Origin of the sequence: Alteromonas sp. KUL106 (assembly GCF_009811415.1) — a bacterium.
Classification (GTDB): Bacteria; Pseudomonadota; Gammaproteobacteria; order Enterobacterales; family Alteromonadaceae; genus Alteromonas.
In genome coordinates, this window is the sequence record NZ_BLIG01000025.1 from 115,343 (window position 1) to 173,013 (window position 57,671).

Below are 57,671 nucleotides of genomic sequence, written 5' to 3' on the forward strand. Positions count from 1 at the left end.
TCGGCCGTAGATCCAGTCGATTGTGAAGTGACTTGGCTCAGTTTGATACTCTATAGTCGCCCCGATACCTATGCGGTCCATGTCTCCTCGCCACACGGAATAACGATTTCCCCTTGGAACCCTAATTTCTTGATCCTGCCAAGCGTCAACCAATTCAGGCTCCAAAGCAGAGACATCCGCTCCTTCGGGAGCAAGTCGCCTCCACCTAAAGGTATTTGCGCCTTGCTCTTGATACGACCTTTGTCCGTAGGCTGCAGAAATCAACATGCCCCAATGCTGGTTGGTTGAAGACAGAGTAAATGAAGAACGGTTTGAAAGACCTTCAGCATATTGGTTCGTATCGATTTGATGAGAAACGTTCCAATGTAGTCCTGGTGAATCGAAAGGTTTTGCTGTGGTTAGTGCAGCAATACCAGCTACGCCGCCGCTTGGTTGCCCTACAGAGTAGCTTTTAAAAACTTTAATCTGATTAAAAAGTTCTGAAGTAAACAAGTTGAGGTCAAAGGAACGATCTCTATCTCTCTGTGTCCTGCTATCCATAGGAGAGTCATTGTTTGAAAGTACAGGCATTCCATTGATCGTTACCAAGGTTAAGTCGGGGTCTAGACCTCGAAGCACCACCTGCCGCCCCTCACCTGCTTCCCTCGTTATGCTGATTCCTGGAATTCGTTGCATCGATTCTGCAAGATTTCTATCTGGGTATCTTGAAATGTCTTGGGCGACGATAACATCTGTGACCTGTTTCTCGTTGCGCTTTTCTTGTCTAGACAAGTTTAGAGAGCCCCGAATTCCGTTAACGTTTATTTCTTCTATAACGATTTCGTCGATTAGACTTTCAGGCTTTCGGATGACTACCCCACTACTCGTAATGCTATAAGTTAATCCTGTTCCATCTAGCACTTTTTGTATCGCGGTTTCAAGCGTATATCTGCCAGAAATAGCAGGCGACATTACTTCTTTAAGCAGGGAGGGCGATGCGATATAACCAACACCGAACTTTTCTGCAATTAGCGCTAAGCTTTGACTCAGTGATGTTGAAGTCAGCGTTATATTTTCTAGTCTCTCACGGTCAACGGCAGATGCATAAGTGAAAGAGCTCATGTCACTGACCAATAGTGACAAAACAAATACTACTCTACATCTACACGAGACGTGTTTAAGCATGGTGAGTGGCTACTTTATTTGTCTCACTATGTAATCCGAACTCGTTCGTTCGACCGAGAATTCTTGCATTGAAGATAATAAGTTTAGAGACTCACTAATATCACGTAAACTAAACCGCCCTGAGATTATTACATCTGGGTCGCCAATGTAGTTGACGTGTCGTGATGAATAACGGTTCAATCTTGCTATCACCTCGTTTATAGGTGTGTCTTCAATACTTAACCACCCCATCCTCCAACTTGGGAGCTGCTGTGGCGTAAATGCCGAGTTTGATGTAATAACCCCGTTTTCGAGCTTAATTTCTTGACCTCTATTTAAGAGAATTTCGCGGTCGGCGCTAACTCTTACCGTACCGTCGTAAACTTTTACTATAGTCTGACCTTCTAGCCTATCAATGTCGAAAGCGGTCCCTACAACTGTGATTGTTGCTGCATCTAAATCGACAATAAACGGTCTTTGTGGCGCATGCGTCACGTCAAAATATGCCTGGCCTTTGGTGAGTTTAACCTCTCTCTTTTCAGCACTAAACGCTACGCTTATTTGACTATCACCACCTTGATAAACAATTGAGCCATCATCTAATACGTTGGACTTTTCTTCTGTTGTAGAAGTAGAAATAACGGTAAAAGTACTGGTTTCATAATCAGCAAGGGCAGACAGTTGCTTCTCAGAGTTCGCCGTTAAATTGACATTACCCGAAGTAAAAAACACGACAGCACATGCAATACAGGCCGCCGAAGCCATTGACCAATAAGTAGCTATGCGACTGCGCGCCACCTTATCCTCTGCATTCTTATTTTCAATTAGACCATTTTGTGGTGGTGGCGTGATATTTGGTGTGATTTGTGTTGAGAGAGCGATTGACCGTGCAGCGAGCTCGGGCTGCCCCATTGCGGTAGCTATCTTGCGAAAAGCAGCCTTGTTTTCTTCTACAGTAAGCCAGTTAGCGAAATCACGCTGCTCTTTTTCGCTTAATTCATCAATCCGATCGAACCAGTCTGCTGCTTCCTCTAAAACTATTGATGTCATCTTATTACGCCGTTTACCCTGTACAGTAAAACCAATAGGTAGAATTTCATCTTTAGTTGTCCTCTAGCCATCCAGCTTCTTCAAGTTTCACCGTGATTTCTACCATCGCTCTTGTTAAGTGCTTTTTGACCACCTCAACACTTACATCTAACCTTCTAGCGATGTCATCCCGCGCCAAGCCGTCTACTCTTCGAAGTAGAAAAATTTCTCTTCTGAGAGGTGACATGTTCAGGAGTATATTGTCTACCAGCACCAGTTTCTGTTGATTGAAATAAGTATTACTTGGCGAATAGTCGTCAGATTGAATACTTACTTCTTCAATATCGACGTACTGCGGGACACTTTTTTTCTGAAAATCGTATAAAACTGTTTTCGACACAGTGATCATGTAGGCAAGTGGAGACTCTAATTCAGATAACTGCTTGCTCCTCTTCGTCCTTAACACTGTCTCTTGAAAGATATCGTCAGCTTGGCTTTGATCGACTGTTAAGCTTCGGATGAATGCCTTAAGCGACGTGAGTAAATCTTTTACGTTTTTATTTTCTAGCTCATCCCAATGTAATTCTGCCGATGGTTTCATTATTCGTTAATTTACTGAAATTCCATGAAATTATCATATATCTTTTGTATGACACTATGATTTCAGAAGCCACGGAACCCCATTTAAAATCTAGCTGTACGCCTCAAATACTAAATGAAGTGAGGTGAGAAAATTCACCTCACTGAAAATCAATAGATATCTAGATAAAACATATCTTTGAGCAACATGTTTTCATCTTTTAAATAAGAAGGGTTTCGGTCACAAGTATTTTCTGTTCCGTCAATTATCCCAGCTAAAACCCTCCCTCCATCAGTTCTGCACACCGTTCTTTCATGCGGCCTAAGCTCCCTGTTAATTGGATTTGTAGAACCAGGGAAAGCACTATTTTGTCCAATACTAGAAAGTTCTTGAACTCCCGGAGCCCATGTTTGACCCGGCCCTCTGGGATCTTTCCAATAGTAGCAGTAGTTCCCCGTCCCAAATGCCCAACTGTCGAAAGATGCCCTACTACGCTGGTCGTGATAATTACCGTGAGAGTACTTTCCTACGTAAACCACTGGGTGACTACCATCAGTTTCGATTTCTGAGACAGATTTGGTGTATCTACCATTGTGCTGCCAGTAAGTGACGTGCTTTATCGAGCCATTTACAGTGTGCACCGTTACTGGCTCCCAATCATCTGAGTGACCACTGTCAAAAGTAGTACAACCATTTTGATTACCGTAGTAAGCCCAGTAAGTAATGAGTGAATGACTATTTCCGCCTACTAGTTCGGAATAGCTTTCTACATAAACAGAAGGAGGTGACACCTGAAATGACGATTTGCTATTGCAATTACCAGAGTTAAGCCCTTGAGCGGGTTCAGTTGGCCAGCACTGCAGGTCGTTTCTTAGTTTAAAAACAGGCCTATAATCCTGTACTTCTGAAGTATTAGCTAAAGATGAAAAAGATAAGCTAGCTATAACTAATGCAGCGATAGTCTTCATAGTTAATCCAATTAGGTTAAGTTAAGTTCGCAGTTAATTTAAACTACAACTATGAAGACTAATAAATTATCAAGACGGGGACGAAAATAGTGCGTGAGATTAGAACTTATCTAAATCTAATATGGTCGCGGTTAAGGTCGCTAATTTTTGAACAGCCCATTAGTCGCATATCGCGCTCGATTTCTGCTACCATTAATTGCATCGCCCTCTCTACACCTTTTTGGCCCGCCGCGGCTAAAGCAAATAGATAATAACGCCCTAAGCCAACAGCTTTTGCTCCAAGCGCTAATGCTTTTAAAACATGCGTACCTCTTTGAGCGCCACTATCAAATATGACATCTATTTTGTCGCCGACTGCGTCAACGGTCTCAGCCAGATGATCAAACGAACTTCTCGAACCATCCAACTGACGACCACCGTGATTAGAAATAACGATTCCTGTGCAACCGATATCTACGGCGCGCTTTGCATCTTCAACGCTCATTATGCCCTTTAAGCAAAACTGACCATCCCAGAACTTAACCATCTCTTCAACATCTTTCCAATTCATCGAGGGGTCTAACATATTAGTGAAATAGTCACCTATTGAGCTAGCACCGCCTCCCATGTCGATGTGCGCATCCAACTGGGGAAGTGAAAATTTCTCGTGGGTAATATAGTTGATCCCCCACATTGGTCGTGTTGCAAATTGCCATAAACCTTTAAGGTTGAGTCTAAACGGAATAGCAAAACCTGTTCGCAAATCGCGCTCTCTGTTACCACCAGTGATAGAATCGACGGTAAGCATCATAACTTCGATATTAGATTCTTTGGCTCTTTCCATCATGGCTCTGTTTAAGCCACGATCTTTGTGGAAATAGAACTGATAAACCTGTGGTGTGTCGTATTTTTTAGCGATTTCTTCCATACTCACTGTACCGAGGGAAGAAACCCCAAACATGGTTCCAAATTTTTCTGCTGCACCTGCAGTAGCGCGCTCACCTTGGTGATGAAACAAGCGTTGTAGTGCCGTAGGAGATAAATAAACAGGAAGCGCAAGCTTCTGCCCCATCACCTCAACACTTAAATCAATGTCCTTTACGCCAGTCAGAACGTTTGGAATAAGATCGCAACTCTGAAAAGCTTCAGAGTTGCGACGCATAGTTACCTCGTCGTCGGCTCCCCCGTCGATATAGTTAAATATAGGACCAGGCAGCCTTTTTTGTGCTAACTTTCTAAAATCATGATAGTTATAACAATTACTCAATAACATTCGCGTTTTCTTATTCCGACAGTTTGACTACAGCTATTCGTATTATTCTTATTCTTTTTTATTCTTCTTCAATCGCTTTTTGTAGAGTACAGGTAGAAAGCGGCTACCGAATTTAATCTACACGATCCCTGAGCCAGTAGCGTTAGGATCTCGCGGACGCTCTTTATCCATGGCTTCTCTATAATCGATAGAGCGATAGGCGCCTATAGGATTGATCGCCGCAGACTTGCGATAACGAGCCATAGCCAAAATAGGGGTAACATCAACGTTAAATGCCTTCTTAAGCTCTAGGGAAGCCATCATCGCATCATTGTCTTCCTGATAACCGTATAGCGCGTCTCTATCCACGAGCAGGGCCTTAACGTACGAACGCTGCACTTCTATCGCAGAAATTATCAAGCTCTCAATGGGATCTGTAACGTTATGTGACTGGTCTAACATATAAGACGGATTAAATTCTGCCTGTTGACGATATTCTGCATCGACTAATTCATTAAAAATAAGGAACTGTTGATAAGGATGCAGTGAACCGCTATCTAAATCGTCATCGCCATACTTACTATCATTGAAGTGGAAACCGCCAAGTTTCTTAAACTGAATTAAGCGTGAAACAATCATTTCAATGTTTGTATTCGGTGCATGGTGGCCTAAGTCGACAAGCGATTTACATTTGGGACCTAATTGCATAGCCGCTAGAATATTTGAGCCCCAATCTTGGATTACTGTAGAGTAGAATGCAGGTTCAAACATTTTATGTTCAATATGCATCTCCCAATCATCAGGAAGTCCTGCATAGATTTTTTCCATGCTAGACAAATAGCGTTCAAACGCACGTTGAAAATGCTGTTGACCAGGGTGATTAGAACCATCACCTACCCAAACTGTAAGACTTTTCGCACCTAGCGCTTTACCGTATTCGATGCACTCTAGGTTATGCTGGATTGCCAACTCACGAGATGCCTCTTGTGTATTGCTCAAGCTTCCGTATTTATAAGATGCCGTTTGGCCTTTCTGATCTTGGAAAGTATTAGAGTTAACAGAAACCCATTTTATTCCATATTCATCAGACGCTTGTTTTAATTCGCTAAAGTCGTCTACTTTGTCCCAAGGAAAATGAGGCGATACGCTATCAGTACAACCTGAGAGCTCATTGATCACCGCGCAGTCTTCCAGTTTTTCAAAGATATTACGTGGCTCACCTTGCAATGGGAAGCGAGCAAATCTTGTGCCGCCCGTACCTGTTCCCCATGAGGGAACAGCGATTTGAAAGTCTTCAGCGGCCTTGGTGAACTTCTCGATATCAATACCATCACGTGCTAGCTTCTCAGCAAGTGCGTCATAGTCAGTTTTAAGGTTGCTATATAACTCTTCGTTTTTTTCGCTTATTAAAGCTGAATCTATTCTACGTAACATAATATACTCCTAGCGTAGGAAGGCTTCGTGCAAACCGCCGTCTACACTAATAATTTGGCCTGTGGTTTTATTAAGCTGACCAGATATGAGAAGGTAAGCAGCCTCAGCTTGGTCTTCAGGCGTAATAGGTGACTTCGTAAGTGTTCTCTGCGCGTAGAATTCTGCCAAACGAGTACGAAGTTCCTCAGTTGAGTCTGCCTCTTGGAACGGAATGTCGTACTTAGTGAGCGAAGATATAACGCGGTCACGTGGAAACATGCTACTACCCTGTACAACAGTCGCAGGTGCCAGCGCGTTAACGTTTACAAGCGGTGCTAGCGTTACAGCTAACTCTCGAACTAAGTGGTTAGCAGCGGACTTACTCGTATCATAAGCAAGAGAACCTTTTTTCGATACGGCGCCATTAACACTTGTAGTCAGCACCATGTTTCCTTTCATTTGTTGCTTTTCCCAGATTTTCTGTGCTTCAGAAGCGACAACGTAACCACCTTTAACGTTTACGTTAAAGCTGAGTTCGAATACTTCATCATTTTTCGCTAAATCTGCACCTTCTGCGATGAAAACACCAGCAGTAACGATAACTTTATCGATACCTCCGTAGGCTAGGGTAACGTTAGCAAACAGTTCTTCGACAGTATCGCGCTTGGTAATGTCTACTTCTAAAGCAATGGCTGGTCCGCATGAAGAAATACCTGTACCTGCTACTCCAATACCTTTTCCATAAAGCGCTTCAAGCTCTTCTGCGGTAGCTTTTGCATTTTCTAAACGCAAGTCAGCACAAACAACATGCGCGCCTTCTTTAGCAACGCGATGTGCTGTAGCTTTACCAATACCGTCGCCAGCACCAATAACGACCACCACGTCTCTCGCTAATGGCGCTTCTTTCGGCATTCTTTGCAGCTTAGCCTCTTCTAAAGCCCAATATTCAATATCAAAGGCTTCTTGCACTGGTAATGCAGTGTACTCTGATATAGCCTCAGCCCCTCTCATAACTTCAATTGCACAGTTATAAAATTCGGCAGTGACTCTCGATTCGCTTTTATTTTTACCCCATGCAATCATTCCAACACCCGGTATAAGAACTACTGTTGGACTTGGGTCCCTCATTGCTGGAGAGTCTTCTCGCTTACATGCTTCATAATAGGCTGTGTAATCTTCTCTATACTTAGCAAGAGAATCTTCAAACTTTTCAACCAACGTTTCTAGGCCATCAGTCTCAGGGTTAAAGTCTACAAACAATGGTTTGATTTTTGTGCGAAGGAAGTGGTCAGGACAAGATGTACCTAAATCAGCAAGACGAGGGGCATCTACACTATTCACGAAACGTAGGGTAGCTTCATCGTTTTGCAACGTCCCGATGTACTTAACCTTGTTCGAAAGTTTACCTCGAGCAATTGGCATGAAATCAACGAGAAGCTTCTTTGAATCCTCAGGAGACAACGGCGCATATTTTTGACCACCAAATGTTTGCTCTCCTTTGTCATGCTCTTCAATATAACGCGCTGCGGTTTCGATAACCCATAGTGACGTTTCATAGCAGCTTTTACTTTCTGATGACCAGTTAGTGTGTCCATGCTGTCCAAGTAAAATCCCCCAAATATCGGGGTTTGCTTTGTAACTGTCTTCACAAACTTTTGCTGCTTCCCACCCAGGTCTCATCCATGGAACATAAGCCATTTTTCCGCCCCAAATCACTTCCGTAAGGGCTTCCTGGTCTTTACAAGACGCAACGGATATAACAGCGTTGGGGTGAAGGTGGTCTACGTGTTTTTCATCAATCATAGAGTGCAAAGGCGTATCAATCGAGGACGCTCTTGGATTCAAGCAAAAGTTGCAATGCTTAAACATACCAACCATGCGATCTTCACCTGCAGACTTGTATCCTTTGTCTGGATATTGCTGGTACACGGAATCTAAAGCTTTTAGTTTGTCTTCATAAAGTGAAGAAAAATTTTCTTTTGTCGAAGTTCTTAAATCACCGCCAGAGCCTTTAACCCACAATACTTCGACTTGCTCACCTGTAAGAGGATCTTCTTCAAAAAGCTTTGCCGATGTGTTGCCGCCGCCAGTATTTGTAATCCTTTGGTCTTCTCCAAGCTTGTTGGATCGATAAACCAAATTCTCTACTGGTGAGAGTTTATCCGCTTCTTCGTCGTTCCAAAGATATTTTACATGCTTGTAATCATCGGGTTTGAAAGCCATTACTGTGTCCTAAAAATTTACAGTTAGTTATGTTTCACAAATGTAAACACTGAATTATCCGCTCACAATACACGCCACTTCCAATCCTTGTCAATCATTTTCAATCACTACCGATTGTAATTTGACTATTTTTGTCGAAAAGGCGTACATCTAATAGATCATATGTTTATTTCTGAGTGCTCTTGATTGCTCTAACCCATTCTTCAACATACGCATCAACGCCAACAAAATGAGACGGTTCAACCTTATCTAACTCGAGTATTTGTGCCTGATGACTGTAGTTAATAAGCGCAGACGCCCCTAGAACCGTTCCAGTATTGTCTAAGGATGCGAATACAGTTTGTTCGTGCCTCATTTGAGCAACAAGGCGACAGAGCAGTGGATTCTTTAGGAATGCCCCTTCGATATAAATTGGGCCTTCAGCATTCAAGTCGCTAAGGCGTTGATTGATCATTAGCGCACAATAGAGAGTTGCAATTGCCTGCGGTGATTTCGGTTTTTCAGGGCAAAGTAGAAGTGGTTTAAGCCCCGGAAACGGTCCGTTTCCTTCGCTAAAATCTGGCGTAACGAGCCAAAAATTGCTAAGCGCCTCTTGGATATCCGCCTCTGTTGGGTTCATCTTTATATTACCACCCAAAGTTGTGCAAATCCTTTCATATTCTCTTCCGCCCATAAACCTGGCACAAGAAACCGGGTTACCGTTAATATCTACATTAGCAAGGGTATCCGTTTTATCATGGAGAGAGCTAACGTCCCCACCCGATTGCATCAAAATTGTCCAAGTTCCAGTCGAAATAACCGTGAAGGCTTCATGATGTTGTTTGCTGTTGTTTAAATATCTGAGGAAACTCGCGTTACTATCGTGAATACCACAATAGATTTTACATGTTGACGGTAAAGTCGTTTGGATAGATACATCAGTGCTTATCTCACCAATACAATCCCAAGCATTTTTCAGAGGCGGGAACAGGTTTGACCAACCTTTATTTATCGCTAGAGATGAGAACATATTATCTATGGGGTTCCATAGATCGGTATGACAGCCTAGTGATGTGACTTCTGAACTTAGTTTAGCGCCTAATCTCCATGCCCAATATTGAGGATACAACAAAATCGTATCAGCTTTTGAAAACTGCAGGGGGTATTGACTTTGTAACCAATGGAACTGTTTAGCTAAATTCAAACCTGCAGGTAGATAAGGCGAATAGGTTTCACTAAAAGAAGGGCGTTGTAATTTGTATTGCTCTGCACATTCGTCAATGCCTTGATACTCATAATCTAAAATCGGAAGCGTAAGTGCCTTCGATTTATCCGTCACATTGCTGTCAATAAGAGCTGCAGTCGCCCCATGGGTAGTCACAACAAATCCTTCAACATTTTTTGTATGTGTACACGACTTAAGCGTTTCAACAATCCAATCCCATATATTGTCCACATCAGCCTGGGGGTATTGCCCTGCGATGGGTGCGTTTTTACAGCTAAAGCTGGCGATTTGCTCTTGGTTCGAAACAAACAATAACTTTATATGGGTTTTACCAATATCTAAAACAGCTTTCACTCTAACGCTAACTCCAATATCTTTAGTGAAGTGACACCTCAAAATAATAAGTAAATAGCAACAAGAAACGATATTTTATTCCTATGTGTTCGTTACTATTTTACAATTTTAGAGATATCCTCTTTTGTTAACGTAATGTATAGCAAAATATGATTGGAAATGAAAGCTTTTGATTATATGCTGTTAAAAAAGAAAAGGTAGGACTGGAATCTAATGACCGTTTGAAAGTTTGAGAGTAGGTAATAAGAGAGAAGATTAAAGAGAGGTTTCAACTTGCAAGAAACCTCAAAAGAATGGCCAATTACTTAGGTAGATGAAAATCCAAAGTTAATGCCTGTCACTCATCGTTTTGAGTTAACTAGGCAGCAGCAAGGGTCTCGACGTCAACAACGATGACTTCAATTCCATAGCTCCTGATTTCGTCGAGCTGAGCTGTATCTGCACGATTATCCGTAATAACGATATCAACTGCATCTAGGTCGCAAAAAACAAGGTTACTCTGTAAGCCGATTTTGCTGCTGTCAGCTAACACGACTAATTTATCCGCTTGCTTGCGTAATTTCTTTTCAGCCAGGATTAAAAGGGGGTCAGACTCCATAACACCATACTTGCTAATACCCGGTGTTCCCATAAACATCATGGTCCCTCGGTAATTTTGAGTAGTGTCATTTTCAAAAGAGCTTAGAATTATACTTTGCTTTCTATATACTTCGCCGCCAGGGAGTGTAACTTGGTTTTGGCTGTTTTCAACAAGATCTTGAGCTAATACAAATGAGTTTGTAAGTATATTAAGCCGCTTGTCTCTCAAAAATTCAGCCATCATAAATGTAGAGCTGCCTCCATTGATGATGATTGATTCGCCATCGTTACAAAGCTCACATGCGGTTTTAGCAATAGCTCTTTTTATGTCTGCATTTTTCTCTTTATCAATTAGAAAAGCATTTCCAGAAAGATAGAAGTTCGAAGTAGATCCACTATCGATAACTTGTGCACCACCTCGTATTTTTTTGATCTTCTTCTGTGACGATAATTTCTTCAAGTCTCGTCTGATTGTCGCTTCGGAGGCACCGAGTTGACTACACAACTCAGGTACACTTGCGAATGTCGACTCTTCTAGTATCTCTAGAATTAACTGTTGTCGCTGCTTTTCAAGCATTTCTTGTCTGTCCTATTTGGCGTTATTGATATCAATATAAGCACCAAAGTAACCAAAATCAATCAAAAAACTCATTTCATGATTGATTTTGATAAAATTTACATACTTACTGGGTATTAGCAGCTGGTTAACTAGCTTAAAGCAGCGATTTCGATGTGGTCCATGTCATCAAATTCTTGGTTCTCCCCACCCATGGCCCATATAAAGCTGTAGTTCGTCGTACCGACTCCACTGTGAATAGACCAACTAGGCGATGCAATAGCGACTTCAGGAGCTAATGGTAATGTTTTAACTTCTTTAGGCTCACCCAGCATGTGAAATACTCGTTCGCTTTGGTCAAGATCGAAGTACATATATATTTCTGTTCTACGAAAATGCGTGTGTGGCGGTTTAGTGTTCCAAACGCTACCTGTTTTTAATTCTGTTATCCCCATTACTAATTGACAACTATCAACTATTCCTGGGCGAATTGATTGGAATATCGTTCTCTCATTCGATGTTTCTTGAGAACCAAGTTCAATATGTTTCGCATCTACTTTTGGCACATGAACTGTTTTAGTAACACGGTGCGCTGGATATGAAACCATATAAAACTTTGCAGGTTTATTCGCGTCATCCGAAGACAAAATGACTACCTTACTCCCTCTCGATACATAAAGGCTATCTTTCTGCGCCATAGTGTAATGAGTGCCATCAACATTAACAGCCCCCTTTCCACCAATGTTGATAATGCCCAACTCTCGCCTTTCACAAAAATAATCGGCCGCCAATTCTTTATGTGTAGGTAACTCAATAGGCGATTCAGCCGGCATTGCGCCACCGATAACAGCTCGGTCTACGTCTGTATAGGTTAGTGAAAGTTCACCAGGAACGAAAAGCGGTTCAGTTAAGAAAGCCTCTCTAAGCTCTTGGTTCGTCATGCTGGGATAGCTACGTTTATTTGTAGAGAAAAGAAAATTCATGCAATACCTTTTTAATCACGTGGTGAAATTTTGACTACGCTTTCTTTAACGAGCCATCCAACCACCGTCAACTAACAATACATGCCCGTTAACATAAGATGATGCCTTTGAAGAAAGGAAAATAGCAGCGCCTGCCAAGTCGTCGGGTTGACCCCATTTAACCGCAGGAATACGACTACTAATACTTTCAAATCTTTCTTTGTCTTGGCGAATATTGAAAGTATTGTCGGTTTCAAAGTACCCTGGAGCGATCGCATTAACTTGAATATTTTTACTGGCCCACTCGTTAGCAAGTGCTTTAGTCAACTGAGCTACACCGCCTTTACTTGCAGCATAAGCTGGTACCGTAATACCACCAGAGAAACTCAACAAAGATGCGATGTTGATTATCTTTCCGCTGCCTTGCTTGAGCATCTGCTTACCAGCTTCACGACAAAATGTGAATACACCATTTAAGTTAACATTTATAACTTCATTCCAATCTTCATCAGAAAATTCATGAGCAGGAGAACGCTTTATTGTTCCCGCATTGTTAACTAAAACATCAATTCGACCGTGATTTTCAATAATTTTATCAATAGTATCAATGATTTGAGAAGTATTTGATTGGTCACAACCATACCCAACGCAAACAACGTCCTTCTGAGTCAGTAAATTAACGGTAGACTCAACGCTCTTTGTGGAAGAGCCAATCGCAATAACTGTCGCACCGGCTTCACCTAATGCCATTGCAATGCCCTGCCCTAGCCCCCTACTTGCACCTGTAACTACAGCAACCTTTCCATGTAAACCAAATTGTCTACTCAAATAATCAGACACGTTATGTCTCCTAACTTTTCGTTTTAGTTAAACCAGACCCAGAAGCTTTGGTAAGAACTCACTGATTTCTGGGAAGATAATGGTAAGTGCCAGTGCAACAATCATCGCAACATATAACGGAATAATAGGCTTCATTATGTTACTAATAGATACCTTCCCAATGCTGCACCCTACAAACAGGACACTTCCAACAGGAGGTGTGCAAAGGCCGATAGATAAATTTAAAATCATCATTATCCCAAAGTGTAGAGGCGATATATTCAGCATTTCAGCGATGGGTAGAAATATGGGAGTGAATATCAGTACTGCTGGCGTTACATCCATGAATGTACCTACAGCAAGTAAAATTAGGTTCATTATAAGAAGTATAATAATGGCATTTTCGGACACTGAGAGTAGCGAATTACTTATCGCTTGTGGTATCTCTTCATAGGACATTAGCCACGACATCGACGCTGAAGCACCAATTAAAAACATGACGATGGCCGTTGTACTTACCGTCTTTAATAGTATTGGGTAGAGATCTCTGACTGACAATTCTTTGTAAACACCGAGGGCCAGTAAAAGGGAATATAAAACTGCTATTGCTCCGGCCTCTGTCGGTGTGAATAGACCGCCAATGATTCCCCCAATGATGAGAACAATTAAGAACAAACAAGGTACGGCCCCAAATAAACTTGGCCAAAATTGTCCAACTTCAATATTGCTTTCGGCTGCAATTCCTGAGCGCTTGATATGGAACGCAGCTCCCACCATTAATAGTGCGGTTACCAACAGTCCAGGCAAATAGCCTGCGATAAACAATGCAGCTATTGATACCCCACCACTTGCGAGCGAGTAGATAATCAGAATGTTGCTGGGAGGTATGAGCATGCCCGTCGTTGCTGCGGTGACGGTAACAGCGGTACTGAACGGCCTATCATAGCCCTCTTTTTCCATAGCTGGAATCATGAAACCACCGACGGCAGACGTCGCAGCGACCGCAGAACCTGAAATTGAACCGAAAAGAGCACAAGATATGATGTTTACAAAAGCTAAGCCCCCGGGGAGCTTTCCAACGAGTACTTTAGCAAATTCAATTAGTCTGACTGCAATCCCACCTTGCCCCATGAGATACCCTGATAGAACAAAGAAAGGAATAGCTAATAGTGCAAAGCTATCAACACCTACAGCGAGTCTTTGAGCCAATGTGGTTAGTGCAGGAAGCGTATCGATTGTTAAAAGCATCGTTGCTAATGTCGCTAGAATAATGCTCACGGCAATAGGTACGTTGATTAAAAGCAATATCAAAAACACACCGAAAAGTACTAATGATGTCATAGCGCGTGTTCCCTGAGATTATTGGCATCCTTCATCTCTAAAAGACCCCAAAAACCATATATGATGAACAGAAGTCCACTTATGGGTACTACTAAATAAACGTATCCCATCGGAATGCCAAGAACAGGTGATTCCTGATTTAACAGAAAGGTAATGTAAGTAAGATTCACACCGCCGATTAGCAGAACACCTAGAGCGAACAATATTACTAGTACATACCCTAACTTTGCCGTGGTGACCGCTGCGTTACGCTGCATTTTTTTAGTTAGATAATCAAAGCCTAAATGACTATGGGTGTGAAAAGCATAGGCACTGCCCAATAGACTGATCCATATCAAGAAAAAGCGTGCAAGTTCCTCTGTGAAAGAACTTGGATGAGGCAAGATAAAACGCGTTATGACTTGCCACGTTACGTTCAAGACCAGCAAAGCCATCATTGTTGCCAATAGTGTTCGCAACGCTTTGTTTAGTGCAGGAATAATTTCTGCAAGGGTCTTCATTTTTCTACTCCTAAAGACTTTATCCTTTTAACAAGGTCTTCTAAGTCTGTACCTTTCAATGATTCGTATACAGGAAGTACACTTTCTTGAAAGACGCTTTTATCGGCCTCAATAACTTTTACTCCCGCTTCCTTTACGACTTTCAAAGATTCACGTGTAGATTCGGCCCACAGCGTTCGTTGAAAGTCAGTAGCTGATGTCATTGACTCTTCCAACCACTTTCTTTGTTCAGAATTTAACTGTTCCCAAACGTGCGTACCGATAATGATGACGTCAGGTATTGAAGTGTGTTCGTCTAAAATAAGATACTGACTTACTTCATAATGTTTCGAATAGTAGAAACTTGGCAGGTTGTTTTCTGCGCCATCGACAACGCCCTGCTGCAGAGACGTGTACAATTCCCCCCAGCTTACTGGAGTGGCGGCTCCGCCCATAGTGTTAACCATAGATACAGCCGTCTGGCTGTTCATGACTCTGATCTTCTGTCCTTTTAAATCATCAGGCGTGACGACTTGCTTCTTTGTTGTATAGAAGCTTCTAGAACCCGCATCAAAATAACCTAACCCTTTAAAACGATATGGCTCTCCAGCGGCAAGTAGTTCTTTACCAACACTACCATTTAAAGTTTTCCAGTAATGGTCTTGGTTGTCGAAAAGATAAGGCAGACTAAATACTTTCATTTCAGGTACAAAACTTTCCAGCGCACTCGCTGAGACCTTTGTCATTCCCATACTGCCTATTTGTATGAGTTCGAGTACCTCTCTTTCGTCACCTACCTGTGATGATGGGTAAATTACAACGGACATTGACCCGCTGGACCTTCGCTCTAATTCCTCTTTAAAAAAAATGAGGCCTTTATGTACAGGATGATTAATATCTAACTGATGCCCGAGCCGGATAACAAAGGGTTCGTCTCCAGTATCTGTGCCGCATCCGTGCAGCAGCATCAGCGGAATTAATAAGAAAGCTTTTAGAAAGAATTTAAAATCCATATTCACGCTCCCCTAAGTGAAATACTTTTAGGGATGATGGCTCCCTTGTACATAATCACTTGTGCAGCACAAAACTGGCCAGCACGAATACATTTTTCTAAGCTTTCTCCCCTCGCCTTTGCAGCTAGAAATGCGCCATTGAAAGAGTCACCTGCAGCTGTGGTGTCGACAGGTTCTACTACGTTAGGTACGTCGAACTCAAACCTTCCATCTTTGTTTGCTGCGAGAATACCACTTGCGCCGTTTTTAATGACGACTTCAGAAACACCGCATTTCAACCAGCGCTCAATACAATATTCCATAGAATGCTCACCATACAGACTGACCTCGTCTTCCATACTCAGAAGGGCTAAATCTGTAAGGTTCATTATTTGGTTAAACGCTTTTGATGCTTCACTAAACGACAACCAGTTCCGAGCTCGATAATTGTTATCAAAAATAACCTTACCGCCACGCATACGAAACTCTGTGAGAAAATCATAGAGTGCTTGTCGTGTTGGTTCAGAATAGATTGAGAGTGTTATACCGCTTAAAAAGATTGCGTCGTAATCTTTGATTTCGTTTAACGTTTCTGGAAATTTCTCTAGCAAATATTTTGCAGGAGAATTAGAACGCCAATAATGGAAACAACGTTCACCATTAGATGCATTTTCAATCAAATACAATCCTGGCACGCTATTCTTCAACTTTTTCACGTGCTTGACGCCAACGCCTTCCTCTTGCCAAAGCGAGAGCATTTTACTGCTAAATGAGTCATCGCTCAGTGCCGTTACATATTCGACGTCTCCGCCGCTTCGAGAAAGATAAATAGCGGTATTGAGTGTATCGCCGCCATAATTGAGCTTATAAAGTTCACTATCACAGTTAGACAACTCAATCATACATTCGCCAATAATAGCTAGCTTCACTTCTCTATCTCTCCATCCCTTACTTTCTTTGTAATCACACTCATATACTTTTACGCTCATCAAGAGTCATTAAATAAATGTAAAATGATTGTATATGAACACAAAGCAATCATCAACACTCATATTCAATCATTAATTGTGTTTTAGAAATACAAGGGTAAAAAACGTGAGGATCACGACACCACAGTTTCCTGTACAAGTAGAGCCGTGAATATTGAAGACTTAATTGGACGGATGGGCGTTTTCGAAACTTTTTCTTGATTTAACTTCTTCACTTCGCGCATCTTCGTACTCTTCTATATACGCTTTTGCTTGCTCTAAAAGTCGACCAGTTAAATAGCGGTACTTTTCTTCATACGCGAGATTAGTGGTCTCAAGCGGATCGGCTTCCAGATCATACAGTTGCATGTAGTCATTCTTATAGAAATTTACAAATTTCCAATGTTCTGTTCGTAAACCGTACATGGGAGGAATGGGAGCCCGTTTCGGTTGATACATGTGCTCAAAGAAGAATTCATCTCGCCACTCATCAACGTCTTCTGCTCCAATCAATGGTATCAAGCTGCTACCTTGATAGGTGGCTGGAATAGGTATACCTGCAAAGTCGAGTATTGTCGGCGCAATATCAATGTTAAGTGCAAACTTGTTTATTTCTTTATGCAATGGGTTGCGAGGGTCCTTTATAATAAGTGGTACTCGTAGGTCCTCTTCCCACCCAAACCACTTTCCTGCCAATTGGCGTTCATTCAAAGCATATCCGTTATCCCCTGTATAGATAATGATCGTGTTATCATCTAAGTCGAGAGATTTAAGAAGCCTGTTTAAAGAACCGACAGCGTCGTCGACACTGCTTATTGCACGATAATGTCGTTTTACTATTCGTTGATACATTTCTTCATTTGCGAACCGATATTCCCAACGAAGTCTTCCCATAGAAGTTTTTAGAAAATCAGGAAGTGCTTCAAAAACTTTGTCATCAGAAACATTAGCTTTTGTAATATTGACGTTTACATACATAGAATCAAATTCGGGTGGGTAATGGAACTGATCCTCCTTGTCCATGTCGTGAGCATGAGGATTCCAAAAATTTACAGCGAGAGCCCATGGTTTATCACCCTCTGATGCACGATTTATAAATTCACTCGCAAGGTTTCTAATGTAATGGGTCTGGGGTATTTGCTCGCCTTTCCACTCATTGTTTTTTGCCTGAAGAAGAGGCTTAAAATAATCGAAGCGCTCATTATCTTCTCCCGATAGTTTTATTTCATATTTACCCACGAAACCAGTGGTGTAACCTGCTCTCTTGAGTAGCGCCGGATACACGTTAAACGATTCCTCTTCACCTGTAGCTGGCCGGCCGAAAGTAAAATCATGTGTACGCTCAGTTAAACCTGTCAAGATGCTGATTCTACTCGAAGCGCATATCGGCGTTGTCACAAAGGCGTTTTCAAACACTACACCTTCATCAGCTAGTGCATCGAGATTCGGCGTTTGTACCTGAGAAGAATTTCTACTTAACAAGTCCCAACGATGGTCATCAGCTAGAATAAAAAGTATGTTTGGAGGTCTATTTTCAACGGCTGGAGCGCTATTGTCGCTAGCTTCAGCTTTAATTGTACATACTTGGTAGCAGTTCAGAATTAATGTTAGAAATAAAAATGGTACTTTCACAATAATTGTCCTGTTAAAAAAGCCCCTCTAACTCACGGTGCTAGAGGGGAAACCCTACTCAGGAAATCAGTTGTCAGAAGCTTGTGCAGTTGTCACTGGAGTGTCATCGATTACAGAGCCACCTGTATTTGCAAGGTAAACGTAAGTGGCTGTAACAAAGTAAATAATCGTTGCTATCAATAGAGGGGCATGTAACGCAGCGTCGCCGTTATCGAAGAAAGCCAATACTCCAATACCAAGACAGCCAAGTAGTGAGGCAATAGCCACATATGACGCTAAAGTAACCACCGACGACACCTTTCCCTTCGAAACTTTTAGCGAATTGCTAGACAAACTATCTAAGAATTTTTTCTCTTTCAGTCTACGTTCTGACTCAGCAGCTTCTGCTACCTCAGCTTCGGGAAAGCTTGTTTTAGCCCCCAATGCAATTGATAGTAGGCAATACACCACCGTTGAGTAAATCCATACAGGTATTAGAAGGAAAAATAAGTGAAGTATGCCTGACCGCTCCAAAACATAGCTTAAAACTAATGCTGTTAGCCACGTGGTGATAGCCGCCCAGTTTGTATTGTTGCCTTTATATTGAGACCAATAGCGGGTTAGGCCCATTCTAGGAAAGAGCCAATGCTCTGCTACAATAATCGCACCTACTGGCGCCATCATTAGCCCCATGATTCCTACAAAACCAAGAAGTTGAGAAAACACGAATGGAAAACATGCGATAACAGTTGTTACCACGCCAACGACAATCGTTGACTTTTCTCTACTCCATTTCGGGTTCAGAGAACTGAATGCCAACCCCGCACGGTAAATAGTAGGGTTTGAAGTAGTCCACCCAGCAATAATTACAGCAATGATTCCACAAGTTCCTAATGCTTGGTATGCGACTGCTCCGGGGTCCAAGTTGGTTATTGCCGTACCCAAAATTATTGCAGCACCGGCTCCCATGATACCTGCACATATCCATGCCATGTAGTGACCTATAAACATACCTAAAGCAGAGAAGTAGCCGTATCGAGAATAACGAGCAAAACGCAACAATGTCATATCGCCCATTCCTCCATGCATAGCTAAATTTGCTACCCAAGCAAACGCAGCAACATGCCAAAAGCCAACTTCGCTGCTTGTTTTGACCCATATGGATTCGTTTGCAATAGTATAAAAGTCAGAAAACGAAGAAATAGAAGCAACACCAGGTGTGGATTCAATGAGCGCAGGAAGTAAAAAAAGTGCACCAACAATGAACATCAAAATCATCCATGGAGCACATACTTCTGCAAAAGCCGCTAGTTTTTTAAAGCCTTTCACAGCCATGAATACAACTACTGCTCCGACAAAGAGAGCAACTAGAACAAACCTTAGATCGGATGGAAACCAGTCAACTTGAGGAGGAATATCCAGCAAAATCCTTACAGCCGATGCAGATACAGTAATCATTGCCCCAGCAAGCACGCTAAACAGGACTCCATTCACGACACTGTATAATTTAATTGTCCCCTTACCGGCTATTTTTTCCAAATAAGCGTATAGGGTGAGTCGAGTTTCCGTAGCAATTGGTGCAGTCAATAAGCCCCACGTGAGCACGGCAAGTAAGTTACCTAACAGAAGACCGACTAAAATGTCTCCCGCTCCAACTCCCCAAGATACAAAAAGTGCTCCGATTACAAATTCTGTTCCAGCAACATGCTCTCCCGCGTAACTCCCTGCAAATGCTCGAGCCGGTTGTAACTTATTAGGACTTATCGGTTGTGTTTCAAACTCATCTGAACTCGACACATTTCCTCCATTATTTTCATTCTAGGCTTTTTCAATTAAAGCCGCTTAAAAGGAAGTAAAGATGATTACTTTTGAGCGATTATGACTTAATTGTAAGTGCCAATCAATGAAATTGTTATCAAATTGTGTCGAAAATAAAAACGTAGAATTTATATAATAAAAAACCTATATGATTAGCGAGTCGAAAATGACTACGAGGATTCTTGTCAAGCTCACCTTAAGACGACTGAGAGTAGGCTTAATTGTCTAAGAAGAGAAAAAAGAAATTTATCTTCTTTGGATCGAATACACCAAAAAAGTATAAACTATAAAATTTTGATTAATTAGTTATTTTATCCCTAAGCGCTGCAGCCCTTGACTAGAAAGAGATTCAGCGCTTTTTAAAATTACGTTTTCCGCGGAAACAAAGATTATTTTGATAGGGATTTAAACAATTCCTTCAAAGCCTTTTCTAACATTACTGGGTCGTTGAAATCTACACTGTCCCAATCGATTCCTAAGTCTAATTGAGTAACGTCCTCAGTTAGTAGGCGTTTTATTGTAGATGTGTTATTAACTTTTACCCTAGGCAGCGAAATAAACTGTTTAGATCTTCCAATTTTTTTAACTACCGGGGCTTGCAGATATTTACTGAATTTTTTTTGTGATAATAGTGACTTGAGATACCTTTCTACCTCTACCCTACCCTCTTGTTCAGCCTTAATTATCTCTTCGTATAATCCTCGCAAAGATTCTGCGATTTTATTTTCTAGAAGAGGCATTACGAACTCTCTGTATTCATGAAGCTTGTCGTAGCGGTAAAAAGTGGTTCGACCTATACCTAAATATGAGGTAACAACTGAAGCTCGACTCTTTGATAACTTTTCGTCTTCAATACTTTCCAATTCGGTAACGGCATTCGAGTAACTGTTTAATGCATCAGGAAGTGTTAAATCACTTCGAGAAAAATTTTCGATATGTCGCAATACGTTAATATTTTTTGGCTTTTCGGCGTATATCTTTACTTTTACTTTGATCAAGCCGCCATATAAGTAACGTATCGCGTAATATCTTCTGTGGCCTGCCACTATTGCATAGTCAGACATATTTTTACGCCATACAGCGATTGGATGAACTAACTCACTATGCTTCAATGTCTCAGCTAAACCCTTAATCTCCTCTATCTCGGCATCAACAGCATCGTACCTAGGATTACTTTTATCTAACCTATTTTCAATAAGGCCCTTTTCGCATACGACGCAGTTCGTTAATGAAGCAATTGAATCTGCGTCATCACGTTTAGCAAACTTAACAGGTAAATATCTTGGATTATCTGATTGTGGCTGGATATAATCGACGAGTACTCTATCTACTTCAGAGGACGTTTTAAATAATGGGTCGTCATGAACGTTGCTTTCTTTAGATTTATCTCGTTGCTTTAAATCATCGAGCATCTGTTGAGACTTTTTAGAAACGCCTTCTCCCGACTGAAATTTACTGATCAAATCTTCCTGAGAAGTGGTTTTCGTTACACGTCTACTTCTTGGCTTTTTAGCTGTCATACTTCATCTCCCCACAAGCTATCTTCGATTAAAGTGTAGAGTTTTTGCATTTCTTTCTTCGCATGATGATTATGAACGTAGTTAAAATGAGTTTCGTCGACAGACGGGCGTTCCATTACTCTATAGCAATTTCTTTGCTGAAGCCAAAACGGACTCATGTATTTCCCTGTCGGCCCCTCGCTATCATAAAGCTTAGCTAACGCTACTTCGTCTTTCTGCGTTAACCGTGATTTACTAGGCACTTTATTAGGAACTACACCTACAATTTTTAATGGGTTGTGAGCTCTATCTTCATTAATTCTATCAATCCGATTAAGAAGCATGGGAACACCATCGATTGAGTCATACTCTGGTTCAGTAGGAATAATCACATGCGTAGCAGCGCCTAACATCCCAGCAGAAACGGGAGATTTACTCGGTGGGTTATCAACAATCACTATATCGTAGTCATCAGCCAGCTCTTCCACAGAGAACCAATCTCTCATATGAGCAGTTATTTTTGAAACTAACCTATCAGATTCTGGTGTGAGTGCTAACACTCTATCAACATTACCTTCTGAGGGTAGTACCTTAATATTTTCAAAAGCTGTTGGATATTCGTATACAGGAGAATTGAACAATATATCGGTACTAGTATTTCGACCACTCCACTCTGGATCATCAATGTCATCAAACTCAGGGTGCAACGGTGCAGCGTACTCATCGTCTCCCGGAATAGCATCCATTTTCAAAAATGCTTTTGATGAATCTTGTTGTGAATCATAGTCCAATACTAAAACACGTCGCTTCTTTCCCTTTCCATTCGGGCCTCCAGTAGCGAGTAAGTAAGCAATTGTAGATGCCAAAAAAGTTTTACCTACCCCACCTTTGCGGTGATAACTGGACAGAACACGCATTCCATTATACAACTCTGTTTTAATCATTATTCTAACCTTCTTTCAGGACATAAACTTATATTGGCACGGCAAATAATCAATGTCTCGGATCGAATCTTTAGAAGTCGCAAATTGAAATCGCTATCGGATGCATAGTACACCTTTACTACTTATTAAAAGTGACGATTGACACTTAAAGTAACGCCCTGACGTTCTAATCCACTCTGCCTTCCCTTCTCAACCACTTGAAAAACATTCTTAGCTGCTTCGGCAATGTGTATACCCGATTGAAAATTTCACTCTACGCCCTGACAAGAATTAGATAAGAAGGCACATACTCGCATGATTGGGTTTTATCGACCCCTTTGCAAAAAACTTCCATTGGAAACGCTCGTACAATCTCTCCGTAAAAAAACAAACACCAACATCTGCCTCAAACCTATTTTTATTCTATATCTGTATTACTTCGAACCCTCGTTTTTCCTGCTTTCTGGCAAGTTTTTCGGTAGGAGTTTCCGCGGAAACAAAAATCTATAAAATAGCTAAGGAACAGAGTTACGTCGATTTGTTTTAGCCGTCGGGTTTTAATTAATACTTTAGAAAACACTCTTGTCTCTAACTCTACAGCGAACTTAAGATTCTCAGAGTTGTTTCTTCGATGCTAAGTTTCTTTGTATCGTTATGCATAGTTTTTTATTCTGATGTATCTAGACGCATTAATATTTAAAATCAAATGCACGCAAAAGCCTTTGTCTACAGGGCTGAAATGAAAACGATGAAAATTGTTTCCGCGGAAACAACATTAAATCACATGTATTAGTGAAGATTGGTTCTTACCACTTTTAGGAACGCTTATAGTTAAATCATTCATTGTCGAGGGCTCGAATATTCGTATGCCATGAGCCAAGAAATAGCAGTTCACGCCCTCATGACCTTTTAACGCAACTTACTAAGAAGTGGATTTTGTATAACACTTTTCTGTCTATTAGTAGACAATTAAAAATGTGCTCAACAGCTTGTTTTTATTGGCCCGAAGCATAATTTTTATCAATTGTTTCCGCGGAAACAATAAAAGTGTTTAAAACGACTATTATTAGCAAGAAACTAATTTTTGAGTAAATAGCCGCGATGTATTCGCGCTACCCAAGAATGTAAAGCTTATTGTAACGCCACAAACAGTTGCTCTCGTTTTATATTTCGTAGGTAAACTTAAAACTATCTTGTCGACTTTTAGCAGAATTGCAGTACTAGAAATAAATTTTACTATCGCTATCAACCTTGATTGCAAATAGCTACACGGTCATTATTTACCATCAACATATAGTTTGATAATTGGGGGAAACTAGACATGACAATACTTCTCAGATAATCTTTGGATCGAATCTGCAAAAAGAATAAAATCTATAGGAAGAGTTTAGAGTGCGTGAGCTATTCGGTTTAGCTGAAAAATATGGATTTAAAGCGCCACTGGTGTCAGTACCAGATGACTTTGACTTCAAGGTATTTATGAGACTTTGCAGTTCCTTGAACGTATCACCTACCACAAGCACAGTGGCCTCAGACATATTTATATCCCTTCAAGAAATTGAAGAATTAACGGCTAGTCTAGAATTCATAGCTAAGAAAATAAACCGCAAACTTTCAAATGTACGTCATCATCTAGTGCAATTAGAAAAAGAAGGGCTTATATCTAGTGAGTTTATAACAACTGATCCCATAAAAAAGCGCAGAGGAAAGCTTTATAAGTTAGCAACTCCAAAGGGACACCTCATAGCAGCGGCTGAGTCTCAAAAAAAGAATACTGTTTCTGATAATTTTCAGTCAGTATCTTCAAGTACCGTTGAAACTATAAATATCGAACGCTATGACGATAAAACCAGATTTATCGAACTACAGATTGTTCGCTATCTAGTTAAGGCAATGCGGACCAATCGCAAAGACAAATCAAGCACTATAAGTATTAAGCTACGAGAAGAGGGGAGAGTTAAACCAGTTCATATTACCGCTAGGGCAGAAGAAGGTAGACTTATATACCTTCCCGATATGAGTTACTACGCAAGTGCGATTACTTGGCTAATAAATCATATATCCGAACGAATAGATGAGTCAGAAACAATTGGAGAGACTTTCACTCTACCGTTAGAGCCTTTGGTTACAATGGCGAAAGATATTCCGGTATCTGAGGCCTCAGCTGGTGGCTATATAAATAACGCTATTCAGTCATTGCAAAGGGTCTCTGCAACGACATTCGATATGAGAGATTTTTACGACACTAAAAAAGACTTTATTGTTGACATCGAACTGTATTACAAGTTGTTTCGCTTGGAGGCTATTGTAACCTATGAAGATTCGAAAAAAGTGGAAAAAAAAGCTGCTGTAATTCAGTTTCCACGGTCTACGGTGAAGAGCATTATCGCTGCGGTTAAGGAAAAACGAACACTAAACGATATGTTGCTTATTGATAGTGACGTATTTGCGACTAAAAATGAAATAGAAATTCTTTTTGGGCTCTGGGCAAGAGAACACTTAATAAGTGGTCGCCAAGCACAGCAACTATATGCTTGGAATGAATTAAGAGAATCAGTAGCTCCTTCGTCGAGTTTAAATGAATTTAAACGAAAATTCTCGAATATGGTTATGGCTAATTCAGATCCATCTTACAAAGCTAAAATACATGAAGCCGTAGAGAATAAAATTGTAAAGCAGGTAGGAACTTGTCACCTTTCAGAGCAACGTAAAGGAGAACTCGTCGTTGAATATGGGAGAGCAACTGTACAGGGTTATTTGATTAATATCGGCTACTCTCCAGAGCAGGGCATACCAGTGATAGCCTTTAGACGCGACATGTCTGCGCTCCATATTTTGGGAAAACTAGAAGATCGAAGATAAGATTTAATGAAAGTATTTTTTCTGGATCGAATCTTTATATCAACAAAATCAACAAATAACACTCGGATCGAATGTTTAGAAAGATCACAATTAGATCGTGATCCACCTTGATCTCTCATACCTTTCATATAAAGATTACACCTATCAAGAAAATGAGAAAAAAATGATGTTATCTTTAAAAGCTCAATGAAGAGCACTTTGAAATATGGATAGATAAGAAGCGCTAAAAATAAAACCCGTGAAGTGTTGGCGCACTGCACGGGTCTTTAGATGTAACTTTGTCGAAGCAGTTACACATCTAATTCTAGCGGTTTACCAGATCAGGTCAACCACTAATGCGTTTTTTATCAGCAAATCTGCGTATATTGTTGGTAAAAAAGATGAATTCTAATAACAATTATGACGACGTTGTTTTTATGTCGCCAGGTCAATTCGAGTATTTGTCAGACACAGAGTCATTTGTGTTTGCACATATTACTTTTTTTGCATCTCAAATGCGTCCCTACAAACGTCAGTTCAAGCAAACAACGCAAGCGATCTGTAACAAGATAGGCTATTCACCAAATGCTGTCCGTGAAGCTATCTCTTCTCTCATCGAGAAAGGCTTCCTTAAGAAATGCCAAGCTCTAGAGGAAGAGGAGGGGTCCTTTCACCCATATTACGATAAAATATCTCATCGCCTGCACGTGGGCGAACATGACTACGCGCGATTGTTTGCACGAGAGTTAGAGAAGACTCTAATCACTTCAAAGAACAAAAGTAAAAATAGTGATGGCCGCGCTATGACCTTCTTTAAAGTACATGTCGGACAATTAAAACGAAATCTATCACTCTTATCAGGAAACAGCTCTAAACATGTTCACAAGGCTCTGATTTTACACGGATACTTACATAATCAACACAAATGGAACGTTGAAAAAAACAGAAATAGTTTACAACGAACTGTTCCTTCACTAGCTAAATTTCTACAGTGGTCGCAAAACACCACTAGACGAGTAATCAATACGTTAAAGCTTTGGGGCATTGTAGACTATAAGTATACTAACGGTTCTGTGAGGTTTCTCACCGTAAGACAATTTAACACTGCAGCAAAAACTGTAACTTCGCTTATAACGAAGTTATGTAACGTTGTTCAGACAAAAGACCACACAGAGATTGTATCCTCTCCTGAACAGTACGACCGTTCACCAAAATCTCCTCAAGAAGCCACCAAATATCTTCAAAAATTGAAGAGTCTAGGGAAAATTTAATAAGCTTCCTGCTCAAATAAGATTAACTCGAGCTTTCGAGGGCTTTCCCGTGCCTGAAACCTAACAATTTCATATCTTTCGCAACGATATGTTAAATAATTTCCTGTGTTTCAGAATTTGTCACTCGTAAATATAATCTATACGCCGTTTTTTGATGACTTCATTAGAGTTTGCCCCAAAACAACGCCATTCATGAGCAGTTGGGCATACATTCGTGCGTAGAATGTTTCATTGAAGGGCAAGAATGTACATACAAAACTCTATATGCACATTGGTGCACACATTAGAAGTAATATAGATGTTAATTAGAAAGTTAATATATGGCTTTCGCCAACAATCTCTATTAATTAATAATAAGTAGAGAACAGTGGTTGCTAGCTTCGAAGATATAAAGTTGGCATATTCGGATAATTATTCAAGTTTAGACATTAACACTATTATTGATTTATAATGCTTGTTATTGATTGAATGTGAATATATTGTTAAGGCGCAACTTTTTAAGAAAAAGGAATCCTTCAACAATGAGAATTACCCAAAAGTTAGCTAGAGAATCTCTGCTGCCTATCTCCTTAAGGTACGTTTGCCTATTATCAATTGCTTCAATAGTTCATCAACCTACTAATGCAGCATCAATGCTCTCTATTGAAAACAAACTTTTGCCGACTTCAGTATACCTTCCAGATTACTCTTATGCTGGATACCACTTTGGTGAGAAGCAAATTACCGCCTGGGAAACAACTACGCACATTGACGTGCAAGATTTTGGTGCCGTTCCAAATGATAACAAAGACGACACTAAAGCTATTCTAGATGCATTAGATCACGCACATACTATTGATGGGCATGTAACAGTAACACTACCCAAAGGCCGATTAATCGTAAAAGACATCCTCAAAATTAGCCGGGGAAATATTACGGTTAGCGGAGAGGGAATGGGTAAACAGGGTACTCAACTCTACTTTCCAATGCCTCTTTCGATTATTGACAAGACTCCTAAGTTAGATGAATTGAGAAAATATCTAAGGCTGCACGATAAAAAACAACGAAATGCAGAAATTTATATAGATGACTATTTCTCTGAATATTCTTGGTCTGGCGGAGTGATATGGGTTCAAAAAGAAGGTACTCGACCGGTACCTTATTTAGAGGAATTAGATGAACAACTTCCAAAGTTAGCGAGAGTTAAAAAAGGTAAAAAAGGCACTAAAATTTTAGAAGTCAGTGACGTCTCAGAAGTTTCAGTTGGCGACGTAATTAGAATAGACTGGCACAACCAAAATGGTAACCAAGCAGGCATTATAAAGTCAATTTATGGAGATACTGACCTAAAGATCGGTTCGCACCATTTTGATTTCCCAAATCGTCCATTAGTAATGCAACCCACTCAAGTTAGATCAGTTAACGGGAATACCATCGAAATACGTGATCCACTTCTACACGACGTCAATAAAGATACACCTGCACACATATCATCATGGGAGCACTTAGAAGAAGTTGGTATTGAGGGACTCTCAATCCAGTTTCCAATGGGCGATTCCTATGGGCATCACGTTGAACAAGGGTTCAACGGAATATATTTTACAAGCGTATTTAACAGTTGGATTAGAGATGTAAGTTTTAATAATGCAGATAGCGCCATACTGACCGAAAACAGCGGAAACGTGACTATCTCCAATATACACAGCTATGGAACACGTTTTGGCCACTATGGTGTACACCTTGGCAGTGTGCATAATTTTTTAGTCGAGGATGCTAAAATCTCAAACCCTACTGTGCATACTTTTAGCATGAATACCAAATCAACCAAAAGTGTATTCTTACGAGGTGTAGGGTTTGCTCAGCCTACACTTGATCAACATGCAGGGGCTAACCACCAAAATCTTTACGACAACATGACTTTTCATATAGAAGCAGAACGTGATGAAAAAGGCCCATACTATGATTTATGGTTTGGCGGTGGAGCAGGGTACTGGCAGCCGGGTCATGGGCGTTATAACACCACGTGGAACGCAAAAATATTTGTCGAGAGTGGCGCTGATAGTAATGAAACCGTAAGGATTTTAGGGCAAACAGAGGGACCTGATGCAAGAGTCATTGGAGTGCATGGAAACAGAGAGTTTACTGTGGAACATTATCCCTCTCCCCATATTTCAGACATTAATTCAAAAGTAGCCATACCGTCTCTTTACGAATATCAGAAACAAAAAAGATTAGAAAAATAAAAGTAATATGGCCCAAGGCTTCGGTCCTTGGGCCGGTTAAGTTTAACTCATTCGTTTTCTGAGTAGTACAATCCCAGCAAAACAAAGTATTGCCAAGGTTGGTGGCGCAGGGACCGAAGTCACGCTTATGTCATCTCCATCAGAGTCTTGCGCAAACATGTCAATTAACATGAATTCCGGCGACGATACATCTTCTTCTAACGCAATAAATCTAAACGTACCTAGTTTAAAAGACGTCCCGAGAACACTTTCCCAGTTAGCTAACAAACCTAGCTGGAATATCAATTCATCGCCAAAGGTAAAAGCATCGTCAAAATAAGAGTTGTCAAACACGCTATTTGTGACGGTAAGTAAATCAAACTCGAATAAGCTAGAATCGAAATTCCATACGACCTCAAGGAAGTCTATTGAAGGATTGGCTTCGTTTATGAATACTTCTATTTCAATGATGTCTCCATTTAGGTAGGACGAGGAATCATTCGAAAAAGTAATAAGCGATGCTTTTGAAGAAAAAGACATCACTAAACCAAGGATAAGAATTAAATTAGCTATCTTCATTTTTATTTCCTACTGGTTTGAACCGCAACGTGAATAAGTACAACGATGAACAAGACCACGGGTATCTCTGTTATTTACAACGCCATCTTCGTTAAAGTCATAACGGATATTCATCTCCTCTCCATTGCGTAACGCAGCAGTAAAGAGTCGAATATCTCTATTATCCACGACGGAGTCTTTATTAAGGTCACCAAGTAATTCAATCGTTACAAAAATGCTTGCTTCAGACTGCTTATTTTTCGAATCGGTGGCTACGACTTTTACTAAATGCGTACCTTCTGGCAAATCTAGTAATTCATCTGAATAGCTTTCAACTCCCCATTCAAATGGAGGCTCATATATTTCTCTTATTAATTGTTCATTAATGTAAAGCGCTAAACTTACGATCGTAATGTCGTCACTTGCTGCTGAGGCGTCTGCCGTGAGAGCGAGGTGTTGATATTCAGTAAGCAGTGATATATCGCTTTCGTTTATCGTAACGGAAGGCCCCGGTAAACTTAGAACAATTAGTGTCATATTGCTTTCGCCCTCTAGTCCCGCGCTATCCTTCGCGACAGCAGTAAACGTATGAGTGCCTACACCTAGAGGCGAGGGGTTTGGTTCATGACTGTCTAACCACCCCATGGCACCAAACTCATAAGGAGCGAAAGAATGCCCAAAGTTCCAAACTGGGCGAGTATCTACCCTTACCAACTCCCCATTTCTATAGAGAGTCACTGACTGAATATCACGACCTTCGACAGGTGATACAGCATCAATAGTAATTGCTAACTTTTCGTACCCTTCATAGACAGTCACGGTTGAATCAGGCCATGTAACGACTGGCGGTTGCGGCTCACCTTTCACTACTAGTTGCATCGACGCTGTAGACTCCTCGCCCTCGCTATCGACAGCAACAGCGGTAAATTCATAAGTACCTGCGGTCAGCGGCGAGGGGTTCGGTGAATGAGTGTCAAGCCATCCCATAGCGCCCGTTTCATGGGGTTTAGACGCATGACCAAATAGATAGGGAAGAGATGTATCTGTTCTTACCAGCTCGCCATTTATATAAAGAGAAACTGATTCGATCGAACGTCCTTCAACCGCACTTTCTGCACTAATGTTTAGGCTGAGCTTTTCAAATCCTTCATCTACTTCCAAGCTCTGTTGCGGGAATGAAACGATGGGAGCGTTTGAGTTAACGTTAAGTACCATTGTCGTAATAGCGCTATCGCCTTCATTATCTAATGCAACCGCTTTAAAAATATGTCGTCCTGCTGGAAGAGGGGAGGGGTTTGGTTCGTGTGTATCTAGCCACCCCATCGCACCAGTTTCATGCGGTTTAGAGCCATGACCAAATAAGAATGGCATTGAGTCATCTGTTCGCACTAATTCATCGTTGATGTAAAGGGTGACAGATTGAATGTATCTTCCTTCCACTGGACTTTCAGCAGAAATGTTTAAGCTTAATTTTTCAAAACCTTGTTCTACAGTCAAAGAAGGAGAGGGGAACGATACTGCCGGGGCATTTGCGTCGGCTTCTATATCTAGATCAATAATTTGAAGATAAAGAGGCATTGCATTACCGGATGTACGCTCCATCAAGTAGTAGTAGACTTTACCGTCTTTTATATAAAGTGTACCGTGGTCGAAGATTGGACCGTCGTCAGCTTCATATACTCTAACAAAGTTGTCGGTGCCGCCTCGAGCCTTCTCAACATAGGGACGTCCACCCTCTAAACCTACAATATAAACATTGTCACCTGCAGTGTAAATTTCATCTGCACCAGAGAAATCCGTACTGACTATGAAGTCTTCACTTCCGGCAGGTTTATAAGAATGAAGCGAAACCTCTTGGTAGTCAGGTCGGTTTCGATCAGTTGAGCGCACTTTACTGATAATGTGAATATCGTCTTTCGCAGTTACCGTCCAATCAAAACCCCCAACGATGTATACGGAGTTGGCTTCTGTATGACTTATATAATCGCCAGGCTCAAATACTTTTATTTCATCTGAATCTATGAGCGGCCATGTCATTGGTTCGCCTTTGTGATTCTTCCAGTCTCCAGCGCCATTTGGGTGATCTGAATAAGCGTAATATACGCCATTTTGGTATAGATATTTGTCTGTATTATCACTACTACGCTGTTGGAAACCTACGCGAAGTTTTCCATTTATGTACTTCATATTACCGTAAAGTCCCCAGTTGTATGGGTTACCCTTGGATTTCTGGTTGTTTTCATTGAACGGAGTGAATGTAGACCATTTTACAGCTTCAGCATCGTAGCGGTTGAATACATAGGCACCGTTATTATTGCCGCCCAAGCGCATGTAAAGAAGCAATGTACCGTCTACTGTGGTAAAGAATTTAGGATAGGTAAGTCGAGCAAAGTTCCCTTTATCTCCAAGGTCTCCGGTCATGGTCAGATGTTTGTAATCATCGTCTCCTTGGCTGACTTCGCTAGTATCTTTAACAAACTTATCCAGTGTGAATTCGGAATGAGGAACCTCTGCAGCTCCTGGTACACTGTAAGAATAGCGAAAGAAATCGTCTTTAAATTTGCCACCGTGATTATTGTCATCGTAAGCATGCATATCGAACACCATATGAATGGTGCCGTTGATCGGGCTTACGGCTAACCCGATAGTGTTGTGCGATTCACCGACTAAGGGGTCACCTCTGAACCCGGTGTGCCTGTGTGGAAACTCAATCGTTGATAATTCGCCGCTTAGCGTATTATAGCGAGAGAGCATTACGTTTCTCTCATTTTTTCCGCCCTTGTACCAAGTCATAAACACATAGTGTTTGTAGGTTTTTACCGCATCACCATGTGCTGAGATATTTGGGCCGAAAAAATAGTCGTATTTCTCCCCTGTATCCGGGGTACCTACGTTAGAAAAGTCGAGGTTTCTGCCGTCAAAGTGCAGTCCTTCATCGGTAATTTTGATTTGTTGTTCAAGTGTCACTTCCGCATTTAACGAAAACGCACCCAATAATGTGGTTGAAACTAACAATGTTTTTAGGCATTTCATAATTTTATTAGCTCAAGTTTGTTATTAAAAGAAGTTCGTTTAAACCAAATGTTAATACTGCAACATTTCAATAACATTCAGCTTCGCGCACACCATATTACATTGCGTTTACAAAAGCATTACTTTATGATCATCATTAGTCAAAAGTAGTCATAAGGGCGGAAGATCGTGGGTCATAAAAAAGATAAGAAAAAAGATTTCTTAGTACGAAAACATATTACTCGAGACAGTGCGCGAAAGAATATGAATTGGGTAGGAGCAACACTTTTCACCATAATGTCCATTAGTGCATGTAGTGAACAACATGTTTCAAAACCTGCAGCTGAGGAAGCTAAGACAACCCAAGAAGATAAGCAATTATTTACTGTGCAAGATGCTCTGGGAAATCTTACTTTTGCTAAGAATCAATATTTAAAGATGGCGAGCCATATTGAAGCTGAACGTCATTTATATTATCGACCGGCCTGCGTTGAAGATACTTCAATGATTTGTGTTCCTCGCTCATATGAGCACGGGGGCATTTTTATGGATAAATATGAAAAGTGGACTAACGGCTTTTTCCCCGGCGTAATGTGGAAACTACTGTCTAACAAAGACTATGTGGAATGGGCCGAAAGTGAGGAAAAGCAACTTCTAAACTTTGCCACGCACTATCAGAAGGCGTTAGACGGAGATGCTACGCTTGATTCAACGCATGATTTAGGTTTTATGCTTTATGATTCATATGGCGAAGCCCTAAATTACGAAGGCTTGAGTGATGAGCTTAGATCTAAGTATGTTTCAATTTTGGCCAAAGGTAGAGAAACACTTTCCAGCCGGTTTAATGCAGAAAAAGGTGTTATAAAATCTTGGGATTTCGTCCCTCATATGAAGGTATCTGTATCAAGAAACGGTAAAGACGTCGTAGAGTTACACCAAATTGCAGATCCATGGACATTCCCAGTCATAATCGACAACATGATGAACCTAGAATACCTGCTAGATAGCGATTCATCGCATTACAAAGACATTGCAATAACGCATGCTAAAACAACGCTCAAGAATCATTATTTTTATGAAGAAAATGATCCTGAACAGCGGTATCCCATTGCATACCATGTTTTTGATTATGGCAAACGTAAACCAGGAAATTGGCAGGGGTTAGGTAACATTTCAGCTTGGGCTAGAGGACAGGGATGGTCGTTGTATGGTTATGTAACGATTGTCGACTATATGTCTAATTTAAAGCTGAGTGACGCGGAACGCGGGGCTTTCGAAAAGCATTTAAGTAACGTGCTAAATAGCATTGAGCATTTGCTAGAAGAAGACCTCGTTCCTTTTTGGGACTTTTGGGCTAGCAGAGACAACGCTTATGAGTATGCCGAAAACACGTCTTTAGAAACGTCTGTGTACTCGGGAATTTTAGAGCTTTGTGCGAACAGAATAGAGCCCCATATTCTGCCGTATAAAGGTTATCGCCCTCAATTATTAAATGCTTCAATGCTAACCGATGAATCGCTAAATGAGCTCAAAAGCCAGAAAAACTGGTATGGTTCTGACATTTTGCAGGGAGATAAGCTTGTTCCTTGCGGACGGGAACCTTACCCAGCAACGCATACTAAAATTCCTAAAGACACCTCAGCCGCCGCTATTTACGCATCTGCACTTTATCGTTACGCAACTATTACGAAAGACGCCAACCAGAAACAAAAATATGGAGCCCTCGCTGACAAAATCATGGCAGAACTGACTTCTAACTATAGAACTGATAGAAACAACAATGGGCGAGATATGAGCTTCGAACTTGGTTTTGTGCTTGATGAAGCAACGGGGGACATGGGGAACGCTGGTGAAATTGATACGCCTATAATCTATGGCGACTTTTACTTTGTCGAGGCCAACATTAGAAAGGTCGACTTTGAGCGTTCTCGCGGCGTAAAACTGCATAATTAAGGAATTAGGGAAATGTTACGAAGAAAAGCTCTTTTACTAGGAAGTATATTTGTTTTTGCTGCAGCTAATGCCTTTGGTGGAAACACGTCAAAAGATTTGAATAATCGTCCGAACATTCTTATGTTAGCTGTCGATGATTTAAACAGCTGGGTAGGAGCGATGAATGGCCATCCTAGCACCAAAACGCCCAACATTGACAGATTGGCTTCAGAGGCCATCACGTTCACTAATGCCCATGCTCCAGCACCACTTTGTGGCCCATCAAGAGCAAGCATTATGACCGGACTTCTTCCTTCAACAACGGGAATATATGGGCATGTGCAGGACAACGACATTCGTTCTGCAAACAGAAAAGCTGCGCAGTCAACGTTTCTCAGTGAGTACTTTAAACAACACGGATATTATACTGCAGCTGTAGGCAAAATATTCCATCAAAGTGTTGCTGACGGAAGTTTCGATGTGTTTGGTGGAAGAGAGCCTTTGTTTGGACCATATTCTCCCGAGCCAATAAAGTGGGATAGGAAAGGAACCAGCACTGACTGGGGAGCCTACCCTGAAAAAGATGAAATGATGCCAGACTATGATTCGGCTCAGTGGTTAGTCGAGCAGTTACAACGTAAACATGACAAACCTTTTTTTATCGCTGGTGGATTCCTTCGTCCACACGTGCCTTGGACCGTGCCTCAAAAGTGGTTTGATATGCATCCGCTCGAAGGTATCGAACTCCCTCCCTATTTACCCAGCGATTTAGACGATGTGCCTGACATTGCAAAACGCATTTCTACCTATGAAATGATGCCAACGACCGATTGGGCAATAGAATCTGGAGAATGGAAGAATATTGTACAGGCATATTTGGCTAGTATTTCGTTTGTAGACCATTACATTGGGCAGGTGCTTGACGCGCTGGAGTCTAGCGAATATGCAGACAATACGATTGTCGTACTATGGGGGGACCATGGTTATGATGTTGGAGAGAAGAACCGTTTCGCTAAGATGGCGTTGTGGGAAACGTCTACTAAAACTACGCTTATTATTAAGTCTCCGAGCTCTTCTTTAGGGCTAAAAAGTGATCGCCCAGTGAGTCTAGTCGATCTGTATCCTACATTGGTAAAAATGGCTGGCTTACCAGCAAATCTGCTCAATGAGGGGAACGATATCACCCCCTTGATCTCCAACCCGAATGCCGAATGGGAGCATGTTGCTTTAACCACGTTTGGTCCTAACAACCACGCGGTAAAGAGTGAGCGTTTTCGATACATTCGTTACGAAGACGGTAGTGAAGAGTTATACGATCACTCAACAGATCCTAACGAATGGAATAACTTAGCTAGTAATCCCTTCTATTCTAATGTAATAAATGAGCTTAAAGCTAAGCTACCAAAAGAAAATGCGAAGTGGTCGCCTGTGTCTCAGTTTAAAAGTAATGAATACTTTAAGGGACTGACGGAATCTAGCCAGAATGAAAAGTAAAAGAGCTAACCTAGAGGCTAATGTTTGTGCTGTCCGCGGGAATGAAGAGGATATCGCGAGTCGAATTTACACCATCCATGATGATGCTAATGATTTGTCTAGAAAATCGCCAGTGCTCTTGAAGCTTTGGTGAAAATATAAACATTAACTCGGAATAAGTAGGTAGCGGCAGTTAGTCAGCTTTCTTTGTCTCGTCACATATTTAAAAACGCCCTGGTAATCTAACGATTACAAGGCGGCTCTGTATATTCGCTGGGGGTAAAGCCTTTAGCGTTTAAAGCGTCTGCGTAGATAAACCGCAGGCGCTAACAACAACGCAATCCAGCCAAATGAACCACCGCTCTTGTCATTGACAGGTATTGTTACGGTTTCCGTTGCGGTATCCATACCATCCGTTGCTGCAACAGTAACTGCAATACTGCTTGATTGCTCGTGGCTTGGCGCTGTACCATTGAACGTAGTTGTCTGAACGCCGTTGATGGTAATGGTCACATCGTCACCGTCAGCGTCAGTCGCTGAGGCAGAAACGGTATAGGTTTCACCCTCATCAACACTTGTCGGTGCAGTTATAGAAATAACTGGCGCATCCTGCACGCCAGCCACACTCACTGACACTGTACCTTCACCAATCACATCGCCAAGTACTTCCTCTTCTTCATTGACAGTGCTTTCTTCACGTACTGTGTAGGTAAATGTATCTTCACCGAAGAAGTCTGCGTTTGGCACATAGGTTACAGTGCCATCTTCATGCACCGTGACCGTACCATTAGCAGGTTCAGTAGTAATGGCGACGGTAGAAGGGTCGAGTGGTGCTTTATCTATGACGATTGGTCTGTGCGTGCGAAAGTCACCTGAAAGAGAAGACATTGTGAAATCGTTGATAATTGTGCTATCCATTTCGTTAGCAAGGATATTAGCTGTGATCGATGCGTCTTCGTTCACCTGAAGACTGTCGTCCATCAATTCACCTGCAGCGACAATTTCTCCAGCATAACTAATCGAAATGTCATCGCCAGTGCTAATGTTGAGTACAAACTCATCACCCTGAACAGGCAGAATGCCTTGAACCTCACCATTGCTGTAGGCGCCAAAGGTTGTGCCAATTGTACCAACTATATTTTCTGCTCCTACCACAGTATCGTATGCAGGTGCGTTCATCGTACCGTATACAAAGTTTATGGTGCCTGTCTCGTAGTTAAACCACAATTGGAAACTAAAACTTGTGCCTTCTTGGCCAGCCAGCTGCACATTTTCCCACGCTACAACAAAGTGTCCAGTGACTACACTAAGCGCGTATATTTCACCTGTGCCAACGCCATCGCTTCCAGCCAAGTCAAAGTCAGTCCAAAAGGGCGCGACAATGTTATTTGGCTCTAAAAGACTAGGTAAAGCTTGGGGCGTTGGTGTAGTCGTGTTGCCAGAACTGGTTCCTAAAGAAACAAAACCATTAGATGAAACTTGCATTGTAGTATACTGTTGACCTAAATAAGTAATAGCACGTGGCAAGTTCACCTCAATACTTGCATCATCACATTGTTCAGAACACACCAGCGGCGAAGTTACCAGTGACATTGGAAGATAACGAGGGAGTCCTCGTCTTTGCAGTTCGTCACCAATACTAGTATCAGGAGTCATTGTGAAAGGCGCTGTATCTAATGAACCCTGCCAATTGATTGTTCGGGTTGCTGGATTATATGAAATTGGCTCTTGCTTTCCATTTTTGGTAGCAGAAAGCGTTGCCAAGTCAATAGCGAACTTGTGATCTATGACGCCTGAAATATCAATTAATCCGGTTTTTTCTAAGTTGACCGCACTAACTTCATTGGCAACTCTCTCTCCTTCAGGAGCAATACTAGCGCTAACACTGCTGTCAAATACGGCGGGTTCGTCGCTACTCACTGGATATAATGCTATAGGAATAAAATAGTCGGTAGTTGTGTTGTCCCCGTCTGTCCAATTTATACCGCCAAATGACCACTTATTACTCTCTGCCCTTGTAACGTCTACTGATATCATAATTTCAGCCGACGATCCTGCTGACAGCGTTACCGCTTTAGGGATGATCTCTACCGCGATGTCCGAGTCATCGAACATAGTAGTTGCATCTACGGTTACATCAGCGTTGCTCGTGTTAGTAACCGTAATGGACATATCACAAGTTAAATAACAGCTTGCATCTACTAAACTTAAATCACTGTAAGTAAGTTCAACGCTGGTTGCCCGCGGAAGATCTAGTCGACCGGCACCCACATCAAAATTATCAGCAGGCGTAAATGCGTCTTCTTTTAATACATCGCGAATTGATGAGGTAACAAGCGCGCTCTTAATTTGCTGTGCAGACCAGTCAGGGTGCATTTGCCGAAGCAATGCCGCAGCCCCGGCAACGTGTGGCGCAGCCATAGAAGTCCCGTCTTTAAACGAGAAGTTTTCGCCGAGATGGTCAGGTGCATCGGGCGACTCACCTGAGAAGATGCGTGTACCAGGCGCAGCAATATTAGGTTTGAGGAACGACGGGTCACCACCAGGACCACGAGAACTATCCTCATTCATTATGTCGGCCAGACTGTCGGATACCGCGCGAACAATTTCATTGCCAATGGTAACGTTAACTGGCTCTTCTGAAGCTAAGACAAGGTCAGCTAACGCGGCGCCCGGTGTGGCAGGTAACATAAGCGACGGTACCATTTGGGTAGGAGTTAAGCCACCCATTGGTATAGGTGCTTCACCACGACCTTCTTGATTGTAAATAAGGACCGCTGTCGCCCCAGCCGCCTCAGCATTAGCGATTTTACTCGCAAAACTACACGTACCACGGCTTATAAGCGCAATAGCGTCATCGAATACGGTTGTATCTACATAGGGTGAACAGCCTTCAACATTCTCTGCATCTATTTCGCCGGAAAAAATGACGGGTGCCGTAATTGGGTTGTCTAATACAACGCCAGGGTTACCCACAGAATAAATAGCGGGAATAGCACCGATTGTAGTATCACCTTCAATGGTAACTTCATTGGCAAAAAGACGATTGGTTGTGGTGTTGGCAACCGTCAGTACGTTTTCGTCGCAGCCCGGACAACCTATGGTTGTATCACCTGGGCCATCGTTGCCTGCTGCAAAGACAGTGACGACACCAGCATCGTTCATGGCCTCAAACACGCTGGCATAGAAATTACTGGGCATTCCGCCAGCACCACCACCCCACGAGTTGTTGACAATATCTGCACCATCTTCCAGTGAAGCTTCTAGCATAGAAAGCAGCATGGAAGATGCGCCACTAGAACTGCTTGGATCTGCAGGTGTGGCGTACAATCCCTTGTACACCATCAGGTAAGCCGCTGGTGCAACACCTGAAATTTCAGCTTCGGCACCATCGCGTTCTGCCATTACTCCGTAATTACCCACTGCAGTACCTGCTACGTGTGTACCGTGGCCGTTAAAACCAAGAGGGTTCTCGTATTCACCTTCGACAATGCTAAAGCCCTCAACAATCGGGGCCGCACGTGCGACAATAAGTTTGTTATTACAGAAATCTGGTACTTCAGAGCAATAGTCGTCTGTGGGCAGTGTAGCAGGGTCCGGGGCCGTAAAGTTAGCACCGCTAAATAATGGGTTTTCGGGGCGAATACCACTGTCAATAACGGCCACTTTTACCCCTGACCCTGCGTTTTCTTTGCCACCAAACTGTTCCCACGTTTCGATAGCGCCTATCAAATCTAAACTCGCGTCCATCTGTGCATGGTGAATAACATCAGGATATACCGCTTTAACACTAGGAAGGCTTGCGAGTTTATCCAACGCACTTTTAGACACCATGCCTGCAAAGCCATTAAACGCAGTGGTATAAGAGAGGTCTGACTCAAACGCGGAATCGAACGATTTAATACTTTGAATAACCGATTGCTGCTGGGTTTTAAGGAACGACTTGTATTCTTTCGCTGCATTCGACTTAAAGTTAACCTTTTGCTCCTTATGTGCAGATACTGCACTAACATTGGGGTTAACACCGCTAAATTGCGCCATGGGAGAGTCGTTCAACTGCACGATAATGCGCACTCTGCTATCACTTGTCTGAATTGCATTGGCCAAAATATTCTTTTTGTCGAAAGAGGCTTCAATAGCATTTTTTTGCTCTACGCTAATTCCTGAAATTGGAAGAACGTGAGATGAAGTCTCCGCATCAACGGTTGAGCCCGCTATGACCGCTGTTATAACGGTACTTAATATTGTTTTTTTCATAATCATTCTCATGTTGGTAGTTTCCCTGAAGTCTGGTGATAGACGACTTTTTAACTGTGCCAGTTAAAAAAGGTTTCTCTGAATATTCACCAAGACTAAACATCTCTAGCACATAAGTTTTGTGAGTGTAATTGGTTGGAAAAAAACGAAAGAATCTAAGGTTTTTGCTCGAATTAACTTTCTATATGAAGAAATTGAGGGCTTAAAACGAACAATTAAAAAGCATCAAAAAGCCGCTTGGAGGAATGTATTTTTGCAGAGGTTCCTAAAAGTTGTTCTGTCTAGTGTTATCTGTGTCATTTGGAAACTGGTAAATATCGGAAAAAACTTCTACCTAATATAGTGAGATTACATTTACGGTGCTACTAAATCGCTTATTGCATCTTTATTCGATTGAATAGCAAGTGAGTAATTGACACATTTACGTTAAAAATATAGCTCACACCTGCAGTAATATATTATGAAGCAGATATCGGAAACGGGGGAATACCTTTATAGCCTGTTACCGCAACACGGGGTTGCCTGTCAATGTAAGAAGTTTGATTAACAACCAACTATTCCTTTTTATTAAATGATATTAGAGGCCAGAACGTTCGATTTTTTATTTTCATTACATCGTTGTGCCTTAGAATATATTAGATGGAGTTGTAATGGCAAAAATGGACTTATCGCAAGCTTAAGTTATTAGCTTTTCATTTTGTCTACTAGAGATTAACCATGCTTGATTCTTCTAATACCGTCACTGAGGACACCCTATCTATAGCGATAAGTCGTTTTCAAAGCTATTTTGGAGCTGATACTATAATTCTATATTCTCTGCATGAAATATTGTTTCTCGGTGAATCCTATTTACGTGAAGAAATAGAGCAAGTATCGCTTGAAAAACTTGCTTTACAAATTACATCGAAGATCAACGACAAAGTTTTCGTGCACCGAGGTGTAGTTTCAAATTCTGAAGTCTGCTGTTACTTTTTATCTTTTAATGTGTCTTTCAACGAAGGCAATAGAGGCCAGCTTGTTCTTTTAAGGGAGAACAAGCCACTAGACAATACTCACAACCTCAATTTTATATCCGATTCCGGTCTTTGGGCTCAGTACATAACCAGTGCAGCTTTAATTGTTAAAAAAGAGGCAGAAAAAACTGAAGCACATAAATCTGCTGTTGCTGAGCCAAGAATTATGTTGGTTGACGATATTGAAATAAACAGAATCGTTGGCGAAATGTTGCTGTGTGAATTAGGTTTTACTGCTGATCATGCAAAGAATGGTGAGGAAGCTGTGGAACTTTGTAAACGCTTTAAGTACGACTTGATTTTAATGGATTATAATATGCCGATTATGAACGGCCCTGAAGCAGTGAAGAGAATAAAAGAGGTTGTAACCTATCCTGTCAAAGTTATTGCTTGTACATCAGACGAGAGCGAGGAAGTAAGACAGTCTTGTTTCGACGCAGGAATGAGTGGGATAGTGATTAAACCTCTCACACAGGAAAAATTACGGAAAATAGTTTTCTCTACTGTCAGTTAAGGTAACAACTTCTTGCCATCAGATGGCCAGTTTTACTGATTTTTTTCATTTTGGTATTTTGTGAGAGCAGCTGTTCAGACCTCCTAGTTTTCCGTCTATAGCATAGCTGCCGCTATTGCCGAGCCTATTGCTGCAAGGGCTTTGGGTACTAATTGGGTGTTTCTAAGTGCGGTTGTTAGTACGTTTATATCAAGCCAACATCTGTGTCCGTCAATAAGATAGGGGCTGTTGAGAATTGGTCAATCATGTATAATCGAATTTACGCATTCGATTTTGAAAGTCTCAGGCTCAAATATGACTTTCTTCTAAACAAACATGGCTTAGCGTTTTAACGAATTTGATAGCTTCATTTCAGTCAAAGGTTTTGAAAGTAAAAAACCTTGGAATGAATCGATATTAATATTTTTTAAATATGTGAAGTCTGATTCGCTTTCAATACCCTCAGCGACGCAGTTTAAATTAAAGCTCTGTGCCAGCTTTTTTATTGACCCAACTATAGCTTGTTTCTTCTCACACAAGCTGACTCGGTCTACAAAGCAACGATCTATTTTGATTGTACTCAGAGGGAGCTCGTTCAAATAGGCTAATGAAGAATGACCTGTACCGAAATCGTCTAACATAAACTGAATTCCTTTCTCCTTTAATTCGCTCATCAGCAAACGGGTTCGTTTTAAATGGGTCATTGCGACACTTTCCGTTATCTCTATCCTTAAGCGCCCCCGTGATTTTGGGTATTTTGACATTAAGTACTCAATTTTATCACTGTACATGGAGTCTTTAAGCTGGATACAGCTCACATTCATACTCACGTAATCAATGTACTCAAGCGTACTGTTTAGTGCTTTGCACACTTGTTCAGCAACAAGGTTACCAATGTCAATAACTAAACCTGATTGCTCAGCTACCGGAATAAACTCACCGGGGGAGACATTACCTAAAAGTTTGCTTTCCCATCTTAATAAAGCTTCTGCGCCAATAATGATTTTTTTGTCGTCATATATTGGTTGATAGGCTAGATAAAACTCATCATTTTGGAGAGCAAATTTTAGTGCTTGTTTTATCGCTATTCTCCTTTTATACCTGATGAGCAGTTCGTCTGTAAAAAACAAATACGGTACCTCCGCATCCTTGGTTACTAGATCCATCGCAAACTCAGTTTGCTGTATTAATGTCTTTGCGTTTTCTGCATTACTTGTGTTTGTAAACTCTGATGGTTTAAACAATCTAATGCCCGCTTTGAATGTGAGGAAGAACTTCTGGGAGTCTATTGTGATATGGTCTTTTAACTTTCGCCGAAAATGCTGGATTTTTTTTGTGACATGCTCGAAAGCCAAAGATTCTGTATGAGCAATGTCTTTCATAAGAACAGCCAGAAGGTCATGCTCTACTCTGGCAATTTTTACATTTTCACCTTTGCCAAAATTGACATGCTGCTGAATTAAGAGAAGCATGTCATCGTTGAAAGAAAATCTAACGAACTCCTTTGCAGAACTAAAGCGTTCAAAATCAATGAATATCATCGCCGAATATCGAGAAGGAGTCTTGTCTGAGAAAAGTGCTTTCAATTCTTCATAAAAATTACCAAATTCATTGATTTTAAGCACTTGTGATTTTTCAAATTGTTGCTCTTTAATTGCGTTCTGCCGCACAGAACGTGCAAGTAAAATGGATAATTCTGTGGAAATTGAGGCGATCCTTTCTGCAAGTGTTTTACTGTAATAATACGCATCAGTAGTAACACATAAGTAAATGTTACTATCGAGTTCATCAAAATGAAGTTTTTGACCGCCAATTTTCAATGTAAATGTGGCTTCCCTTGACTGCTTTAAGAATTCTGCCGCACTCATCATTTTTTCAATCGACATAGGTAAACTATCGTGTGAGCTACACATTAAAACAGGCTTCCCTGTTTTAGATGTTTTTACTACAGCCAAGCTGCTATTAGGTAGCAGTAGCGCTGATTCATTAATGCATTTCTGCATTAGAGAAGAGATATTGTCGTTATGGCTTAACGTTTCAAATAACTTAAATTTTCTGATTAGTGAATAGAGTTGCGTGTCAAGATACATATGCTTACTTCATTACAGCGCTTTCATCTTAGATTACCACCAACGGGCGCGTTACTTGCCTTTTAAAAGAATGTTTTTGAGCGCTAATGACGGTTTAAATAAAGGTTTTCAAAGTATTTTCTTTATTATTGATGGCACTGGAAAATTTTAACCTTGAAATGATTATTTTTGATTAATTATGAAATAAGATTAGGTTAACTCATGTCTTATTCTTCGCAAGAAATCTATAATCAAGAGAGCATGTCATGGATAAATTAAACTTAAGAATCATTAGAGCTTTGTCCGAGGACGCAAGAATTTCTTTCTCACAGTTAGCAAAAAAAGTCCATCTCTCTGCGCCAGCGGTCGCCGAGCGAGTGAGAAAGCTTGAGGAACTAGGGGTTATCACCGCTTATAGACCAATAATCAACTTAGAGAAGCTAGGGCTGCCAATAAGAGCATTAGTAGAGTGCGAAGTGCACAAGGCTCAAGAGAGAAAGTTAAAATCGATGCTACTTGATATGGATGAGGTGATAAAAATATATAACGTGACTGGTGTCACGACTTTTATCGTTGAAGTTGGTGTAACGGCATTGTCTGAACTGGATTTATTTCTTGAGGGAATTATTGACTACTGCGATACGAATACAAAGTTGATTATGCAAATACCAATAGAAGAGGCCCTACCAAAAGGGCTTGAGAAGATGATAGAAAAAAATATCGAGCGATGCGAAGGCCAATAACAGCCTTCGCACTCATATTAACCTTTACTGCCAATTACTACGCATATTGTTCTTATGGAAAACTGAGATAAGCAAGAGTGTGGCTAAAGATAACAGAATCGCTAGTGACGAAGGTGAATCCACTTCTGTGACTGTAAGGGTGTTGACCGAGGAAGCTAAGGTTTCTGTGGTCTCACTGAGTATTTCTTCAAAGGTTTCTATTGAAAATGTAACGGATATCAGCAATTCTGACAGAGAATTCAGGTTAAACGGACTGAAATCAAATAGTAGTGCGTTCTCTCTCACCTCAATATTATCTATCGAGAATCCGTCTACTCCAACAACGTCAATGATTTCAGCGCTAAGTAAGTTTCTCGAAATTGTTGTTTTTATACTTTGGCTTGTTAAGACTCGAGTTCCATCAGAGCTTGCGCTCTCACTCGAAAAAACGCTATTTCTTACACTTGTAGTTGCAAAACCTAGTACAGTTTCATTACCAGGAAATACAAAATTTGGTAAAAGGCTAGGTCCAGTTAAGGGAGCGGTTAGAACACCTAAATCTAGGATAGTAAATAGGGGAGCCAATTCTCCCCCAAGCAGAGTTTCTTGTGTTGGCCTTACTTGTAGACTTTGCATCGAGATTATTGAAGCAAAGCAGAAGGGCACTTGACATATTAAAGCGATACCTACTAATAAACGTTTCATAAAAGCCTCGTTCTCATATTAATAAACTTTATTTTTTCACGTTTATTTTATCGGTTTTGATGTTTACGTGAGCTATGTAAAACATGTTAATGAGGGCAAATTTAAATGGTATTAAAGGATATACTAAACACAAACTTTTTATTTTAAGGCAACCTTGCTTTCAAGTATTTGAAATACATTTAGCCAAAGATAGCCACACTTATCTTAATCGATTCATTCTAAGATGGCTTGAATGTCCCTAGGTGTAGAGTTCTTATTTCCACCATTATCAGCACCAGTAATCCACCAATAAATCATGCCGGCATCTGAACTATCAAATTTGCCCGCTTGAAAGGGAACAATACCATCCCGTTCAGCATATTCGAGCATTTCGTAAATAAGCGAGATACCATCGTCTTTGCTATCTTTAGCCCAATCCCAAGCACTAATTGGCGTTTGCAAGCCTACGTTCTGGTCACCTATTTGATGTTCTTCAACACCGAAATCTAGAATTTGTTGCCATGTAAAATAGTCACCGCTGTTGTCATTTGCGGGGTGATGAGAAACCACTTTCACGTATTGTCGTTTGCTTACTTCTGATTCTTGTAACGCATAGCCGATAACATCAGGTTCACCGGCTTCAATGATCCACAAAGGTCTATCAGCGGTGGCATTGTTAATTGCTATTGTTAAATCTTCAATTGCTGCTTGTTGTTCTTCTCTACAATTAAACAGTTTTTCAACGCTTTCAAAAGGGCCAAATACATTGAGCGCGCGGTTTATAGAGCTGTCGAGTACCTGCTGACGTCTGCTCTCATTCTCTGGATCTATTTGATACCGCGCCTTGTTTTTAAAGGGGTCTAAATCGCAAGAGTGAGAAATATGAACAAGCCTGTCGGCAGCGTTAGCTTTCTCGAGTAACGCTAATAAAACGGGAGTTGCACCAATGTCATCGGGGTCAGGTGAGTTACCATCTATTACCACTGCAAGTGTACCGCTAGGTAAATTGATGTACTTAGGAGTCGAAGACTTGAATTGCTCACTGGTAATAGATATCGGAGTACAAGCAGTGAGTGCAAAACTGGCCACTACAACGTTTGATAAAATTTTCATGGGGACCCTTAGAATTGTTGACAGTATTACTTACCACTAGTAGGAGGTAGTTTTAAAAACCTTATGATTGCTAATGATTGTTATTTGTCAATAGTAATCAAAATGTGTCATTATGTAAATATTGTTAACGGTCACGCTAATACAACTTATTAAAAAGAGCAGCAGAAATTTTATGGACACACTTAAGCAAACGAACTTTAAAAAATTAGGTATTTCATCCATTTTTCTTACGGTGCTTTTTGGCTGTCAGGTCGATGCTTCGAGCACGCTTTCTGTACAAGAAGATACCAATAAACAGGCGACTACAGGAAGCTTTGGTGATCAAGGCGACGGCACTTACATTAATCCCATTTTAAATGCCGACTACCCAGACTCAGATATCGAGCAAGTGGGTGATACCTATTACATGATTACGTCAAAACAACACATGTCCCCCGGTATGCCAATACTTAAATCAAAAGACATGGTGAATTGGGAAAACGTTGGCCATGCTTTTTCGAGTTTATCTTGGGCTCCCGAGTATAACTGGGATCGAATGAACGGCTATTCTTTTGGAGTATGGGCTGGTGACTTGGCGTATCACGAGGGTAAGTGGTACGTGTATCAAATTGATTATCAACACGGATTAATGGTTACAACAGCCGACAATATTGAAGGCCCGTGGAGCGAGCCAATCATAATGCTTCCCAAAGCTGATGTATTAGACGATCCCGCTGTATATTGGGATGAGGAAACACACGAAGCCTACATCATAGTTAACTCAGGCACTAAACAAAAAAGCGCAGATAACACCATCGAAGGTAATGAAAATCGAATTTACCGCATGAGCTGGGATGGCACTAAAATACTTGACGAGGGCAAACTGGTATATACCGGCATGGGTGCTGAAGCTGCCAAAATTTATAAAAAAGATGGGTATTGGTACATCTTTATGGCGCAGTGGACCATGGGAGATAAATCTACAAAGCCTGGCGTTAAAAACCCAAAGAATGATCGAAAGCAATTGGTTTTGCGGTCTAAAGAAAGTATCTATGGGCCCTATGAAGTTAAAACCGTATTGGAGAAAGGCTCGGAGTTTGGTGACCGTAGCGCAAGCCAAGGTGGTTTAATGCAAGCCCCTGACGGTAGCTGGTGGTATATGCATCAGCTTATTCAAAATGACGATATTCCTTTCCAAGGTCGTCCACAATGTCTAGAGCCTGTTACTTGGGTAAACGACTGGCCAATTATTGGTGTAGATGAGGACAATGATGGAATAGGTGAGCCTGTTAAACGATTTGAAAAACCGATAAAAGGTTACCCTATTGCGGCGCCGCGTTCAGATGACGATTTTTCTGCTGGCGATTTAGGCCCACAGTGGGAGTGGAATCATAACCCACGAAACAGTCACTGGTCGTTAACAGAGCGAGATGGCTGGTTGAGGCTTAAAGCGAGTAAAGTATTGCCGCAAGGCTCTGAATACGGGCCAAAGATTAACGAGTGGACTAATAATGACGGTTCTGACGGAGACTTCTGGCGTGCTAGTAACACTCTTAGCCAACGTATTATGGGCATCACAACGGGCACAGCTGTAGCGAAGTTCGATATCAGTGGTATTGCTCCAAACCAATTAGCTGGATTCGTTAGGTATGGTGGAACGTTTAACTTATTGGGCGTAGAAGGCCTAGAAGATGGTTCTACTCGTTTGTTCTACATGGACGGAATGAGTCAAAAAGAAATAGGCCCAATAATCGAAAGTGACACTCTATATGTCAGAACCTCCAATGCGAGAAACAAAGCAACGTACGAATACAGCTTAGATGGAAAAAGCTATCGGGCTTTCGGCCCAACTTTCACTATCAGCTTTGGTAAATGGACGGGTGACAGATTAGGCTTCTTTTCTTGGAATGAGAAAAAGGACGACGGTTACATCGACGTTGACTGGTTCAAATACGACTACGATGGCCCTAAGGGTAGGAATCAGATGTTGTTTTAATCTAGCCTGGATCGACGAATTGCTCGGGAGGCTCTATTACGTAATGGTCTTGCTTACTAAGTAAAAAGCTGTCTTGGCAATTTGTACAGAAAGTTAAATGAAAGCTGTAAAAGTAGTTGTCGAGTATGGCTACTCAATAGCAGTGTTCCCGAAAGGTTTGAAGTAACCAGTTGTAGGTGTTAGACGCTATGAAAATAATTAATCAAGTCGAGATTAGAACGAGAATCGTCATTTTGGTAGTTATTCCTTTGGTTGTTACTTTGGGCTTGGCAATTGAGCGTTATAAAAACGCCCAAGTCGTGCTAGATAACATTGAAAAGCTGGAACTCTTGCATAATTATATTCAGCATCTCTCGCCTCTCGTTAATAGTTTGCAAGTAGAATTTCTTAACAGTTACTTAAATTTGCATGCTGTTCAACATAATACTGAAATTCAAAATTCAGTAGAGCAAAAGCTGCAAGCGATTCGCACATCAGTTGACCAAGACTTGGAGGCCTACCTTGACTTCATTAGCAATACTGAGGAGTTGGAGCAATTTCCTAACTTAGTTGGTAGTTTTGATAATCTTCGTGCGTTGTTCAATAAATTGCCAGCAGTTAGATCCGGCGTCGATAAAGGCTTAGTGCAAGAAGGAAAGCTTTGGACAGGTGGTACGTTAAGAGTATTGATTTTAGACCTTATTAAAACCTCAAAGTCCGTGGTGATTTTATCCAGCACCAACTCGGAACTGTCGTTGTTGTCTAATGCGTATCAGAATCTAATTAGCGCTAAAAATACGTCCGTATTTCAAATCGGTAATATTTACGTAAATATTTACAAGCCTATGAACGCCAGCGATTTTGGAAAAATCGTAAAGTACCAAAATGAACTGGACGGATTACTCGATAACTTTAATTTCTTTGCTCCTGATGAGCTTGAAAACTTTTACTTTTTGCAACTTCAAGAGCAGGGTTTTTTTAAGGAGCTCTCGAAAAATCAAGAGTTTGTGAGGAAAAATTATCAAACAATTATTGGAGCTAAACTTGAGTTGAATGGTGAACAATGGCTTGCTACTGGCGACCACATGATTAGTAGCTTCAATCAAGTTGTTCAACGTACCCTCGATACGATCGCAGCAACCAAAGATCGCCTTTATAAAAATGCGAGTGGTGCGGTGCACAACACTCTTATCCTCATAGTTGGGTTGATAGTTGTATTAGCACTAGTATCGCTGAAAATCATTGCTAGCATTGATGTTCCCATTCGACAATTAATGCGAGATTTAACTCAGCTTGCCGAAACAAAAGATATGTCACTGCGCAACAAAATTGACGGTAAGAATGAATTAACCCAGGTCGGTAACGCATTTAACTGCTTAATAGAAGCATTTGAATCAACCTTATCTGAAGTGCGCAACAAGATTGTATCGATGAGTCAATCTAGTCACGAAGTTTCATCTGCTATGGAAGAGTCAATGAAGTTGATCGAAAATCAAAAGTCAGGAACGGATAGTATATCTATAGCTATTCACCAAATGACGGCCACGATTCATGACGTATCAAACATGTCTTCTTCCACCTCAGAAACGGTGCGAAGGGCTTATGATTTATCCGTTTCAAGTGAGAAAGATGCACAGCGTACTAAACAAAGAATGGATGCTCTTTTTAGTGAATTGGGTGAAACGGGTGAGTTAGTTTTAAACCTTAGCACTGAAGCGGAAAACATAAGTAATATTGTACAAGTGATTCAAGGTATTTCTGAGCAGACCAATCTATTGGCTTTAAACGCAGCGATTGAAGCTGCCCGTGCTGGCGAGGCCGGGCGTGGTTTTGCTGTGGTTGCCGATGAAGTTCGAGAGCTTTCGAAACGAACACAGGATTCCACCCAGCAAATCCAATCTCAAATTGAAGCGCTTATCGGTGGAGCGGCCTTGGCATCTAAAAAGATGCAAGATTTAAAAGAAAGCGGTTATGACACGGTTAAAACCGTGCAAGAAAGCACTGGGGCATTTTTGACTGTGAAACGAGAGCTTGATCAGATTACCGATATGGCTCACCAAATAGCCGTTGCTGCCGAGGAGCAAACCAATGTCGCGGATGAAATTAATAACCGTATTCATGTAGTTAAACAAGATGCTAACAACATGCAGCTGCAAGGTCAGAAGACGCTTACTTCCATAACTAACTTACTTACAACTGGCGCAGAGCTAAAACAGAATATTGAAGTGTTTTCATTTAAATGAATCAATATGGATATCAAAAATTCTAGGCTTAGGTCTTTAGCACAAGCAATTGACCGCTTTTATAGTTAACTGATTTAATAGGTGTTTAATCAATAAACTGATAAGAATAATGGCTGCTCTGACTATTTTTGGGGGAAGCTTCCATGGCTTGTCTTTATCAGCTGAGGAACTATGGTCGGCTGATCCCGCGGTCAGTAGCAATGTGACCAACTTTTTCAAACGGCTCGATCCAGGCAACTATCCGCAAGACTTCTGTTACGAACGCGGTGACCAAGAGGGAAAGCCTGTTTCTACAGTAACCTCCGTTGAAGATCCTGAGCATGGTTTAGTATGGAAAGTGAATAAACCAAAAATGCGAAAGCGATCTGAATTCGCGCGTGCAGAAGGGCAAAAACGCTACTACTCAGCTAAGGACGGCGACGATATTTACATTGGCTGGCGCTGGAAAATTAGTACAGAGGACGGTCAAAAAATCGATAAAGAAGTGACGGTTTGGCAGTGGAAATCGGGTGGTAAGCACGATCAAAATTATCCATTAAATATGGAGTATGACGGCACTCTTACACTAAATGCTTTTGGCCCCTCTTACGATGATAAATACTGGCCTAGTCAGATGCGGTCAGTGCTATGGCGCAAAGCTGTTCCGCAAGACACTTGGGTGAGCCTTGTAGTGAGAATAAAAATTGATCGCGGTGATTTTGCCGGTGTTACTCAGTTTTGGTTTAATGGCGAGCAACAGGAGTTGGCTAATCTAAAGACGAAGTTCTATGAGGCAAAAATTGCTGAAGACAAGAAAACCGTCTATCACCGCACAGGCGATGGTGCCTTTGTGTATCCTAAGTGGGGCATTTATAACAAAAAATCTTGCTCATACGACGCCAGTGCTTATTTCGACGACATGAAAATTGGCACAACACTAGAGTCGGTTATGCCGGAATAAAATTTTATGTATATGGTTCAAAAAACTTTACTTGTCTGATAATTATTTTAATTGCTCAAAGCTGTTTGTGCTTACCCACATTATTGTTCCATTACGACTGAAAAAAAAGTATTTACCATCAGGGGTTACCATTGGGCAGTAGTCAGTATCTGGAGAATTAAAAGCTTTTCCCATGTTTACACTTTTTCTCCAAGAACCATCCTCTTGTTTGAAACTTATATAAAGATCGCTTTTACCAAAACCATCGGTGCGACCTGAAGAAACGTGAATAAGGTAACTCTCATCGGGACTTACGTAAATATCCCCTTCATAATTTTCGCTATTGATAGCGCTGCCCAAGTTTAAAGGTGTATCGAACTCTCCATTTCTGTATTGAGAGCGATAAATATCACCTTTACCAAAGTTCTTTTCTTGAGAGCTTGAGAAATATAGACTTCCATCACCTACTATATGCGGGTAAAGGTCGTTGTGCTCCGTGTTTATATTTTCTCCTAGGGGCTCTGGCGGGCCAAAAATGTACCCTTTCTTATTTTTTTCTATGGAACTTCGCCATATTTCATACTGACCTTTGGGATAGCCGTATAATGGTCTATCAGAGATGAAATACAACCAGCGCTCATCATGTGAGAATACCATGTCAGCTTCCGCATAACTTTCATTGGCTTCAGATACGTTAGTCATTTGCGGAGACGTCCAATATCCATTTTCATCTACATAGCTTAGAAACATTTTGTAGTTCCCATTTATAGTCCGACTAAACATAAATGCTTTCTGGTCACTAGAAAAAACGGAATTCAATTCGAAATAGTTATCGGTAGATATTAAACCAGGCGCAAACACTTGCGGTGTATTGCCTGGAGTTTGTTGACCTAAATACAGTCCTGTTAGTCTAGGCCAGTTTTCTTCTTTCGTTTTAGAAACTACTGTTGATACATGAGATAGAGCTATAAAAAGACAAAGTGTCGTGATTTTCTTCACATTAGTACCCTTTGGTTTAATTTGATTTTAAAGACTATAAAGTGACTGAAGTTCTTCATCCACGTCGCCCGCCTCATATATACGTTTGTTTAACCTTCTAGCTTGTAAACCAGTAAAATCAAGGAAGACACAAGTTTATGAGGTGTCTGAAATTTGATTTATTTTGAGAGGAAGTAAACACTAACAACCCCTCAAAACAAAATGACCAGCATTGATTCTAATGATTAAGTTAGCCAAATAGTTAGTTAAAGCTCCGACTAGTACATACACCTTCTTGTTTACATGTATTGATAGGCTATCTGGTTATAAGCAACTACTGACCGTGATTATCAATAAGATGAATAGTCGTATTTTTGGGTTGCTCATGCGTCACAGGCTTTCAAAACCCTGTAGCCTGAATTCTGGTTTCTTCAAGTAGAAAGGTATATCTATGAGGATAGCACGTCCTTTTACACTGTTTATTTCATTCTTTATTGGGATGACCAGTTTATACAGCCATATTGCCCTTGCTCAAACAGCAGAAGCGGAAGCCCTATCAAAGCTCTCTTTTATTGTTGGTGACTGGCTCGGTGTTTCAAGTAGCTACGAAAATGGTGAGAAAATTAAAAGCATACCAGTGAGGGAAAAAGTAACATACCAATTAGAGGGCAATCTCATCAACCTCGTGGTTAGCTCACCAGCGTTAAAACTGCAAACAATTGTTCGCTACAGTGTTGAAGATGAAAAGTACTACTACCATCCCTTTACTAAAAATAGTACAGGTGAATATGAAGGGTATTTGGAAGGAGAAAAGTTTATCGTGAAAATTAGTGAAACGTATCGCCTAACATTCGAAAAAACCGATACTGGATTTAGAGAGTTTGGCACAAAGTTAGTGAAAGGAGAGTGGGTGAAAAATTTCCAAGACGACCTTTACAATATCAAATAACCAAAATGGATAGTTCAAACTAACTATGTTTCTAAATTTCATTTTATGGGCTTGTTCAGATTTCTGAGCGATGACTGATTAAGTTCGTTGGAACCATCAACGAGTAAAGCCAAGTCAGTGTTAACTTCACGATGGAATATTGTACCTTTTTTATTGGAGATTTAAGTTTTGAAACTAACAAAAATCAATTCTGATAGGGCACCAAAAGCTTTGGGAGAATATAGTCAGGCTCTTTTAGTCGAAGGGTTTGATAGCCTCCTTTTTATTAGTGGGCAAATTCCATCAGAAAAAAGTGGACATGTACCAAGTGACTTCGAATCACAATGTCGATTGGCATGGTGCAACATTTTAGACCAACTTAAAGCTGCAGATATGGAAGTAACGAGTCTCGTAAAAATTACAACATATCTTTCTTCTAGAGAATTTGCGGAAATAAATGGATCTGTCAGAAGGGAGGTTTTGGGAAGTCATCACCCAGCACTTACAGTGATAATAGCGGGCATTTTTGACGAGAATTGGTTGTTAGAAATAGAAGCATATGCTGTTAAGTAACTTGGCCTCCGGCTGGTCCTAGTATCACTTTAGTAATTTTATGAAAGTCATAACTGACAGAATATGTTACGTGTTCATGCGGGCGTATTTCACGCGGTGACTAGATTGACGACATAACGACCAACTACCTGACCATTGAGGAATCTATCTAGGTACTCTGGCGAGTCATTTAATGATATTTCTTGATAGTACTTGTCTAAGCTATACAGTTTTATGTGGGTTGCACTTTGCTTGTGTATGGCACATACGTATTACACGAGTGTGAAAGATGCTTAGCAAAATATGCTAAGCATCTTCTGCTTTAAAGGCCTTTTAATTATCTAAGTACTATATTGCCTTGCAATACATTGTCCCTCCGTTTCAGTCCTTGTCCGCCACCTACAAGAACTTGTAATTTACCTGAATAGGGTTGTCGGATGCCGCTCTGATCGACATAGGTAAGTTGGTCGCTTTTTAGAGTGAACTGAACTTTTTCTTGTTGGCCGCTTTTAATGGTCACGCGTTTAAAGGCAACCAATTCGCGTTGCGGCACCTCGGTCGGTGCATCAGGCATTGATAAATAGACCTGAACCACTTCATCTGCTGTTATTTCGCCGCGATTTTCTATCTTTGCACTAATCGCTAGTCCGTATTCATTTCGAGATAGTGATAATGAATCGTAGCGAAAGTCGGTATAGCTCAAACCATAACCAAACGGATATAATGGTGTACCTGCGTAGTATTTATAGGTTCGATTTTTCATACTGTAATCGTTGAAGTCGGGTAAATCGTCTACTGACGAATAAAACGTTACAGGTAACCGACCTGAGGGGCTTGTTTTCCCATACAAAATATTTACCAAAGCCGGCCCAGTTTGTTCACCTGGATAAAAACCTTGAATAATGGCGTTAAGGTTTTTGTCGTGCCAATTTAAGGCCATAGCGCTGCCACTCATATTGACCAATACTATTGGCTTCCCTAATTTATGTAGTTCTTTTAGAAGATTTGTTTGGCTTTTTGGGAGAGAAAGATGGGTTCTGTCGCCATGTGAAAAACCATCTATCTCGAGCGCCATTTCCTCACCTTCCAATTGCGCACTAATTCCACCAATAAAAACAATAACATCCGATTCCATTGCTATTTGTATTGCCTCGGCAGCTAAATCGACGTCTGTATTTACCCACTCAAAGCGAATGTCAGGATCTATAACATTACTGTGCCAATACTGTTGAATTATTGACTCAGCGCGAAATGAATACGTCTTTCCCGCTTCCAAATACACGCTGTCAGCGACAGAGATGCCGTCTATGTAAACATCGACGTTACTCAGATTGAATGCATAGTTACCCGTTTTTTGAGGTTCGAACAAACCGTGCCATCGTATTGCGAATTCTTGATTAGGTTGACGATGCATAGGAATTCCTGTTTCAGAAAAATCTATCTTTGACTCTATTTGCCTAAAGGAGGGTTGTAAGTTGAAGTGGCTTGCTGGGTAATATTCTGCAATTAAGCCAGGAAGCCTCTGACCATGAGCATTGGTATGACTAAATACCGCAGCAGGAACGGCGCTGAAATGGGCGTAGATATTCTCTGTTAAGCTACTGCCTGGAGCATATCGAAATTTGCTCTGCGGCAAAAACGTACTCAGGGCTTGTTTTGGCGTTGACGGTGCGATAGGCGTACCGTGATAATTTCCTAAAAGAATAGATTTATTGTCTGCATTAGGGCCGATAAGCGCAATCTTGCTTGAAGGGTCTAAGGGCAATATTCCGTCGTTTTTGAGAAGTACTATCGATGACTCTGCTGCGCGACGGGCAAGGTCAATGTGTTTATCTGAACCAATCGCTGATTCTGACAGTTTGGTGTATGGATGTGAACTGTCCTCATCAAACATTCCCAGCTTCATCCGTGCTTTAAAAAGACGAGTAAGGGCACGATCAATGTCATGTTCTTCTACTAAACCCCTCGCTAGTGCTTCTTTCAAGTAACTAAATGTATTGCCGTGATGATCGCCACAATTAAGATCGGTACCCGCTTTTAATGCGTTTGCTGCAGCTTCTTCTGGGCTTGTTACTACATGATGGGAATTTTTATCGTAAAAGTCAGCTATTGCACCACAATCAGATACTACATACCCGGAAAAGCCAAAGCTATTTCGCAAAAGGTCTTTTAGCAGGGGGTCACTGCCGCATGCAGGTAACCCGTTTACCCTATTATAGGCACACATAACAGATGAAACGTCAGTAGCTGCAATAGTATCTTTGAAAGCACGGAGATAAGTCTCGGTTAGATCTTTTTCAGACACTGTGTAGTCATCGCTATGTCTAGACACCTCAGGACCACTATGCACTGCATAGTGCTTTATGGTTGCAACAGATTTGAGGTAAGAAGGATCATCTCCTTCTAGTCCTTTTACAAAGCTAGTCGCCATGGTAGCGGTTAGGAATGGGTCTTCGCCATAGGTTTCTTGACCACGCCCCCATCTTGGGTCGCGAAAAATATTTATGTTCGGTGACCAGTAGGTGAGTCCTCCGTACATAGCAATAGTATTGTTGCGAAGAAAAGCATGATGCTTCGCACGTCCTTCATCGGAAATAGCTGTGGCAACTTCTAACATTAATGTTTGGTCAAATGTCGATGCTAGCCCAATTGCCTGAGGGAACACAGTGGCTTTACCTGCTCTCGCGACTCCGTGAAGGGCTTCATTCCACCAATAATACTCAGGAATAGATAATCGGGGTATAGGTGCTGATTTATCAAATAGCTGACTGATCTTTTCCTCTACAGTTAATCGGTTTATCAAATCGTTTACCCGCGCTTCGATGGGCAGTTCTGTATCCCTAAATGGCATTGTATTAGCTAAAGTTACAGGTGTAAGCACTATGCAAGCTGAAAACAGGCAACCTACGTGCAATCTATTTAGTACATTTTTCATTGTATTCACATGAGCTCTTTTCGTTGGAACTCACACACTAAGATAAGGCAGTTAGAAAATCGTCAATACGCGTGTAGACGTAGAAATTTGAACGTTCAAAATGTTTCCATTTTTACCTTTCCTAAATGTCGAATTTAGAAAAAGCGAAGTGCATGTTCACTAACATCACCTGTATCGGACATTCTCAGAAAGCATAGGGGGTTCATCAGCTTTAAATGCAAATTAAATGTAATAAATATGTTTATTTAAAGTTCTATAAACTGTCAAATGGGTTCAACTTTATGAATGTTAAAAAGTTGAACGATTTTTTAAATTGTTACTATTCAATATGATATGGGAGTATTTCGCGTTTTTTGTAAAATTTTCGTTCAAATGTGCACTTAACTATCTTATTGGTCGATGTGTTTTTCATATGTTGATAATTTGTAAGTGTAAGGGCGGTGAGCTGTTTGCTTGTATACGTGGTCATGGAAGAAAGAACGGTGGCGCACAAAACACGGGCAACCACACACTAAGGGGAAGCCTAGCATCAAGCTTTTGCTAATTAACAGCGCAGAAAAATTTCAACACATTCGGTATGTAAGAACCGAGTTTAAATGTTGGAAGATGCTCAAGTGGGCCAATTCAACACATAAAAACAAGAGATTTTGTATGACAACTGAAAAGCACATAGCACTAAAACACAAAAAGCGATTCAGATATTCTTTGCTCGCATCTGCTGTATTAGGTCTAGTAGTCGGTAAAGTGTATGCACAGGAAGCTGAGGCGGATAGTGAAGACGAAGCGATAGAAGTTATTGACGTTCGCGGGACGAGAGCTGATCTATTCAAC

The 57,671-nt window shown here is 41.1% G+C and carries 41 protein-coding genes (2 of these 41 running past the window's edge); 14 read left to right on the forward strand and 27 right to left on the reverse strand.

Annotated elements, in window-relative coordinates; genetic code table 11:
* From GVO63_RS09510 to GVO63_RS09600, 19 genes are all read right to left on the reverse strand, one after another.
* Window positions 1-1,101: the beginning of a TonB-dependent receptor gene (locus GVO63_RS09510; protein ID WP_159579397.1), read on the reverse strand. Its footprint begins 1,767 nt before the window's first position; the window shows 1,101 of its 2,868 coding nt (coding positions 1-1,101); its start codon is at window positions 1,099-1,101; the stop codon falls past the left edge of the window.
* A 72-nt stretch (window positions 1,102-1,173) separates the two neighbouring features.
* A complete protein-coding gene (locus GVO63_RS09515) occupies window positions 1,174-2,193 on the reverse strand; it encodes a FecR domain-containing protein (RefSeq protein WP_159579399.1) in 1,020 nt (339 codons plus the stop codon).
* A gap of 52 nt (window positions 2,194-2,245) precedes the next feature.
* Window positions 2,246-2,773 carry an RNA polymerase sigma factor gene (locus tag GVO63_RS09520; protein WP_159579401.1) on the reverse strand — a complete coding sequence of 176 codons (528 nt, stop codon included), beginning with the start codon at window positions 2,771-2,773 and terminating at the stop codon, window positions 2,246-2,248.
* A gap of 149 nt (window positions 2,774-2,922) precedes the next feature.
* Window positions 2,923-3,720 (reverse strand): hypothetical protein, encoded by a 798-nt coding sequence (locus tag GVO63_RS09525; RefSeq protein WP_159579403.1) that lies wholly within the window; start codon window positions 3,718-3,720, stop codon window positions 2,923-2,925.
* Between the two features lie 106 nt (window positions 3,721-3,826).
* The gene (locus GVO63_RS09530) at window positions 3,827-4,972 is read right to left on the reverse strand and encodes an alpha-hydroxy acid oxidase (protein WP_159579405.1); all 1,146 of its coding nucleotides are present in this window, start codon (window positions 4,970-4,972) and stop codon (window positions 3,827-3,829) included.
* Between the two features lie 117 nt (window positions 4,973-5,089).
* A complete protein-coding gene (rhaI, locus tag GVO63_RS09535; protein WP_159579407.1) occupies window positions 5,090-6,385 on the reverse strand; it encodes an L-rhamnose catabolism isomerase in 1,296 nt (431 codons plus the stop codon).
* 9 nt (window positions 6,386-6,394) lie between these two features.
* Window positions 6,395-8,587, reverse strand: a complete 2,193-nt coding sequence (locus GVO63_RS09540) for a bifunctional rhamnulose-1-phosphate aldolase/short-chain dehydrogenase (protein ID WP_159579409.1) — start codon at window positions 8,585-8,587, stop codon at window positions 6,395-6,397.
* A 166-nt stretch (window positions 8,588-8,753) separates the two neighbouring features.
* Window positions 8,754-10,145: an FGGY-family carbohydrate kinase gene (locus GVO63_RS09545; protein ID WP_159579411.1), complete on the reverse strand. Its 1,392-nt coding sequence runs from the start codon at window positions 10,143-10,145 to the stop codon at window positions 8,754-8,756.
* A 358-nt stretch (window positions 10,146-10,503) separates the two neighbouring features.
* A complete protein-coding gene (locus GVO63_RS09550) occupies window positions 10,504-11,301 on the reverse strand; it encodes a DeoR/GlpR family DNA-binding transcription regulator (protein WP_159493032.1) in 798 nt (265 codons plus the stop codon).
* A gap of 131 nt (window positions 11,302-11,432) precedes the next feature.
* Window positions 11,433-12,263 carry a 5-dehydro-4-deoxy-D-glucuronate isomerase gene (gene kduI / locus GVO63_RS09555; protein WP_159579413.1) on the reverse strand — a complete coding sequence of 277 codons (831 nt, stop codon included), beginning with the start codon at window positions 12,261-12,263 and terminating at the stop codon, window positions 11,433-11,435.
* Between the two features lie 45 nt (window positions 12,264-12,308).
* Window positions 12,309-13,082, reverse strand: a complete 774-nt coding sequence (locus tag GVO63_RS09560; RefSeq protein WP_159579415.1) for an SDR family oxidoreductase — start codon at window positions 13,080-13,082, stop codon at window positions 12,309-12,311.
* Window positions 13,083-13,109: 27 nt separating this feature from the next.
* Entirely contained in the window at window positions 13,110-14,402 is a 1,293-nt protein-coding gene (locus tag GVO63_RS09565) for a TRAP transporter large permease (protein WP_159579417.1), read from the reverse strand.
* Window positions 14,399-14,902 carry a TRAP transporter small permease gene (locus GVO63_RS09570; protein ID WP_159579419.1) on the reverse strand — a complete coding sequence of 168 codons (504 nt, stop codon included), beginning with the start codon at window positions 14,900-14,902 and terminating at the stop codon, window positions 14,399-14,401. Before GVO63_RS09570 ends, GVO63_RS09565 begins: the two co-directional genes overlap by 4 nt.
* Entirely contained in the window at window positions 14,899-15,894 is a 996-nt protein-coding gene (locus GVO63_RS09575) for a TRAP transporter substrate-binding protein (RefSeq protein ID WP_159579421.1), read from the reverse strand. Before GVO63_RS09575 ends, GVO63_RS09570 begins: the two co-directional genes overlap by 4 nt.
* Before the next feature lie 2 nt (window positions 15,895-15,896).
* The gene (locus GVO63_RS09580) at window positions 15,897-16,862 is read right to left on the reverse strand and encodes a sugar kinase (protein WP_159579423.1); all 966 of its coding nucleotides are present in this window, start codon (window positions 16,860-16,862) and stop codon (window positions 15,897-15,899) included.
* Between the two features lie 162 nt (window positions 16,863-17,024).
* The gene (locus GVO63_RS09585; protein WP_201284009.1) at window positions 17,025-18,473 is read right to left on the reverse strand and encodes a sulfatase-like hydrolase/transferase; all 1,449 of its coding nucleotides are present in this window, start codon (window positions 18,471-18,473) and stop codon (window positions 17,025-17,027) included.
* A gap of 66 nt (window positions 18,474-18,539) precedes the next feature.
* Window positions 18,540-20,249: a nucleoside transporter gene (locus GVO63_RS09590; protein WP_159493025.1), complete on the reverse strand. Its 1,710-nt coding sequence runs from the start codon at window positions 20,247-20,249 to the stop codon at window positions 18,540-18,542.
* Window positions 20,250-20,659: 410 nt separating this feature from the next.
* Window positions 20,660-21,790 carry a ParB N-terminal domain-containing protein gene (locus tag GVO63_RS09595; protein ID WP_159493024.1) on the reverse strand — a complete coding sequence of 377 codons (1,131 nt, stop codon included), beginning with the start codon at window positions 21,788-21,790 and terminating at the stop codon, window positions 20,660-20,662.
* Complete coding sequence (locus GVO63_RS09600; RefSeq protein ID WP_159493023.1) at window positions 21,787-22,713, reverse strand: ParA family protein; 927 nt, start codon at window positions 22,711-22,713, stop codon at window positions 21,787-21,789. The genes GVO63_RS09595 and GVO63_RS09600 overlap by 4 nt, the downstream gene beginning before the upstream one ends.
* Window positions 22,714-24,084: 1,371 nt before the next feature.
* Here GVO63_RS09600 and GVO63_RS09605 point away from each other — a divergent pair.
* The 3 genes from GVO63_RS09605 to GVO63_RS09615 all read left to right on the forward strand — a co-directional run bounded on the left by GVO63_RS09605 (window position 24,085) and on the right by GVO63_RS09615 (window position 29,026).
* The gene (locus GVO63_RS09605; RefSeq protein WP_159579427.1) at window positions 24,085-25,554 is read left to right on the forward strand and encodes a hypothetical protein; all 1,470 of its coding nucleotides are present in this window, start codon (window positions 24,085-24,087) and stop codon (window positions 25,552-25,554) included.
* Between the two features lie 335 nt (window positions 25,555-25,889).
* Window positions 25,890-26,804 carry a hypothetical protein gene (locus GVO63_RS09610; RefSeq protein WP_159579429.1) on the forward strand — a complete coding sequence of 305 codons (915 nt, stop codon included), beginning with the start codon at window positions 25,890-25,892 and terminating at the stop codon, window positions 26,802-26,804.
* Window positions 26,805-27,325: 521 nt separating this feature from the next.
* Complete coding sequence (locus tag GVO63_RS09615) at window positions 27,326-29,026, forward strand: right-handed parallel beta-helix repeat-containing protein (RefSeq protein WP_159579431.1); 1,701 nt, start codon at window positions 27,326-27,328, stop codon at window positions 29,024-29,026.
* Window positions 29,027-29,068: 42 nt separating this feature from the next.
* Here the strand turns inward: GVO63_RS09615 and GVO63_RS09620 are convergent, their stop codons facing one another.
* Both GVO63_RS09620 and GVO63_RS09625 read right to left on the reverse strand, forming a co-directional pair.
* On the reverse strand, window positions 29,069-29,584 hold the full coding sequence (locus GVO63_RS09620) for a hypothetical protein (protein ID WP_159579433.1): 516 nt from the start codon (window positions 29,582-29,584) through the stop codon (window positions 29,069-29,071).
* A 9-nt stretch (window positions 29,585-29,593) separates the two neighbouring features.
* Window positions 29,594-32,596: a BNR-4 repeat-containing protein gene (locus GVO63_RS09625; protein WP_159579435.1), complete on the reverse strand. Its 3,003-nt coding sequence runs from the start codon at window positions 32,594-32,596 to the stop codon at window positions 29,594-29,596.
* Between the two features lie 168 nt (window positions 32,597-32,764).
* Between GVO63_RS09625 and GVO63_RS09630 the strand changes: the two genes are divergently transcribed.
* The 3 genes from GVO63_RS09630 to GVO63_RS09640 are packed head-to-tail and all read left to right on the forward strand — an operon-like array spanning window position 32,765 to window position 36,134.
* Window positions 32,765-34,528, forward strand: a complete 1,764-nt coding sequence (locus GVO63_RS09630) for a glycoside hydrolase family 88 protein (RefSeq protein ID WP_236552110.1) — start codon at window positions 32,765-32,767, stop codon at window positions 34,526-34,528.
* Between the two features lie 12 nt (window positions 34,529-34,540).
* Window positions 34,541-36,001 (forward strand): sulfatase, encoded by a 1,461-nt coding sequence (locus GVO63_RS09635; protein ID WP_236552111.1) that lies wholly within the window; start codon window positions 34,541-34,543, stop codon window positions 35,999-36,001.
* Window positions 35,991-36,134 carry a hypothetical protein gene (locus GVO63_RS09640; RefSeq protein ID WP_159579437.1) on the forward strand — a complete coding sequence of 48 codons (144 nt, stop codon included), beginning with the start codon at window positions 35,991-35,993 and terminating at the stop codon, window positions 36,132-36,134. The genes GVO63_RS09635 and GVO63_RS09640 overlap by 11 nt, the downstream gene beginning before the upstream one ends.
* Window positions 36,135-36,268: 134 nt before the next feature.
* Here the strand turns inward: GVO63_RS09640 and GVO63_RS09645 are convergent, their stop codons facing one another.
* Complete coding sequence (locus GVO63_RS09645) at window positions 36,269-40,237, reverse strand: S8 family serine peptidase (protein ID WP_159579439.1); 3,969 nt, start codon at window positions 40,235-40,237, stop codon at window positions 36,269-36,271.
* A 717-nt stretch (window positions 40,238-40,954) separates the two neighbouring features.
* Between GVO63_RS09645 and GVO63_RS09650 the strand changes: the two genes are divergently transcribed.
* A complete protein-coding gene (locus GVO63_RS09650) occupies window positions 40,955-41,764 on the forward strand; it encodes a response regulator (protein WP_159579441.1) in 810 nt (269 codons plus the stop codon).
* Window positions 41,765-42,084: 320 nt separating this feature from the next.
* On the opposite strand, the gene GVO63_RS09655 is transcribed toward GVO63_RS09650, so the two are convergent.
* Entirely contained in the window at window positions 42,085-43,833 is a 1,749-nt protein-coding gene (locus GVO63_RS09655; RefSeq protein ID WP_159579443.1) for an EAL domain-containing protein, read from the reverse strand.
* Between the two features lie 245 nt (window positions 43,834-44,078).
* On the opposite strand from GVO63_RS09655, the gene GVO63_RS09660 reads away from it, so the two are divergent.
* Complete coding sequence (locus tag GVO63_RS09660) at window positions 44,079-44,555, forward strand: Lrp/AsnC family transcriptional regulator (protein WP_159579445.1); 477 nt, start codon at window positions 44,079-44,081, stop codon at window positions 44,553-44,555.
* 24 nt (window positions 44,556-44,579) lie between these two features.
* On the opposite strand, the gene GVO63_RS09665 is transcribed toward GVO63_RS09660, so the two are convergent.
* Window positions 44,580-45,239 (reverse strand): hypothetical protein, encoded by a 660-nt coding sequence (locus GVO63_RS09665; RefSeq protein WP_159579447.1) that lies wholly within the window; start codon window positions 45,237-45,239, stop codon window positions 44,580-44,582.
* 213 nt (window positions 45,240-45,452) lie between these two features.
* Window positions 45,453-46,331, reverse strand: coding sequence for a hypothetical protein (locus GVO63_RS09670; protein ID WP_159579449.1), 879 nt, complete (start codon window positions 46,329-46,331; stop codon window positions 45,453-45,455).
* 172 nt (window positions 46,332-46,503) lie between these two features.
* On the opposite strand from GVO63_RS09670, the gene GVO63_RS09675 reads away from it, so the two are divergent.
* From GVO63_RS09675 to GVO63_RS09685, 3 genes are all read left to right on the forward strand, one after another.
* Window positions 46,504-48,306, forward strand: coding sequence for a glycoside hydrolase 43 family protein (locus GVO63_RS09675; protein WP_159579451.1), 1,803 nt, complete (start codon window positions 46,504-46,506; stop codon window positions 48,304-48,306).
* Window positions 48,307-48,494: 188 nt separating this feature from the next.
* Entirely contained in the window at window positions 48,495-50,528 is a 2,034-nt protein-coding gene (locus GVO63_RS09680) for a methyl-accepting chemotaxis protein (RefSeq protein ID WP_159579453.1), read from the forward strand.
* Between the two features lie 109 nt (window positions 50,529-50,637).
* Window positions 50,638-51,468 carry a heparin lyase I family protein gene (locus GVO63_RS09685; RefSeq protein WP_159579455.1) on the forward strand — a complete coding sequence of 277 codons (831 nt, stop codon included), beginning with the start codon at window positions 50,638-50,640 and terminating at the stop codon, window positions 51,466-51,468.
* A 42-nt stretch (window positions 51,469-51,510) separates the two neighbouring features.
* Here GVO63_RS09685 and GVO63_RS09690 read toward each other — a convergent pair whose 3' ends face one another.
* On the reverse strand, window positions 51,511-52,446 hold the full coding sequence (locus tag GVO63_RS09690) for a PD40 domain-containing protein (protein WP_159579457.1): 936 nt from the start codon (window positions 52,444-52,446) through the stop codon (window positions 51,511-51,513).
* Between the two features lie 430 nt (window positions 52,447-52,876).
* Between GVO63_RS09690 and GVO63_RS09695 the strand changes: the two genes are divergently transcribed.
* Together GVO63_RS09695 and GVO63_RS09700 are read left to right on the forward strand one after the other, a co-directional pair.
* Window positions 52,877-53,374, forward strand: a complete 498-nt coding sequence (locus tag GVO63_RS09695) for a hypothetical protein (RefSeq protein WP_159579459.1) — start codon at window positions 52,877-52,879, stop codon at window positions 53,372-53,374.
* Window positions 53,375-53,542: 168 nt separating this feature from the next.
* Entirely contained in the window at window positions 53,543-53,926 is a 384-nt protein-coding gene (locus GVO63_RS09700) for a RidA family protein (RefSeq protein WP_159579461.1), read from the forward strand.
* Between the two features lie 316 nt (window positions 53,927-54,242).
* On the opposite strand, the gene GVO63_RS09705 is transcribed toward GVO63_RS09700, so the two are convergent.
* The gene (locus GVO63_RS09705; protein ID WP_159579507.1) at window positions 54,243-56,840 is read right to left on the reverse strand and encodes a glycoside hydrolase family 3 C-terminal domain-containing protein; all 2,598 of its coding nucleotides are present in this window, start codon (window positions 56,838-56,840) and stop codon (window positions 54,243-54,245) included.
* Window positions 56,841-57,491: 651 nt separating this feature from the next.
* On the opposite strand from GVO63_RS09705, the gene GVO63_RS09710 reads away from it, so the two are divergent.
* On the forward strand, window positions 57,492-57,671 hold the start of the coding sequence (locus GVO63_RS09710) for a TonB-dependent receptor (protein WP_159579463.1). 2,832 nt of this gene lie beyond the right edge of the window; the window shows 180 of its 3,012 coding nt (coding positions 1-180); the start codon lies at window positions 57,492-57,494; its stop codon lies beyond the right edge, outside the window.

Bases quoted from the DNA above. Each gene is read 5' to 3' on its own strand.
- GVO63_RS09515 (WP_159579399.1), bottom strand. From the start codon at position 2,193: ATGACATCAATAGTTTTAGAGGAAGCAGCAGACTGGTTCGATCGGATT.
- GVO63_RS09520 (WP_159579401.1), bottom strand. From the start codon at position 2,773: ATGAAACCATCGGCAGAATTACATTGGGATGAGCTAGAAAATAAAAAC.
- GVO63_RS09525 (WP_159579403.1), bottom strand. From the start codon at position 3,720: ATGAAGACTATCGCTGCATTAGTTATAGCTAGCTTATCTTTTTCATCT.
- GVO63_RS09530 (WP_159579405.1), bottom strand. From the start codon at position 4,972: ATGTTATTGAGTAATTGTTATAACTATCATGATTTTAGAAAGTTAGCA.
- rhaI (WP_159579407.1), bottom strand. From the start codon at position 6,385: ATGTTACGTAGAATAGATTCAGCTTTAATAAGCGAAAAAAACGAAGAG.
- GVO63_RS09540 (WP_159579409.1), bottom strand. From the start codon at position 8,587: ATGGCTTTCAAACCCGATGATTACAAGCATGTAAAATATCTTTGGAAC.
- GVO63_RS09550 (WP_159493032.1), bottom strand. From the start codon at position 11,301: ATGCTTGAAAAGCAGCGACAACAGTTAATTCTAGAGATACTAGAAGAG.
- kduI (WP_159579413.1), bottom strand. From the start codon at position 12,263: ATGAATTTTCTTTTCTCTACAAATAAACGTAGCTATCCCAGCATGACG.
- GVO63_RS09565 (WP_159579417.1), bottom strand. From the start codon at position 14,402: ATGACATCATTAGTACTTTTCGGTGTGTTTTTGATATTGCTTTTAATC.
- GVO63_RS09570 (WP_159579419.1), bottom strand. From the start codon at position 14,902: ATGAAGACCCTTGCAGAAATTATTCCTGCACTAAACAAAGCGTTGCGA.
- GVO63_RS09575 (WP_159579421.1), bottom strand. From the start codon at position 15,894: ATGGATTTTAAATTCTTTCTAAAAGCTTTCTTATTAATTCCGCTGATG.
- GVO63_RS09580 (WP_159579423.1), bottom strand. From the start codon at position 16,862: ATGAGCGTAAAAGTATATGAGTGTGATTACAAAGAAAGTAAGGGATGG.
- GVO63_RS09595 (WP_159493024.1), bottom strand. From the start codon at position 21,790: ATGACAGCTAAAAAGCCAAGAAGTAGACGTGTAACGAAAACCACTTCT.
- GVO63_RS09600 (WP_159493023.1), bottom strand. From the start codon at position 22,713: ATGATTAAAACAGAGTTGTATAATGGAATGCGTGTTCTGTCCAGTTAT.
- GVO63_RS09610 (WP_159579429.1), top strand. From the start codon at position 25,890: ATGCGTTTTTTATCAGCAAATCTGCGTATATTGTTGGTAAAAAAGATG.
- GVO63_RS09615 (WP_159579431.1), top strand. From the start codon at position 27,326: ATGAGAATTACCCAAAAGTTAGCTAGAGAATCTCTGCTGCCTATCTCC.
- GVO63_RS09620 (WP_159579433.1), bottom strand. From the start codon at position 29,584: ATGAAGATAGCTAATTTAATTCTTATCCTTGGTTTAGTGATGTCTTTT.
- GVO63_RS09625 (WP_159579435.1), bottom strand. From the start codon at position 32,596: ATGAAATGCCTAAAAACATTGTTAGTTTCAACCACATTATTGGGTGCG.
- GVO63_RS09635 (WP_236552111.1), top strand. From the start codon at position 34,541: ATGTTACGAAGAAAAGCTCTTTTACTAGGAAGTATATTTGTTTTTGCT.
- GVO63_RS09640 (WP_159579437.1), top strand. From the start codon at position 35,991: ATGAAAAGTAAAAGAGCTAACCTAGAGGCTAATGTTTGTGCTGTCCGC.
- GVO63_RS09645 (WP_159579439.1), bottom strand. From the start codon at position 40,237: ATGAAAAAAACAATATTAAGTACCGTTATAACAGCGGTCATAGCGGGC.
- GVO63_RS09650 (WP_159579441.1), top strand. From the start codon at position 40,955: ATGCTTGATTCTTCTAATACCGTCACTGAGGACACCCTATCTATAGCG.
- GVO63_RS09655 (WP_159579443.1), bottom strand. From the start codon at position 43,833: ATGTATCTTGACACGCAACTCTATTCACTAATCAGAAAATTTAAGTTA.
- GVO63_RS09660 (WP_159579445.1), top strand. From the start codon at position 44,079: ATGGATAAATTAAACTTAAGAATCATTAGAGCTTTGTCCGAGGACGCA.
- GVO63_RS09665 (WP_159579447.1), bottom strand. From the start codon at position 45,239: ATGAAACGTTTATTAGTAGGTATCGCTTTAATATGTCAAGTGCCCTTC.
- GVO63_RS09670 (WP_159579449.1), bottom strand. From the start codon at position 46,331: ATGAAAATTTTATCAAACGTTGTAGTGGCCAGTTTTGCACTCACTGCT.
- GVO63_RS09675 (WP_159579451.1), top strand. From the start codon at position 46,504: ATGGACACACTTAAGCAAACGAACTTTAAAAAATTAGGTATTTCATCC.
- GVO63_RS09680 (WP_159579453.1), top strand. From the start codon at position 48,495: ATGAAAATAATTAATCAAGTCGAGATTAGAACGAGAATCGTCATTTTG.
- GVO63_RS09685 (WP_159579455.1), top strand. From the start codon at position 50,638: ATGGCTGCTCTGACTATTTTTGGGGGAAGCTTCCATGGCTTGTCTTTA.
- GVO63_RS09695 (WP_159579459.1), top strand. From the start codon at position 52,877: ATGAGGATAGCACGTCCTTTTACACTGTTTATTTCATTCTTTATTGGG.
- GVO63_RS09705 (WP_159579507.1), bottom strand. From the start codon at position 56,840: ATGAAAAATGTACTAAATAGATTGCACGTAGGTTGCCTGTTTTCAGCT.